At 71.0% G+C, this 41,295-nt stretch carries 37 protein-coding genes and 1 pseudogene; 19 read left to right on the plus strand and 19 right to left on the minus strand.

The window, feature by feature from the left end; genetic code table 11:
- Positions 1–280 precede the first annotated feature (280 nt).
- From ACGFH9_RS29155 to ACGFH9_RS29165, 3 genes are all read right to left on the minus strand, one after another.
- Positions 281–1,084, minus strand: coding sequence for a VOC family protein (locus ACGFH9_RS29155; RefSeq protein WP_393225537.1), 804 nt, complete (start codon positions 1,082–1,084; stop codon positions 281–283).
- Between the two features lie 706 nt (positions 1,085–1,790).
- Entirely contained in the window at positions 1,791–1,970 is a 180-nt protein-coding gene (locus ACGFH9_RS29160; protein ID WP_393225540.1) for a hypothetical protein, read from the minus strand.
- A 9-nt stretch (positions 1,971–1,979) separates the two neighbouring features.
- Positions 1,980–3,371 (minus strand): glycoside hydrolase family 6 protein, encoded by a 1,392-nt coding sequence (locus ACGFH9_RS29165; protein WP_393225542.1) that lies wholly within the window; start codon positions 3,369–3,371, stop codon positions 1,980–1,982.
- Positions 3,372–3,558: 187 nt separating this feature from the next.
- Here ACGFH9_RS29165 and ACGFH9_RS29170 point away from each other — a divergent pair, with 187 nt between their 5' ends.
- On the plus strand, positions 3,559–4,059 hold the full coding sequence (locus ACGFH9_RS29170) for a cupin domain-containing protein (protein WP_393225545.1): 501 nt from the start codon (positions 3,559–3,561) through the stop codon (positions 4,057–4,059).
- Positions 4,060–4,299: 240 nt separating this feature from the next.
- On the opposite strand, the gene ACGFH9_RS29175 is transcribed toward ACGFH9_RS29170, so the two are convergent.
- Both ACGFH9_RS29175 and ACGFH9_RS29180 read right to left on the minus strand, forming a co-directional pair.
- A complete protein-coding gene (locus ACGFH9_RS29175; protein WP_393225548.1) occupies positions 4,300–4,530 on the minus strand; it encodes a hypothetical protein in 231 nt (76 codons plus the stop codon).
- Positions 4,518–4,856, minus strand: coding sequence for a hypothetical protein (locus ACGFH9_RS29180; RefSeq protein ID WP_393225551.1), 339 nt, complete (start codon positions 4,854–4,856; stop codon positions 4,518–4,520). The genes ACGFH9_RS29175 and ACGFH9_RS29180 overlap by 13 nt, the downstream gene beginning before the upstream one ends.
- Before the next feature lie 332 nt (positions 4,857–5,188).
- Here ACGFH9_RS29180 and ACGFH9_RS29185 point away from each other — a divergent pair, with 332 nt between their 5' ends.
- A complete protein-coding gene (locus tag ACGFH9_RS29185; RefSeq protein ID WP_393225553.1) occupies positions 5,189–6,430 on the plus strand; it encodes a PP2C family protein-serine/threonine phosphatase in 1,242 nt (413 codons plus the stop codon).
- Between the two features lie 7 nt (positions 6,431–6,437).
- Here ACGFH9_RS29185 and ACGFH9_RS29190 read toward each other — a convergent pair whose 3' ends face one another.
- On the minus strand, positions 6,438–6,788 hold the full coding sequence (locus ACGFH9_RS29190; RefSeq protein ID WP_393225556.1) for an STAS domain-containing protein: 351 nt from the start codon (positions 6,786–6,788) through the stop codon (positions 6,438–6,440).
- Between the two features lie 199 nt (positions 6,789–6,987).
- On the opposite strand from ACGFH9_RS29190, the gene ACGFH9_RS29195 reads away from it, so the two are divergent.
- The 8 genes from ACGFH9_RS29195 to ACGFH9_RS29230 all read left to right on the plus strand — a co-directional run bounded on the left by ACGFH9_RS29195 (position 6,988) and on the right by ACGFH9_RS29230 (position 16,411).
- Positions 6,988–7,404: an ATP-binding protein gene (locus ACGFH9_RS29195; protein WP_393225558.1), complete on the plus strand. Its 417-nt coding sequence runs from the start codon at positions 6,988–6,990 to the stop codon at positions 7,402–7,404.
- A 364-nt stretch (positions 7,405–7,768) separates the two neighbouring features.
- The gene (locus ACGFH9_RS29200; protein ID WP_393225560.1) at positions 7,769–9,145 is read left to right on the plus strand and encodes a lectin; all 1,377 of its coding nucleotides are present in this window, start codon (positions 7,769–7,771) and stop codon (positions 9,143–9,145) included.
- A gap of 331 nt (positions 9,146–9,476) precedes the next feature.
- Positions 9,477–11,927: a ricin-type beta-trefoil lectin domain protein gene (locus ACGFH9_RS29205; protein WP_393225563.1), complete on the plus strand. Its 2,451-nt coding sequence runs from the start codon at positions 9,477–9,479 to the stop codon at positions 11,925–11,927.
- 199 nt (positions 11,928–12,126) lie between these two features.
- Positions 12,127–12,558 (plus strand): YbaB/EbfC family nucleoid-associated protein, encoded by a 432-nt coding sequence (locus ACGFH9_RS29210; RefSeq protein WP_393225565.1) that lies wholly within the window; start codon positions 12,127–12,129, stop codon positions 12,556–12,558.
- Complete coding sequence (locus ACGFH9_RS29215) at positions 12,542–12,871, plus strand: hypothetical protein (protein ID WP_393225567.1); 330 nt, start codon at positions 12,542–12,544, stop codon at positions 12,869–12,871. The genes ACGFH9_RS29210 and ACGFH9_RS29215 overlap by 17 nt, the downstream gene beginning before the upstream one ends.
- Positions 12,868–14,709 (plus strand): hypothetical protein, encoded by a 1,842-nt coding sequence (locus ACGFH9_RS29220; RefSeq protein WP_393225569.1) that lies wholly within the window; start codon positions 12,868–12,870, stop codon positions 14,707–14,709. Before ACGFH9_RS29215 ends, ACGFH9_RS29220 begins: the two co-directional genes overlap by 4 nt.
- Before the next feature lie 28 nt (positions 14,710–14,737).
- Positions 14,738–15,007, plus strand: a complete 270-nt coding sequence (locus ACGFH9_RS29225) for a hypothetical protein (protein ID WP_393225571.1) — start codon at positions 14,738–14,740, stop codon at positions 15,005–15,007.
- 111 nt (positions 15,008–15,118) lie between these two features.
- A complete protein-coding gene (locus ACGFH9_RS29230) occupies positions 15,119–16,411 on the plus strand; it encodes a GAF domain-containing protein (protein ID WP_393225574.1) in 1,293 nt (430 codons plus the stop codon).
- A gap of 10 nt (positions 16,412–16,421) precedes the next feature.
- On the opposite strand, the gene murQ is transcribed toward ACGFH9_RS29230, so the two are convergent.
- A complete protein-coding gene (gene murQ, locus ACGFH9_RS29235; RefSeq protein WP_393225577.1) occupies positions 16,422–17,315 on the minus strand; it encodes an N-acetylmuramic acid 6-phosphate etherase in 894 nt (297 codons plus the stop codon).
- Between the two features lie 241 nt (positions 17,316–17,556).
- Here murQ and ACGFH9_RS29240 point away from each other — a divergent pair, with 241 nt between their 5' ends.
- From ACGFH9_RS29240 to ACGFH9_RS29250, 3 genes are read left to right on the plus strand one after another with little or no spacing between them, the layout of a single operon-like run.
- A complete protein-coding gene (locus ACGFH9_RS29240; RefSeq protein ID WP_393225580.1) occupies positions 17,557–19,119 on the plus strand; it encodes a sodium:solute symporter in 1,563 nt (520 codons plus the stop codon).
- Positions 19,120–19,130: 11 nt separating this feature from the next.
- Positions 19,131–20,306 carry an anhydro-N-acetylmuramic acid kinase gene (locus ACGFH9_RS29245; protein WP_393225583.1) on the plus strand — a complete coding sequence of 392 codons (1,176 nt, stop codon included), beginning with the start codon at positions 19,131–19,133 and terminating at the stop codon, positions 20,304–20,306.
- Between the two features lie 26 nt (positions 20,307–20,332).
- Positions 20,333–23,200, plus strand: a complete 2,868-nt coding sequence (locus ACGFH9_RS29250) for an FAD-binding and (Fe-S)-binding domain-containing protein (protein ID WP_393225585.1) — start codon at positions 20,333–20,335, stop codon at positions 23,198–23,200.
- Here ACGFH9_RS29250 and ACGFH9_RS29255 read toward each other — a convergent pair.
- Together ACGFH9_RS29255 and ACGFH9_RS29260 are read right to left on the minus strand one after the other, a co-directional pair.
- Entirely contained in the window at positions 23,197–24,711 is a 1,515-nt protein-coding gene (locus ACGFH9_RS29255) for an MFS transporter (protein WP_393225587.1), read from the minus strand. The genes ACGFH9_RS29250 and ACGFH9_RS29255 overlap by 4 nt on opposite strands.
- 46 nt (positions 24,712–24,757) lie before the next feature.
- Positions 24,758–25,468: a siderophore-interacting protein gene (locus ACGFH9_RS29260; protein WP_393225590.1), complete on the minus strand. Its 711-nt coding sequence runs from the start codon at positions 25,466–25,468 to the stop codon at positions 24,758–24,760.
- A 105-nt stretch (positions 25,469–25,573) separates the two neighbouring features.
- Between ACGFH9_RS29260 and ACGFH9_RS29265 the strand changes: the two genes are divergently transcribed.
- Positions 25,574–26,134: a GNAT family N-acetyltransferase gene (locus ACGFH9_RS29265; RefSeq protein WP_393225593.1), complete on the plus strand. Its 561-nt coding sequence runs from the start codon at positions 25,574–25,576 to the stop codon at positions 26,132–26,134.
- 14 nt (positions 26,135–26,148) lie between these two features.
- Here ACGFH9_RS29265 and ACGFH9_RS29270 read toward each other — a convergent pair whose 3' ends face one another.
- The 3 genes from ACGFH9_RS29270 to ACGFH9_RS29280 are packed head-to-tail and all read right to left on the minus strand — an operon-like array spanning position 26,149 to position 28,957.
- The gene (locus ACGFH9_RS29270; protein ID WP_393225596.1) at positions 26,149–26,472 is read right to left on the minus strand and encodes a hypothetical protein; all 324 of its coding nucleotides are present in this window, start codon (positions 26,470–26,472) and stop codon (positions 26,149–26,151) included.
- A 20-nt stretch (positions 26,473–26,492) separates the two neighbouring features.
- The gene (locus tag ACGFH9_RS29275) at positions 26,493–27,125 is read right to left on the minus strand and encodes a DUF305 domain-containing protein (protein WP_393225599.1); all 633 of its coding nucleotides are present in this window, start codon (positions 27,123–27,125) and stop codon (positions 26,493–26,495) included.
- Positions 27,125–28,957 (minus strand): sigma-70 family RNA polymerase sigma factor, encoded by a 1,833-nt coding sequence (locus ACGFH9_RS29280; RefSeq protein ID WP_393225601.1) that lies wholly within the window; start codon positions 28,955–28,957, stop codon positions 27,125–27,127. Before ACGFH9_RS29280 ends, ACGFH9_RS29275 begins: the two co-directional genes overlap by 1 nt.
- Before the next feature lie 228 nt (positions 28,958–29,185).
- Here ACGFH9_RS29280 and ACGFH9_RS29285 point away from each other — a divergent pair, with 228 nt between their 5' ends.
- Positions 29,186–29,986, plus strand: coding sequence for an SDR family oxidoreductase (locus tag ACGFH9_RS29285; protein ID WP_355235041.1), 801 nt, complete (start codon positions 29,186–29,188; stop codon positions 29,984–29,986).
- Between the two features lie 10 nt (positions 29,987–29,996).
- Here ACGFH9_RS29285 and ACGFH9_RS29290 read toward each other — a convergent pair whose 3' ends face one another.
- Both ACGFH9_RS29290 and ACGFH9_RS29295 read right to left on the minus strand, forming a co-directional pair.
- On the minus strand, positions 29,997–31,064 hold the full coding sequence (locus ACGFH9_RS29290; RefSeq protein WP_393225604.1) for a DUF2855 family protein: 1,068 nt from the start codon (positions 31,062–31,064) through the stop codon (positions 29,997–29,999).
- Between the two features lie 67 nt (positions 31,065–31,131).
- On the minus strand, positions 31,132–32,346 hold the full coding sequence (locus ACGFH9_RS29295) for a PP2C family protein-serine/threonine phosphatase (protein WP_393225607.1): 1,215 nt from the start codon (positions 32,344–32,346) through the stop codon (positions 31,132–31,134).
- A gap of 259 nt (positions 32,347–32,605) precedes the next feature.
- Between ACGFH9_RS29295 and ACGFH9_RS29300 the strand changes: the two genes are divergently transcribed.
- Both ACGFH9_RS29300 and ACGFH9_RS29305 read left to right on the plus strand, forming a co-directional pair.
- Positions 32,606–33,616 carry an ice-binding family protein gene (locus ACGFH9_RS29300; protein ID WP_393225610.1) on the plus strand — a complete coding sequence of 337 codons (1,011 nt, stop codon included), beginning with the start codon at positions 32,606–32,608 and terminating at the stop codon, positions 33,614–33,616.
- Between the two features lie 334 nt (positions 33,617–33,950).
- On the plus strand, positions 33,951–34,682 hold the full coding sequence (locus ACGFH9_RS29305; RefSeq protein WP_393225626.1) for a SigB/SigF/SigG family RNA polymerase sigma factor: 732 nt from the start codon (positions 33,951–33,953) through the stop codon (positions 34,680–34,682).
- A 37-nt stretch (positions 34,683–34,719) separates the two neighbouring features.
- Here the strand turns inward: ACGFH9_RS29305 and ACGFH9_RS29310 are convergent, their stop codons facing one another.
- From ACGFH9_RS29310 to ACGFH9_RS29330, 5 genes are all read right to left on the minus strand, one after another.
- Entirely contained in the window at positions 34,720–36,210 is a 1,491-nt protein-coding gene (locus tag ACGFH9_RS29310; protein ID WP_393225613.1) for a glycosylase, read from the minus strand.
- Positions 36,207–37,259, minus strand: coding sequence for a glycosyltransferase (locus ACGFH9_RS29315; protein ID WP_393225616.1), 1,053 nt, complete (start codon positions 37,257–37,259; stop codon positions 36,207–36,209). The genes ACGFH9_RS29310 and ACGFH9_RS29315 overlap by 4 nt, the downstream gene beginning before the upstream one ends.
- The gene (locus ACGFH9_RS29320; protein ID WP_393225619.1) at positions 37,256–38,392 is read right to left on the minus strand and encodes a glycosyltransferase; all 1,137 of its coding nucleotides are present in this window, start codon (positions 38,390–38,392) and stop codon (positions 37,256–37,258) included. The genes ACGFH9_RS29315 and ACGFH9_RS29320 overlap by 4 nt, the downstream gene beginning before the upstream one ends.
- Before the next feature lie 130 nt (positions 38,393–38,522).
- Positions 38,523–39,578 carry a glycosyltransferase family 4 protein gene (locus tag ACGFH9_RS29325; RefSeq protein ID WP_393225621.1) on the minus strand — a complete coding sequence of 352 codons (1,056 nt, stop codon included), beginning with the start codon at positions 39,576–39,578 and terminating at the stop codon, positions 38,523–38,525.
- Positions 39,575–39,748 carry a hypothetical protein gene (locus tag ACGFH9_RS29330; RefSeq protein WP_393225624.1) on the minus strand — a complete coding sequence of 58 codons (174 nt, stop codon included), beginning with the start codon at positions 39,746–39,748 and terminating at the stop codon, positions 39,575–39,577. The genes ACGFH9_RS29325 and ACGFH9_RS29330 overlap by 4 nt, the downstream gene beginning before the upstream one ends.
- A gap of 702 nt (positions 39,749–40,450) precedes the next feature.
- Here ACGFH9_RS29330 and ACGFH9_RS29335 point away from each other — a divergent pair.
- Together ACGFH9_RS29335 and ACGFH9_RS29340 are read left to right on the plus strand one after the other, a co-directional pair.
- Entirely contained in the window at positions 40,451–40,930 is a 480-nt protein-coding gene (locus ACGFH9_RS29335; protein ID WP_355619234.1) for a helix-turn-helix domain-containing protein, read from the plus strand.
- A pseudogene (locus ACGFH9_RS29340) lies at positions 40,931–41,295 on the plus strand (DUF222 domain-containing protein); the annotation flags it as partial.

Here is a 41,295-nt window from a genome sequence, read left to right on the forward strand (position 1 = left end):
CCGCCTAACCACCGCTACACCACGACCCATCCCACGCCGCTTCGCGACGCGGGATGCTGCCGCGTGTCTACGTACGGTTCGATTTTCGAGTTAGGAAACCGATGCTCTATCCCCTGAGCTACGGGGGAGCGAGGGCCAAGTCTAGCGACCTTGGGGTTTCCCTGGGTGGCAGGGAGTGGCCCTCGCGTACCCGCGCCTCCCGCACCCCTGTCCGCCCAGTCCAGGAGCACGCCGGGTCCGGGAGCTGATCGCTCCGACCGGACCCGGCGTCACCCGGCCGTCAGCCGTTCATCTTGGCGAGGTGCCGCTCCTTCGCCTGAGCGAACACCTGCTTCACGGGGTCGAGCGCCTGGACGAACTCCAACTGCTCACCCTCCGGACCCTTGCAGTAGATCAGGGCCCAGCCGTTCGACTTGCCCTCCCGGATCTTGTTGGTGTTGGAACTCGCCGGCGCGGCGAGACGGGCCGCGTCGGTTCGTACCGTCACGACCCGGTTGGCCTTGACCTGGCTCATGCCCCGTCGGGCGCTCTCCGCCTCCAGGTCGGCGATGAACTTGTTGAAGTCGACGTCGTCGCGGATATGGAAGCAGATGTGCATGGAACGCGGGTAGGCCGGGCTCATCCGGTCGCGCGGCTGCGCGAAACTCCGGCCGGTGCCCTGCGGCTGGTTCGCGTCGCGGTACTGCAGGAGTTCGATCACCACGTTGTCGAACTGCACGAACCGTACGTCGAGACGCTGTTGTCCACCGGCAAGGTCGGGAACCCCGATCGATTTCGGATCGACCTTCTGCTCGGCGGCGAGAATCTCCTGGTCGGTGAGGATCGTGTTGTGGATCGCCTGCCCCTGGAAGTCGCCGTCCCGCATCACCTCGGTCCCGCCGAGCACCTCGGTGTAGAACTCGAACGCACGCTCCATGTTGTCGACCGTCAAGCCGAAGTGCTGGATGCCCTGCAGGCGCAGGCCGAGCGCGACGCCGTCCGGGTTCGGTCGGGATGCCGGCGTGCTCGGCGCGGCCGGAGCGGCACCGCTCTTCGCGGCCTCGCAGCCGGCCACAGTGGCCAGCGCGGCACCTGCGCCGGCCACCGCGAACAGACTACGCCGAGAGATTTTCGACGAGGTCACTTCTTCCACCCTGACATCCCTTCGAATGACCGCCCTACGGATACCTATGAGTTTGATGGGAGCGAATTGACGAACACTTCATTTCCACTTCAGCCGAGCGCGATCACCGAGCCCGAGAATTCACTGAGAATGGCACGTTTAAGCAGTTCGCCCGTTGGGCATTATCTTCTAAATTTGGCCGCCGCTTTCCCAGGGTGGAAGCTTATGACCCGAGGATCTTGGCGGCTTCGTCTACCGGCGGGGACTTTCGAGGCGGGGGTTCCTGACAAGCGCCGCGTTGGCGGCGACCGGAGTGTCGTCCGCCTTTGGTCTGCTGCCCGGCGCCGCTCGGGCTGCCGGCAGTTATCAGAGGCCGTGTGGAAATGTGCGGATCTCAAGCTCCTGGCAGGATCACCGGGACCGGTACTCCCGTCATGGCCGCGGCGACCGGCACGATCCGTTTCGTGAAGACCGACACCTGCACCTGTCGACGATCACCGTCTCCACCGGCCAAGGTGTGTCACGAGGGCAGACGATCGCCTACACCGGCGCTTCGGCGAACGGCAGTGACTCCGGAGTCGGCCCGCATGTAGTTCCCCAGGGCACCAGCAAGCCGCGAGCGGTGGTCCTCGGTGGCGACAGCAACGCCGCCGCTTCGGTGCCGCCACCCGGAACTGGGCGAACCCGATCAGGAGCCGACAGGGCGGATGCCACCGCGCTCAAGGGTGTTGACCAGGTCCAGCACCGGGTGCCCGCCGACCAACGGCAGTTCGGACTCGTTCTTCGGCGCGGGCTGGCCGGTCCGGCCCGTACCCCCGGATGGTGCCGGCCCGGCGCGGAGGTGGTCCTCCGCGCCGGGCCGTGACACGGGTCGTGGTCAGGAGGCGGCGCAGCTCGCCGTCGCGCCCGGACCGGTGCCGGTGCCCTGGAAGCCGAAGTTGGTCGACTGCCCGGCGCCGACGCGTCCGTTGTAGCCCACGTTGGTATACCGGATGGTGCCGCTGGTGCCGCTGGCCTGGGCGTTCCAGACGCCGGTGACCGCAGCGCCGCTGGGCAGTGTGACGGTCACGGTCCAACCGTTGATCTCCGTGGAGCCGGCGGTCACGTTCACGCTGGCGGTGAAGCCGCCGGACCACTGGTTGACGGCCACCGACGCGGAGCAGCCGTTACCGGTCGGCGGCGGCGTCGTGGGGGGCGGGGTGGTCGGCGGCGGCGTCGTGGGGGGCGGCGTGGTCGGCGGGGCCGACGTCGGCGGCGGGGTCGTCGGTGGGGCCGTGGTGGGCGGGTTGGGCACACCGTCGGCCAGGCTGTAGGCCAGGTCGGGCTGGAACGAACCGGCCGTGTAGCGGCAGCCGTCCGCCTCGCCCGGAGGCTTGACCCAGAGGTACGCGTCGATGTTGTTGTCGCCGGTGTTCGTCGTCGGGTACATCCCGATGCGCCGGTCGGTGTTGTCGTCGCCGCACCAGTCTCCGCTGGCGCCGCCGTTGCGGCTGGTGTCGATCACCTGGCGCTTGCCCGAGATGCCCATGCCGTTGAGGGAGGAGATGACCGCCCGGCCGAAGTTCACCTCGCTGGAGGTCGGGTTGTAGTTCGACACGTTGCTGAAGAAGCCGTCGGCGTACTGCACGCCGGCCGCCCGGAGCCGGTTGGCCGTCTCACCCGCGCTGTTCCAGGTGGAGTGGCCGGCGTCGAGGTAGACCTTGGCGTTGGGGTTGGCCGACTTGATGGTGCGGGTGGCCGTCGAGATCGCCTGGCTGCGGGCGTTGATCTCACTGCTGTTCAGGCAGGTCAGCAGGGCGAGCGAGTCGGTCTCCAGGATGATGATGAGCGTCTGGTTGCCCAGTCCGCGGGAGAAGTTCGACACCCACGTCTGGTACTGGTTGAGGTCTGGCGCACCACCGGCGCTCGCCCCGCCACAGTCCCGGTTGGGGATCTGGTAGACCGCGAGCACCGGGATCTGCTGGGCCGCGTTGGCGGCGCCGACGTACGCGGCGGCCTCGGACTGCGCGGTCGAGATGTTGAAGTTGGCGAACCAGCGGGCCTGCGGCTGACTCGCGATCTTGTCGCGGATGACTGCGGCACGCGAGTCGCCGGGGTTGGCGGCGACCCAGCGGACCACCGCCGAACTCGGGTCGCGATAGAGCGATCCGGAGATCGTGCCGGCCGACGCGCCGCTGACGGCGAGGCAGACGCCGGCGGCAGTGGCGCCCGCCACCGCCGCCACGCTGATGGCCGTCGATCTGCGACGCCGGAGGGAGAGGATAGCCACGTCGTGTTTCCTCCTAATCACATTGATGTATCTAAGTTTATGGGAGCGTTCCCATGAAGGTAGCGGAGGGGCGGGCCGGTGCCAAGATGCGCGAAACTTTCGGTACGACCGGAGACGGCCCACCAGCACGGCAGCGCCCGGCGGGTGCCGCTGCCGAACTGCCGGCCCTGCACGCCGATGCGACGCGATGATTCCCGACGACGATCCATCGCGCTCGCTGACCGTGGCGATCCCCGACGATCCCGGCACGACGTTCATCTCGCTGGCGGGCAACACGTACGCCATGCTGATCACCGGTGAGCAGACCAACGGGGCGTACTGCCTGATCGAGATGCGCGTGCCGGACGGTGGTGGCCCGCCGCCGCACCGGCACGACTTCGAGGAGATGTTCACGGTCCTGGAGGGCGAGATCGAGTTCACCTTCCGGGGCGAGAAGCACGCGGCTGGGGCGGGGTCCACCGTCAACATCCCGGCCAACGCCCCGCACAACTTCCGCAACGTCTCTGGCGCGCCGGCCGGCATGTTGTGCATGTGCACGCCCGCCGGCCAGGACGAGTACTTCATGCGCGTCGGCGACGTCGTCGCGGGCTGGGACGCGCCGCCGCCGCACCTGTCGCAGGAGCAGCTCGCGGAGCGGCGCCAGCGGGCCGTCGACCTGGCGCCGAATTACCGCAGCGAGCTTCTGTAGCCGACCCGGCGGCGACCGCACCCGCATGTGCGATCACCGCAGGGGCACAGCGGAACCCTCGCTACGGGCGTAGCGCCTTGGCGGCGGGCGTCCAGGTCGACTCGTTCCTGACGTCGGCCACCGTGATCCCCCCTGGCGATCTTCTCCAGCTCGGCCTGGGGCAGCCGGTTGCCGCGACCCACGGAGCTGATCTGGAGGACGACCGTGCCGTCGGCGTTCCAGATGTTGCAGAAGCCGCCGTCAGCGTTCCGGTCGCCTCCGTCGGACGCCTTGGCACCTGGTGGCCCCGGGCTCGGACGACTGGTTGGAGCTGGTGTTCGGCGTGACGAAGATGTGGAACCCGTTCGCGATGCCGTCCTCGGTGGCGTCGTAAGGCGAGGTCAGGCCCGAGGTGGGCGCGGCCGGCTTGGTGTACGTCGCGCCTCCGTAGTCACCGACACGGGCGGCCGCGATGCCGCTCAGGCCGGGCATTGCGTGCGAGCCGATCTGCAACGGCGCGTAGCGTCGTACCCGGTGAAGGTGAAGTGGAACGGCTCGGGATCGGGCCACGCGGCCTGGCCGGGCGCGGACGTCGCCGCGCCGGCCGGGGCCGGCGTGATGTTCCGCCCGGCGCTCAGGGTGGGCAGCACGAGCACACCGGCGACCGCGACGGCGACGAGACCGGCCGCGCCGGCAGACGCGAATCCGGCGCGACGACGCCGCACGGCCCGCCGCCCCAATGCGATGATGTCGTCGACGGTACGGGCCATCGGGGGCTCGTCGCCCGTGACGGTGTCCACGAGATCACGCAGCTGCACTGGTCCACTCCTTGATCGGCTTCCCGGTGAGACTGACGCGTTCGCCGCCGAGTGACTCGCGCAGCTTCGCCAGGCCACGGGAGGCCTGACTCTTGGCCGCGCCGACCGTGCAGTCGAGGACACCGGCCGTGTCCTCAGGTTCACGTCGGCTGCCTCCTCATGACGGAGGTAGAACGGAAACCCGGCACCAGGAAGTTGCACCGGCCGGAGGAGTAGTTGCGCGACCACTCCCAGTGGCGTCGCCGGAGCGTCGCGAGTCGCGCCGAGCCCGTTCCGAACCAACGCCGCCGCTCGAAAACCCGGCCTCGGAAGCGATTGCTTATGCTCGACGGGTGAAGGACAGCGAGCAGGCGGTGCTGACCGGAGTGTTGCAGGCCGCTGAGGACGCCGCCCCCGTGGAGGCGGTCGAGGCCGTCACCGGCACCATCGCCCAGGCGCTGCACGCGTCCAGCGTCTCGCTGCTGATCGCCGACCTCAGCGGCCGAGCACTGGTCCGGCTGACCCACCAACCGACCCCCGACGGCTCGGGCCGTCGCCAGGACGAGGAGGCCGCTGAAGTCCTGCCGTTCGATGGCGGCCCCTACGAGCAGGTCCTCCGTCAGCAGAGCACCCGGGTGATCCCCGGTGATGGCCGGTGGACCGTGCTGGCGCCGGTCACCGAACGCGGCGAGGCGATCGGCCTGCTGGAGATAGAACTTCCCCACGAGCCGGACGAGTCGATAATCGCGCAGGTCGCCCGCACCGCGCACGCGCTGGCGTTCGTGGTCATCGCCAACCGCCGGCACACCGACCTGTTCGAGTGGGGTCAGCGCAGCACCCCGTTCACCCTCTCCGCGGAGATCCAGCGCCGGCTGCTGCCCGCCGCGTTCACCTGCGAGGCGGGCGCCTTCGCCCTGTCCGGATGGCTGGAACCGGCGGCCAGCGTCGGTGGGGACACCTTCGACTACAGCCTGGCCCGGGACCTGCTGCACCTCAGCGTCACCGACGCGATGGGGCACGGCGTTGCCAGCGCGCTGACCGCCACCCTCGGGGTGGGCAGCCTGCGCAACACCCGCCGCCGCGGCGACAGCCTCGTGGCGCAGGCCGACCAGGCCAGCCGGGCCGTCGCGGAGCACGCCAACGTGCCCGGCGCGTACGTGACCGCCGTGCTCGGCCGGCTGGACCTGCATGCCGGCCGCTGCGAACTGCTCAACGCCGGGCACGTCCCGCCGGTGCTGGTCCGTGGCGACCGGGTCGTACCGGTGGAACTGCCCAACAACTTTCCGCTGGGCATGTTCCCCGAGGAGCCCTACCGCAGCGGGGAGATCGCCCTGCTGCCGGGCGACCGCTTGGTGATCGTCACCGACGGGGTGCGGGAACGCAACGCCGCCGATCTGGACCTGGCCGGGGCGCTGCTCGAGATCACACATCTGCATCCGCGCGAGGCGGTCCGGGCGCTGTCCGACGCCGTGCTGGCGGCAGCCGGGCCGGTGCTGGCCGACGACGCGACCCTGCTCATCATCGACTGGTACGACGACCACGGGCCGCGCCGCAGCGCCGCCGGCGCTGACATCGCCCGCGCCAGCGCCTTCTGAACGACGCTCAGGGCGCCGCCGGGGACGCCTCCTCGGCGTCTTGCACGGTGTCGAAGGAATCGATGACCCGGTCCACCGACGTGATCGAGAGCACCTTGCGCACCGCCGGACGGACACCGGCCAGACCGAGCCAACCGTCCCGCGCCCGCATCTCCTTGTAGGCGACCACGAGTGCGCCCAGGCCGCTGGAATCCATGAACCCGACGTCGGTGAGGTCGACCACCACCACCCGGGCGCCGCTCTCCACCACCTCGAGCAGCCCGTCCCGCAGCCGAGGCGTGGTGCTCATGTCCAGGTCGCCGGCGACCTCCACCACCGTGCCGACGTGCCCTCGCCGGGTTGCCAACGCGAATTCCACCTGTCCCCCTCCCGTGCGCTACGCCGGCCCGCTCCGCGGCGCCTGATCGGTGTTCGCCTCCACCGTGCCAGAAACCGAGACCGACCGCCCGCACAGGGTCCTGACCCGTCAGGGTGGCAGCGGGTATCAGAGCGCCCGCACCTGGGTATGACAGGGTGGTCCGGGCTGGCGACGCCCGGGCCTGGGAGGGAGCTACGCGATGCGGGTGGGCATGACGCTGGCACTCCCCCGCCAGGCGTCGACGGTGGCCCGCGCCCGGCAGATACTCGCCACCCTGCTGAGCCTGACCGATGTCGCCGACGACGTCCGCGCCAACCTGGCCGTGGTGGTCAGTGAGGCGTGTTCCAACGCGGTGATCCATGGCGATCCCGACAGCACCGTCGACATCGCCATCCGTATCGACGACGACGTGTGTCTGATCGAGGTCGGCAACCGGGGCCGCGCGCCGGACGCCGCCAAGCTCCACGCCGACCTCCCCGCGCCGCTCACCATCGGCGGCCGAGGGCTGCCGCTGATCGCCGCGCTCTCCGACACGGCCACCTTCGTCGCCGGGCCACCGGACCGGGTGCTGCTGCGCATCACCAAGAGCCTCAGCGAGGTACGGGCAGCGCCCTAGCACCGGACCCTCGCGGCACGCCGCAACCCACTCGACACAGCATTGACATATTTCACTGCCAGATCTAGCGTCGGGGCCGAATCGATTCGGCCGTGGACCGGCGCTCCGGCACCGTCCGACGGTCGGCCGCGTGGCGTTCGGGCGTACGGCGTGGGCCACCGACGATTCGACGACCCTCTGGTCCCGCTTGGGCGGCGAGGCCAGCGGTGGAGAACCCGTGGCGACGAGCCGACTGGCCGCCGTGGGCACACCGCGTCGGGGGTTCTTGTCCGCGCCGAGCGGCGTCGGCGGCGGTGAGCGGTGGCGTGTCGTGGCCGCCGTGGATCCCTTCACCTTCACTTCGTGCCGATTGGCGGAGCCCATCATGACAAGACGTAGACCCATCCTTGGTTCCCTTGCGACGGCGGCGCTCGTCGTCGCGACCGTGGGGGCGGCGATAGTGACCGGCGGTGCGAGCACCACCGCGTCGGCCGCGAACGTCACGGCGGCCGCGGCCACCGCCGGGTGCGGCAAGGCACCCACGTTGACCAGCGGTCAGCGGTCCATCCAGAGCGGCGGCCAGAACCGCAGTTTCATCCTGCGGATTCCCGACAACTACGACCGGAACCACCCGTACCGGCTGATCTTCGGATTCCACTGGAACGGCGGCACCATGAACGACGTCGACGGTGGTGGGTCGGACGGGGCCGCCTGGTCCTACTACGGCCTGCGCTCGCAGGCGAACAACAGCACGATCTTCGTAGCCCCCCAGGGGAACGGCAACGGCTGGGCCAACCCGGGCGGCCAGGACGTCACCTTCGTCGACAACATGATCAGCCTGATCGAGGCCGACCTCTGCGTCGACACGACGCAACTCTTCGCGCTCGGCTTCAGCTACGGCGGCGGCATGAGCTATTCGCTGGCCTGTTCCCGCGCCGGCGTCTTCCGCGCCGTCGCGGTCTACTCGGGCGGGCAGCTCAGCGGTTGCGGCGGCGGCACCCAGCCGATCGCGTACATGGGAATCCACGGCATCGGGGACCCGGTCCTCAACATCTCCGCCGGGCGGTCCCTGCGCGACACCTTCGTCCGGAACAACGGGTGCACCGCGCAGAGTCCTCCCGAGCCGAGAGCGGGCAGCCTGACCCACATCACCACCACCTACTCCGGCTGCCGGGCCGGCTATCCCGTGGTGTGGGCGGCCTTCGACGGCGGGCACACCCCCGGGCCGGTGGACGGCGGCGGGGACAGCGGAGCGCGGACCTGGACCAAGGGCGAGGTGTGGAGGTTCTTCACCCAGTTCGGCAGCACCGATCCGACGCCGAGCCCGAGCCCGACCGTGTCGCCCACCGGCAACCCGACCACGCCGCCGCCCAGCAGCACCTCGGCGGTGCGCAACACGGCCTCCGGACGTTGCCTGGACGTCAACGGCGGCTCGCAGGCCAACGGCGCGACGGCGATCATCTGGGACTGCCACGGTCAGAACAACCAGAGCTGGACCTCGACGGCCGCGCAGGAGTTGCGGGTGTTCGGCGGCAAGTGCCTCGACGTCAACGGCGCCGCCACGGCGAACGGCAGCTCGGTGATCATCTGGGACTGCAACGGCCAGTCCAACCAGCGGTGGCGGTTCAACTCCGATGGCTCGATCACCGGAGTCGGTTCCGGTCGGTGCCTCGACCTGGTCAACAACGGGACCGCCAACGGCACGCGCGTCCAGATCTGGGACTGCAACGGCGCCGCCAACCAGCGGTGGAGCCGGAGCTGAGCCCAGCGACCATCCTCGGAGCACGACGGTAGGGGTCGTGGTGCTGCCGCACCACGGTCCGGTTCGGCGGCGGGGCCATCCGGTTCCGCCGCCGAACCACCCGGACCGCACGCACGGCATTCATCAAATCTTTTCGCTGCGCCGCCCGAGTCCATCGACGCAAATGGTGGTAGACGCGCGTGGTTGAGGCGTTGACCCGCGATCTATGCGGTGCTTAACATATGACGTCTACTCATCAACGATCTTCGATCATCGGCCGCTGTGCCATGCGACAGCTCGACAACCTGCCGTACGGCTTCGGGCGTCCGGAACGGTCAGGGAGGCGAATCAGATGTTCCGTAGAGAGGGCCAGCGGCGCGGCGCGGGCGAGGCGGCACGCCGGTCATGGCGACACACGCGGCGTCCACGTCGGTTAACCGCCGCGCTGGTGGGGGCGCTCATGGGGGCGGCAGCCGTGTTGACCGCCGTCGCCTCCCCGGCACAGGCCGCGACCGCCATCACGATCAACGGCGGGTCCGGTGGACGGGCGCTCGACGGGATCGGCGCGGTCAGTGGCGGTGGCGGCAACAGCAGGCTGCTTATCGACTACCCGGAACCGCAGCGCAGTGACATCCTGGACTACCTGTTCAAGCCGGGCCGTGGCGCTGCGATGCAGCTGCTCAAGACGGAGATCGGCGGCGACACCAACTCGACCTCCGGCGCGGAGCCCAGCCACGAGCACACCCGGGGCAGCATCAACTGCAACCGGGGCTACGAGTGGTGGCTGATGGAGCAGGCGCGGACGCGCAACCCCAACATCGCCCTGGCGGGCCTGGCCTGGGGAGCGCCGGGCTGGATCGGCAACGGCAACTTCTGGTCCACCGACTCGATCGAGTACCTGGTCGCCTGGCTGGACTGCGCGGGCACCCACGGGCTGACCATCAACTACCTCGGCGGGTGGAACGAGAAGGGCTACAACGCCACCTGGTACAAGAACCTGCGGTCCACCCTGAACTCCCGCGGCTACAGCAACGTCAAGATCGTGGCCTCGGACGACTTCGGCTGGGGCGCCGCCGACGAATCACTGCGCGACCCGGCGTTCGCCAACGCCGTGCAGGTCTTCGGCAGCCACTACGTCTGCGGCTACCGCAGCGCCCAGACCAGTTGCCCCAGCTCCAACAACGCGATATCCACCGGCAAGTCGCTGTGGGCCAGCGAGAACGGATCCGACGACTACAACGCCGGCGCGCAGGCGCTCGCCCGGGGCATCAACCGTGGCTACATCGACGGCAAGATGACCGGCTACATCAACTGGCCCGCCATCGCCGCCATCACCCCCAACATCCCGTGGGCGACCACGGGCGTGGCGGTGGCGCAACAGCCCTGGTCCGGTGCCTACTCCATCGGCAAGAGCACGTGGGTGATGGCGCAGACCACGCAGTTCACCGCCCCGGGCTGGCGCTACCTCGACGGATCGACCGGCTACATTGGCGGCAACCGCAACAACGGCAGCTACGTGTCGCTGAAGTCCACCAACAACAGCGACTACAGCACCATCATCGAGACGATGGACGCCGGGTCGGCACAGACCCTCGACTTCACCGTCACGGGCGGGCTGTCCACCGGCGCCGTGCACGTCTGGTCGACGAACGTCAGGTCGAACAACACCGCCGACCACTTCGTCCGGGGTAGCGACCTCACGCCGAGCGGCGGGCGCTTCTCGCTCACCGTCCAGCCCGGATACGTCTACAGCATCACGACCACCAGCGGGCAGGGCAAGAGCACGGCGACCAGCCCCGCGCAGGGCACTCTTAAGCTGCCGTACAGCGACACCTTCGACAGCTACGACGTCGCTCGCGAGGCCCGCTACCTGATGGACCAGCAGGGCTCGTTCGAGATCGCCGCCTGCGGCGGTGGCCACTCGGGTCGGTGCGTACGACAGATGTCCGAGCAGACGCCGATCTTCTGGACGTCCGGCCAGGCCGAGCCGTACACGTTGCTGGGCGACCTGAGCTGGCGCAACTACACGGTCTCCTCCGACGTCATGCTGGAGAAGTCCGGTTACGCGCAGCTCATCGGACGCGCCAACACGTACAACCACCAGGGGCCGCAGAACCTCAACGGCTACTACTTCCGGGTGACCGACGGTGGCGCGTGGTCCATCCGGAGCAACAACACCAGTGGTAACTGGCGCACGCTGGCCAGTGGGAACACCTCGGCGCTGGGCACCGGCCGCTGGCACACGCTGGCGCTGACGCTCAACGGGAGCACCCTCACCGCGAGCATCGACGGCACCACCGTCGGCACGGCCTCCGACTCAACCTGGGTCGCCGGTCAGATCGGATACGGCACGGGCCAGGGGGTCACCGCGCAGTTCGACAACCTCTCGATCACGCCGGTCGGCAACTCCGGTGAGCCGGGTCCGACCGGGACCATCCGGGGCGCGGGCTCCAACCGGTGCCTGGACGTCAACGGCCAGAGCCAGGCCGACGGTTCGGTCGTGCAGATCTGGGACTGCAACAGCGGGGCCAACCAGCAGTGGACGCTCACCTCGAGCAACCAGCTCACCGTCTACGGCGACAAGTGCCTCGACGTTGCGAGCACCGCGACGGGGAGCCGCGCCCGGATCATGACCTGCAACGGCGGCAGCGGCCAGCAGTGGCGCGTCAACGGCGACGGCACGATCACCGGGGTCGCCTCGGGGCTCTGCCTGGACGTCAACGGCGCGGGAACCGCCAACGGCACCGCCGTCCAGATCTGGACGTGCACCGGCGGCAGCAACCAGCAGTGGATCCGCGGCTGACCGACAGGAGTCCGATCGAGGACCCCGTACCCGATTGACTGGCTGGCTGCCGGCCGCTCACCTGAGCGGCCGGCAGTCGCCTTTCCGGGCGGCCGCCGCGGGCTCCACGTCGGAGGGTGAGGGCGTATCGTGTGGTGGCCGCGCCGCCGCCGGTGTCATTTCCCGAGGCGGCCGTCAGCCGTCACACGGGGGAGGTCTGATGGCGCAGTTTCCCAGCGCCGATTTCGGGGCGGCGACCGAGCGGTTCGTCGCCTCCTGGTCGGCCGGCATCTCGGAGCGGGCCGCCCGGGCGCACGAGTTGTCGGAGCGCGTGGCCGCGATGTCGGCGACCGCCGAGGGCGCGGAGGGCGCCGTCCAGGTCACCGTCGCCGCGTCCGGCGCGATGACCGACCTGCGGCTCGACGACCGGGTGCTGCGCTGGCGGGCCGACGAGATCGCCGCCGAGGTGCTGGCGGTGATGCGCCGGGCGCAGGGGCGGTTGGCCCCGCAGGTGGCGGAGGCCGCCGCGGAGACCGTCGGCGCCGACTCCGAGACCGCCCGCGCCGTCGTGGGCAGCTACGAGACGCGCTTCCCGGAGGTGCCCGAGGAGGACGAGCAGGGGTACGGCCCCTGGGGTGACCGTGGGCGCTGAGGCAGCCGGGTTCGAGGTCACCACGGCGGCGGTGACCACCCATGCCCGTTCCGTCGACCGGGTCTCCGGGGGTATCGGCGTCGCACACGACGCGGCGGCGTACGTGCGGATGGGCGGCGACGCGTACGGGCACCTGCCTGTCTGCCAGGCGATCCCCTTCCTGTTGGACTTCCTCCAGGGCCCGGCCGCCGACGCGCTCGCGGCGGCCCAGGAGGCGCTGCACAGCGCGGCCGGAGCGCTCGACGCGACGGTGGACGCCTACCACGACACGGATTCGACGATCTCCGCCTCCCTCGGGCGGATGCACCGGTGAGCACCGATGTCGCAAACCCGCTGATCGCCGCCCGGCAGGACACCACCACCTCGTACAGCGGCCTCGGCATCGTCGAGAGCCTCGTCGACCTGCGCAACGGCATCGAGAGCGGTTCCTGGGTCGACCTGAGCATCGGCGGCTTCGGCACGTCGATGGAGGTGCTGGCGACCTGCGTCGACCCGGTCGGTTCGATCGTCTCGTGGGGGGTGGCCTGGCTCATCGAGCACGTCAAGCCGCTCTCCGACGCCCTCGACTGGCTGGCCGGCGACCCGGACCAGATCACCGCGTACGCGCGGACGTGGCACAACGTCTCACGGCAGGTCGGCGACCAGGCCCTCGCCCTGTCCGAGGCGGTACGCACCGAGATCGCCACCTGGACGGGCCCGGCGTCCGAGGCGTACCGCCGCTACAGCGACCAGCACCTGCGCCACCTGGCCGGTCTGGCGGACGCCACCGATCTGATCGGCACCGTCGTCGAGGGCGCGGGCCTGCTGGTGGCGCTGGTCCGGGAACTGGTCCGCGACCTCATCGCCGACTTCGTCTCGGTCCTCGCCGTCCGGCTGTGGGTGTGGCTGGCCGAGGCCGGGCTGACCCTGGGTGCGGCCACTCCGCTGGTCGCGGCACAGGTCTCCTCGCTGGTCGCCAAGTGGGCCGCCAAGGTCGCCGGGCTCCTCACGGCGCTGGCCCGCAGCGTCAGCCGCCTGCGGCCGATCCTGTCCAAACTCGGCGAACTGCTCGACACCCTCCGTACGGCGCTGCGGGGCCTGCGACGTACCCCGGGTGGGTCGCACTCCACCGACATGCCGGCACCCGGCCCGGGTGCCCGTGGCTACACCGACCCCGCGGGTGGCGGCGGGCAGTCACCGCCGTGGGCCCGTCAGGACGACTGGCCACCCGACGTCGACCGCGAGCCGGGACGTCCGGGCGGCGGACCGCCCGGTGGCGGCGGACCGCCGCACGGCGGCGGTGGAGGTTCCGACGGTGGTACGACGCGCGGTGGCGGCTCGGGAAGCCACGGCGACTCGGGGCACGACGGCGGCTCGGGGCACGACGGCGGGGAGCCGGCGGACCTCGACGGGTCCGACGCGCCGGAGCCCGGGTCCGGTGCCGATCCGCAGGTGCCCGATCATGCGAGTGACGCCGAGTTGCGGCTGCTCGGCAGGGAGGTGCAGAGCATGACCGAACTCGACCCCGGCGGACACGTCAACGACGCGTACGACGTCACGTTCACCGACGGCACGCACGGCGTCTACAAGCCGAACGTGCCGGAGAACGAGTTCGTCCAGGTGCGCTCGACCATCCCGGAGAACCAGTTGGCCGCCCGTGAGGTCGCCGCCTCGCGTCTGGACGAGGACCTGGGCTTCGGCCTGGTGCCGACGACGGCGCGCTGGGACGGTCCGCACGGGGCCGGTTCGATGCAGGAGTTCGTGGAGAACGCCAGCCCCGGTCGGCCCCCCAACGCCTACCCGGCCGCCGAGAGCGAGCGGATGGCGGTGCTCGACTACATCAGTGGCAACACCGACCGGCACATGGGTAACTATCTGACCGGACCCGACGGCCGCCTCGTCGCCATCGACCACGGCTACTCGTTCCCGGAGTCGAACGGCGAACCACTGCGCTCGGACTTCGTCACGCAGCAGATGAACCGGCCGCTCAGCCCGGAGACGATCGCCCGCATCCAGGACACCGACCCGGCGGTCCTGGCCGACCGGCTCCGCGGCACCGGCCTGAGTGAGCAGGCGCTGTCCGGTGCGATGGACCGTTTCAACGAGATCCGTGGCCGAGGCATGATCACGGGCGAGGCGTGGAACGCCTTCCGCCCGCCGAGCCCGTGGTGAACACGCCGTGGCGAACGAGGAGGCAGGCATGACCGAGCAGGTGGCGACCAGGGTGGCGCTCTACACGTTCGCCCAGCACACCAATCGCCGGGTGGCCGAGTTCCGTTGGCAGCCGGGCCAGCCGGTGTCGCTGACCGTCCTCGACCCGGAATGGGGGGCGCTCGCACAGGACTTCTACGACAACGGCGTGCCGGTCGGGCCGCAGCGGGTGCTGCCGGAGGCCGGTCCGGAGTTCATGCGCGCCCTGCTGCAACGTTTCCGGATGAGCTACTACAAGTTCGTGGACGAGAGCGGCTGACCCACGCCTCCCCCGGCGGTTCGGCGACTCCTTTCGTATCCTGGCGAGGGTGAGCGGACCGTGTCGCAGTGGTCCTTCGACGAAAGCCGTACGGAGAGGGACGACCACACCATGACGGCGGTACCGGACCAGCGGGCGACCGCCGTGCGATCAGAGGACGCCGGGCAGGCGGCGCAGGAGGATCTGCGGACGCTGTTCGGGCGGTCCATCGCGGTGTTCGCGTCGCTGGTGGGGCCTACGCACGTGGTGGAGGCGGCCAACCCGGCGTTCTTCGCCGCCATCGGTGAGGAACGCGTACGCATCGGGATTCCGATCGCCGAACTGCTGCCCGAGTTGGCCGGTCAGGGCTTCATCACGCTGCTCGACCAGGTCTACCGCACGGGTGAGGCGTACACCGGCCGCGACGCCCGGATCGTGTTGGGCGCCGGCCCGCAGGCACGCGAGGCGTTCTTCGACTTCACCTACGAGCCCCGCCGCGACGCCGACGGCACGGTCACCGGCATCCGCGTGATCGGCGTGGAGATCACTCAGGTGAAGCACGCCCAGCGGCTGATGGCCGAGCACCGCGCCATGCTGGAGCAGATCGCGCGTCAGGCGCCCCTGGCCGAGGTGCTGGACGGGATGGCCCGCTGCATCGAGAACCTGGCACCGGACCAGGTGCTCGTCTCCGTGCTGCTCGCCGACGCGGACGGCCGGCACCTGCGGCACGGGGCCGCGCCGAGCCTGCCCGAGTTCTACAACCAGGCCATCGACGGGATCGCCACCGGTCAGGGTGTCGGTTCGTGCGGCACCGCCGCGCACCGGCGGGAGCCGGTCATCGTCACCGACATCGCCATCGACCCCTTCTGGGCGGACTTCCGCGAGCTGGCCGAGCGGGCCGGTCTCGCCGCCTGCTGGTCGATGCCGATCCTGGCCCGTGACGGCGGCCTGTTGGGCACCTTCGCCATGTACCACCGCACGCCGCGGGTTCCACAGGACACCGACCTGGCTCTGGCCCGGGTCTTCGCCGACACCGCGGCCCTGGCCATCGAGCGTCACCGGGTCGAGCAGGCGAAGACCGCCGCCGAGGCACGTGCCAGGGAGGCCCACGAGGAGCTGGCCAGGGCGGTACGCGCGGAGCGGCAGCTACGCGCCGAGGCGGAGCAGCGGGCCGCCACCGCCGCGGAACTCGCCGACCGGATTCGTGCCGCCGCGGCCGCGCAGGCCGCCCGACCGCACCCGGAGCACTGTCAGCTCGGCGGTGTCCAGGGCTGCTCCGCATCCGCCAAGATCAAGATCGCCGATTCGTGGGGCGACTCGGCCTGGGGCTGCGACGCCCACGTCGAGGAGGCCATCCTCAACGTGCGGTCGGTGTTCATCGCCAGCGAGGAACTCGGCGGCCTGGCCGCGTACGTCAGCCGCTGACCGCTGTCGGTCAGGCAGCGACGGCGGCCCGGACGTCGTCCCCGGCCGCACGCAGCCGTGCCGCGGCCTCCTCGGCCGTGCAGTGCGCGAGCAGCAGCACGATGGCCGTCTTGGCGTGGCCGTTCGCCGTGGCGAGCGCCCGCGCGGCCGTGTCGAGGTCGGTCTCGGCGGCCTCCGCGACGATCCGGCGCGCCCGGTCGACGAGCTTCTCGTTCGTGGCGTTCATGTCGACCATCAGGTTGCCGTAGACCTTGCCGAGCCGGGCCATCGTGACGGTGGAGAGCATGTTGCAGACGAGCTTCTCGGCGGTGCCGGCCTTGAGCCGGGTCGAGCCAGTGAGCACCTCGGGACCGGTGGGCACCTCGATGGCGACATCGGCGTGCCGGCTGATGACCGCGTCGGTGTTGCAGGCCACCGAGACGGTGGCCGCTCCGCGTGCGCGGGCGTGCGCCAGCCCACCCACCACATAGGGGGTACGACCGCTGGCCGCGAGCCCCACCACCGTGTCGTGGTCGGTGAGGCCGGCCGCGTCGAGGTCGGCGACGGCACGGGCCGGGTCGTCCTCGGCGCCCTCGACGGCGACACCGAAGGCACCCGCCCCGCCGGCGAGCAGACCGATGACCCGCTCGGGCGGCGTACCGAAGGTGGGCGGGCACTCGACGGCGTCGAGCATGCCGATCCGGCCGCTGGTGCCGGCGCCCAGGTAGATCAACCGGCCTCCCCGGCGCAGCGAAGCCACGATGACGTCGACTGCGGCCGCGATGTCCGGCACGGCCCGGCGGACGGCGTCCGCGACCGTACGGTCCTCGTCGTTCATCGCGAGGAGCATTTCGGTGGGTGACATCCGGTCGAGGTCGGTGGTCTTGTCGTTGCGGGTCTCGGTGCCGAGGGTGCTGAGGTCCACGGGGTGTTCGTTCCTCTCGCTGGTGTCTCAGTCGCCGACCGGGCGAGTGCTCCCTGACCAGTTCGGCGGCGCGCACCGAATCGTTGAGATTCGGTCGGCAACGCGCCGTTCGGGCCTCGCGTCCGCTCGCGTCAGCAGGCTGAGACCACAGCGTAACCAGGCCGGAGGGGCACTGGCAAAAAGTTTCGCGATAGTGTGGGCCAACGTCATTTATTGACAACCCGCTGGTTGGGAGTGAGCCGTGCGTCAACTCGACCTTGTCGTGATCGTGCTGTACCTCGTAGTGATCGCCGCCGTCGGACTACGCCTGTCCGGCAAACAGAAGTCGTCCAAGGACTACTTCGTGGGCGAGGGCAAGCTGCCCTGGTGGACCGTCTCGTTCTCGGTGGTCGCCACCGAGACCAGCGTCCTGACGGTGATCAGCGTGCCCGGTGGCGCATACAGCAGTCAGGGCTTCGGCAACGTCGAACTGGCCATCGGTTACGTGATCGGCCGCGTGATCGTGGCCGCGGTGCTCATCCCGCTCTACAAGCGGGGTGGCTTCGTCAGCGCCTACCAGTACCTGGGTGAGCGGTTCGGCCTGAAACTCCAGGGCCTGGCGTCGGTCACCTTCGTCTTCACCCGCCTGCTCGCCGAGGGCGTACGACTGTTCGCCTCGGCCATCCCGATCAAGCTGCTCCTGGACGAGTTCGGGCTGAACGTCGGCTACCAGGCGATCATCATCGTGTTGACCCTGATCACGGTGGTCTACACCTACCTCGGCGGCATCAAGGCGGTCATCTGGACCGACGCCATCCAGATGGGCCTCTACCTGGGCGGGGCGATCCTGGCCGTCGCGGTGCTCAGCCACGCCATCGGGTTCGACGGCTACTCGCAGGCGCTGGACGCCGGCAAGTTCCAGCTCTTCGACACCAACCTCAACCTGGCGCACGTGCTCACCAGCCCGTTCGCCCTGCCGACCGCGATCATCGGTGGCGCCATCTTCGCGATGGCCAGCCACGGGTCGGACCAGCTCATCGTCCAGCGCATCCTGTCGACCCGCACGCTGCGTGAGGGTCAACTGGCGATGGTCTCCTCCGGCATCTTCGTGGTCATCCAGTTCGCGGCGTTCTCGCTGGTCGGTGCCCTGCTGTGGTCGTACAACAAGGGTCAGACCTTCAAGGAACTCGGCCTGAACAGCACCGACAACCTGTACCCGAACTTCATCCTGCACGCCCTGCCGGTGGGCATCTCCGGCCTGCTGGTCGCCGGCATCCTCGGCGCGGCGATGGGATCGCTGTCGTCGGCGCTGAACTCGATGTCGAACTCCACGGTCGCCGACTTCATCCACAGCTTCTTCAAGAAGGTGCCGTCGGACGACGTGATGCTCCGGCTCGCCCGGGTGATGACCCTGGTCTGGGCGGTGTTCATGGCGATCTTCGCCTGCGCGTTCAGCTCCAGCACCGGAAACGTCTACCTGACCGGTCTGACCATCGCCGGCTACACCTACGGGGCGCTGCTCGGGGCCTTCCTGCTCGGCCGCCTCGTCAAGCGGGCCAACCAGGTCGACGCGGTGATCGCCTTCCTCGTCACGGTGGCGGTGATGACCTACATCGTCCGTTTCGTGAAGATCGACGTGACGACGGCCGGGACCACGACCGCGACCGCCATCGCCGCACAGTGGCTGGTGCCGATCGGCGTCCTGATCACCCTGGTCGTCGGCGCGGTGTCGAGCCGCTTCCACGCCGCACCGGAGACGCCGTACGACCACAGCCGCGTCGTCGATGACGGTGAGGCAACGGCGACTCCCGTGAGCCGGGCGTGAAGGAGGCCGTGATGCGCGTGATCGGCCTGATGTCCGGAACCTCGTACGACGGCATCGAAGCCGCCGCCGCCGAGTTCGAGCTGGACGGCGACACCCTGCGGATGCGTCCGCTGGGTCGGCTCAGCCACCCGTACCCCGACGAGCTGCGGACCCGCATCGCCGCCGCCCTGCCACCCGCGCCGACCACCACCGAGGCGATCTGCGTGCTGGACACCGGCATCGGCCAGGCGTTCGCCGAGGCCGGCGTACGGGCTCTCGCAGAGCTGTGCGACGGCCGGGCCGACCTGGCGGTCTCGCACGGCCAGACCATGCACCACTGGGTGGAGAACGGCGTGGTCCGGGGCACCCTGCAACTGGGCCAGCCGGCCTGGATCGCCGAGGCAACCGGTCTGCCGGTCGTGGCCGACCTGCGCAGCCGTGACGTCGCGGCCGGTGGTCAGGGAGCACCGCTGGTCGCCCTGTTCGACGCGCTGCTGCTGCGCGGCCTGCCCGGCGTTCCGGCCGCTCTCAACCTGGGCGGGATCGCCAACATCACCGTCGTCGCGCCGGACGCCGAGCCTCTCGCGTTCGACACCGGCCCCGCGAACGCGCTCCTCGACGCCGCCGTGCGCCACTTCAGCGGCGGTGCCGAGGAGTACGACCGGGACGGGCGAGGAGCAGCGTCCGGGCAGGTCGACCCGGCGCTACTGCGACGGTTGCTCGACGAGCCGTACTACCGGCTGCCCGGCCCGAAGAGCACCGGCAAGGAACTGTTCCACCTGCCGTACCTGCTCGCCGCGCTGGCCGACGCGCCCACCCCGAACCCGCGGGACGTACTGGCCACGCTCACCCGACTGACGGCGGTGACGGTGGCCGACGCCTGCCGGGCGTACGACGTCACCCGGCTCGTCGTCTCCGGCGGCGGGGCGGACAACCCGACCCTGATGGGCATGCTCGTCGACGAGCTACCCGACGTCGACCTGACGTCCAGCGACGAGGTCGGTGTCGCCTCGGACGCCAAGGAGGCGCTGGCCTTCGCGCTGCTGGGCTACCTGACCGTGCACGGGCTGCCGGGCACCCTGCCCTCGGGCACCGGCGCACGGCATTCCTCGGTGCTCGGCAGCATCACCCCCGGTCGCGCGCCGCTGCGGCTGCCCGATCCGGCCGGCACCGCCCCGAACCGGCTACTGATCGTCGCGTCCGACTGACCGCCTCTTCCCAGGAGGATCCGCCCATGAGCACCGTCGTTCCCGCGCCGAACGCGGCCGACGTCCGCGCCCGCGAGGTCGCCGAACTGCTGCGTGCGCGCCTCGACGACCCGAGCCGGGTCAGCGCCGAGCTGCCCCGTCGGCTGGCGGTGGCCCACGACGCGTCGCCGTACCTGTTCGAGCCGCAGGCCGTCGTCCGCGCCGCCTCGGCGGCCGAGGTGGGCGCGTTGATGGTCGGCGCCCGGGAGGCCGGCGTGCCGCTGACCCTGCGCGGTGGCGGCACCAGCCTCGCGGGTCAGGCCGGTGGCGCGGGCGTGCTTGTCGACGTCCGCACCGACTGGCGCAACGCCGAGGTGCTCGACGACGGGCGGCGCATCCGGCTCCAACCCGGCCTGACGATCCGGCAGGCGAACGCCCGGCTGGCCCGCTACGGTCGCCGGCTCGGCCCGGACCCGGCCAGCGAGGCCGCCTGCACGGTGGGCGGCATGGTCGCCAACAACTCCAGCGGGATGACCTGCGGCACCACCGACAATGCCTACCGCACCATGGAGTCCCTGCGCTTCGTGCTGCCGTCCGGCACTGTCGTCGACTCCGCCGCCCGCGACGCCGACGAACGGCTCCGCGCCGCCGAGCCCGACCTGCACGCCGGGCTGCTGCGGCTGCGCGACCGGGTGCGCGCGGACCCGGGCTCGCGGGCGACGATCGAGCGGCTGTTCGCCATGAAGAACACCATGGGGTACGGGCTGAACTCGCTGCTCGACCACAGCAGTCCGGTGGACATGCTCGCCCACCTCATGATCGGCAGCGAGGGCACGCTCGGCTTCGTGGCCGAGGCGGTCTTCCGGACCGTGGAGATCCACGCGCACGCCGCCACCGGCCTGCTCGTCCTTCCCGGCCTCACCGACGCCACCGACGCGCTGCCCGCCCTGCTCGCCGCCGGCGCCCGTACCGCCGAACTGCTGGACGCGGCCGCGCTGCGGGTCAGCCAGCGCGATCCCGGCGCGAGCGCCGCCCTACGCGGGCTGACGGTGACCGGGCACGCGGCGCTGCTCGTGGAGTTCGCCGAGGACAGCGCGGAGCACCTGGCCGCGACGCTGGCCGACGCGCGGCCCGTGCTGGACCGGCTGCCCGCCGTCGGCGGCACCGAGCTGACCCGCGACCCGCGCGAACGCGCCAAGCTCTGGCATCTGCGCAAGGGCCTCTACACCGCGGTCGCCGGGGCCCGGCCACCCGGCACGACCGCCCTGCTGGAGGACATCGCGGTGCCGATGCCGCGCCTGACCGGCACCTGCGACGGCCTGATCGGCCTGTTCGAACGGCACGGCTACACCGACGCGGTCATCTTCGGACACGCCCGCGACGGCAACCTGCACTTCATGCTGACCCAGTCGTTCGACACGCCGGCCGAGATCGACCGCTACGCGCGGTTCACCGACGACATGGTCGACCTCGTGCTCGCCGAGGGCGGCACCCTCAAGGCCGAGCACGGCACCGGCCGCGCCATGGCACCCTTCGTCCGTCGGCAGTACGGCGACGAGCTGTACGACGTCATGCGCGACCTCAAGCGGCTGTGCGACCCGAGCGGCCTGCTCAACCCGGGTGTGCTGCTCAACGACGACCCGATCGTGCACCTGCGGCAGCTCAAGGCCGTGCCGACGGTCGACGAGGAGCTGGACGCCTGCGTGGAGTGCGGCTACTGCGAGCCGGTCTGCCCCACCGCCGACGTGACGACCACGCCCCGGCAGCGCATCGTGCTGCAACGGCAGATCGCCCTGGCCACCGCCTCCGGCGACGAGGAGCGCCGCCGCCAGTTGACCGACGACTACGCGTACGCGGCGGTGGACAGCTGCGCCGCCGACAGCCTCTGCGTCACCGCCTGCCCGGTCGGCATCGACACGGGAGCGGCGATGAAACGGCTGCGCGCCGAGCGGCACAGCCCTCGTGCCCAGCGCACCGCCGCCGGTGCCGCCCGACACTGGAAGACCGCCGTGGCGGGCGTCCGGGTCGGCCTGAATGCCGCGCACGTCACCCCGACACCGGTGGTCCGCGCCGCCACCGGGGTGATCCGCTCACTCGGGGCCACCGAACTCGTACCACAGTGGAGTGACGACATCCCGCGTGCCGGCGCGCCCCGACCCGCGCCGCGCAGCGCGTCGGACGCCCGGGCGGTGTTCTTCGCGGCCTGCATCGGCAGCGTGTTCGCAGCCCAGGACGGCTCGTCCGGTGGCTCGGCGGCGGCGTTCCTGCGCCTGTGCGAGCTGGCCGGGGTGCCCGTGGTCGTACCGGACGGGACGGCGGGTCTGTGCTGCGGGACGCCCTGGCAGTCCAAGGGCTACCCCGCCGGGCATCGCGAGATGGCCGAGCGGACCCTCGCTGTGCTCTGGGAGGCCAGCGACCAGGGGCGGCTGCCCGTGGTGTGCGACGCGTCGTCCTGCACGCACGGCCTCGCGCAGCTGACCGCCGCGCTCGCCGTCCAGGACCGGGCACGGTACGCGGGGCTGCGCTTCGTCGACAGCGTCACCTTCACCGCCCAGCACCTGCTGCCGGCGCTGCCCGAGCCCCGGCGACTCGGTTCGCTCGCGCTGCACCCCACCTGCTCAACCGTGCACCTCGACGGCATCGACGACCTGCGCGCGGTGGCCGGCGCGGTCGCCGAGACGGTCACCGTGCCGGACAGTTGGGGCTGCTGCGCCTTCGCCGGTGACCGGGGACTCCTGCACCCCGAGGTCACCGCGAGCGCCACCGCCGCCCAGGCCGCCGAGGTCAACCAGCGCCACCACGACGCGTACGCCTCCTGCAACCGCACCTGCGAGATGGGCATGAGCCGGGCCACCGGGAAGCCGTACCGGCACGTGCTCGAAGTGCTCGCCGAGGCGGTCGAGCCGCCGGCCTAGCGAGCAGCAGTCGCCGACGGCTCCCGGGGACCCGCGCGGCGCAGCAGCGCGGCGGCGAGCAGGCCACCGGCCAGGACCGCCGCCGCGCCGACCAGCTGACCGGTCTCCAGCGCAGCGGCGAAGGCGCTCGTCACGGCTACCCGCTGCGGTCCCTCCTGCGCCGCGGCGAGCGCAGCCGGGAACGAGTCCGCGCCGGCCAGCGCGGCGGGCAGCAGCGCCGCGAACCGGGCGTTCAAAACGGCGCCGAGTACGGCGATGCCGAGGCTGCTGCCGACCTCCGTCATCGTCCCGTCCACCCCGGCTCCGGCGCCCGCTTTCTCGGCCGGGATCGCGCTCATCACCGCCTCCACGATCGCCGGGTTGGCCAGGGCGCAGCCGACGCCCATGACGAGCAGACCACCGAGCAGCACCCCGTACCCGCCGTCAGGCACGAGGGTCACCACCGCGAGGCCGCCCGCGAGCAGCGTCATGCCGACGGCGATGGCAGCGGCCAACCCGAGACGGCGGATCACGGCGGCGGCGACGCCGGTGACGTTGAGCAGCACGATGGACAGGGCGAAGGGTGCCATGCGCAGGCCCGCCTCCCAGGCCGGGTAGCCCCGGACGAACTGAAGGTGCTGGGTCAGCAGGAACAGCGCCCCGGTGGCCCCGAAGGTGATCAGGACGACGCCGGAGACCGCGCCGACGAACCGCCGGTCCCGGAAGAAGTGCATGTCCAGCATGGGGTGGGCGATCTGCCGCTCCCAGCGGACGAACGACCCGAGCAGGAGTACGCCGACGACGGCCGCGCCGATCACCTCGGTCGACGCCCAACCCCGCTCCGGCCCGGCGATGATCGAGAAGACGACCGCGGTCAGCCCCGCGGTGGAGAGCAGGGCGCCCCAGATGTCGAGGCGGCCTCCGGCCGTACCGCGGGACTCCGGCACGAGTGCCCGCCCGACGAGCAGGCAGACCAGCACGATCGGAACGTTCAGCAGGAAGATGGCACCCCAGGGCAGGTGGGCCAGGATGGCGCCACCGATCGGCGGCCCGACCGCGAAGCCCAACGCGCTGGTGGCGGCCCAGATACCGATGGCCCGGGACCGTTCGGGGCCGTCGAAGACCTGCATCGCCACCGCGAGCGTCGACGTGACCAGCAGCGCCCCACCGACGCCCATTCCCGCCCGCGCGGCGATCAACTGACCGCTGCTGCCCGCGAGGCCCGCAACGAGCGAGCCGAGTCCGAACAGGACGAGACCGGCGAGCAGCATCCGGCGGCGGCCGTACCGGTCGGCGGCGGCACCCGCCGTGAGCAACAGCCCGGACAGCACCAGGGCGTACGCGTTGATCATCCACTGCGCGTCGGAGGTACTGGCGCCAAGCTCGCTGGTGAGCGCCGGCACCGCCACGGTCAGGATCGTGTTGTCCAACACCACGACGAGCTGGGCGACGCAGAGCACGACCAGGATGAGCCAGCGGTGCGCTGGCCGGACCGCCGCCGTGGGGGCAGCGACCGGTTGGGTGAGCGTCACACCGCCGCCCGTACGTACGGCGCGGTCAGCGCGCCGAGTCGACCTCTCACGGGGCTTTCCAGTAGCCGAGCGAGGTCAGCCGGTCCTTGTCGACGCCCAGCGTCCGCCGGATGTGTCGGGTGATGCCCCGCGTGGTGGCCGCCTCGCAGGCGACCCAGTAGTGGGCCGCGTGGTGCGCCGGCAGGTCGGAGCGGACGGTGTCGACGAGGTGCTGGCCGTCGGCGTTCCGGGGCACCCAGGTGACGTCGTGGTGTGCCCGGGCGCGCGGCGCGAGGGCCTTCTCGCCCTCGTGAGCGTACTCCAGCCAGACCGTCGCCGGGATGTCGGCGCCGGCGTCGAGCAGGCTGTTCACGGCGGGCAGGGACGCGGCGTCGCCGACCAGGTAGAGGTGCGCCGGTGCGGGGTCGGGCAGCTCGAAGGTGCTGCCCTGCACGGTGGCGACGATGGTGTCGCCCTCCTGCGCCGTGGTCGCCCAGCGCGCGGCGCAGCCGTCGTGGATGGCGAATTCGAGACTGAAACGGCCGGCGGCCGGGTCGGGGTCGACGAGTGTGTACGCCCGCTGGTGCGCCCGGCCGTCGTTGTCGAACCACAGTCGGACCCACATCGTGGGGTGGACGCCGCACGCCGCCAGCAGGCCGCCGTCGTCCAGAAGTAGCCGCTGGTAGTGCCCGTCCACCGACTCGGTGGCCCGCACCGTCAACTGAAAGTCCCGGCCTCCCATGGCCTTGAGGACCAGGGCTTCCCAGTTCCGCTTCACGCACCCCTCCAGGTAAGGCCAGCCTTTGTTAGGGCAGGCTAACCTACCTACGCCGCAGGCGGAACGTGTGCCCCTCTCTCCACCTCCTCAGCAAAGGACCACGACATGACATACCAGGAGAAGATCACCGGCCTCGGTGAGTTGACGCTGACGCCCGTGGTGCCCGAGCGGGACGCGGCGCTCCTGCACGGCTGGGTCACCCTGCCCCGCAACTCGTTCTGGGGGATGGAGTCACGCAGCCTCGACCAGGTCCGCGAGATCTACGCCTTCGTCGACGGCCTGCCGACCCACCACGCGTACCTGATCAGGGTCGACGGGGAGCCGGTCGGCCTGTTCCAGAGCTACCAGCCCGAGGCCGACCCGGTCGGCGAGCGGTACGCCGTACAGTCCGGGGACGTGGGGATGCACCTGCTGCTCAACCCCCCACGGCACCTCGCCCGCGGCCTGACCGACGCGGTCGGTCCAGCCCTCGCCCGGTTCCTGTTCCGCGACCCGAGCGCCCGGCGGATCGTCGTCGAGCCGGACGTCCGCAACCATCGCGCGCTGCGCCGCCTCGTGGTCGAAGGGTTCACCTTCGACACCGAGATCGACATGCCGGACAAGCGCGCGCAGCTCGCGTTCCTCACCCGCGCCCGTTTCGAGGCCGACCACCCGACGGCCGCCTGACGACAGGACCGCGGTCAGCGGTTCGCGCTGAGGAAGCCGATCAGCGTCGCGGTCCACCAGCCGAGCTGGGAGGTGAGGGCGGCGGCGACGCCGGGCAGCAGGGCGGACCAGGGCGGGCGGCCCTGGACCGCGACGAGTCGTTCCCGCACACGGCCGAGGAACAGCCCGTTGACGCCGACCACGAGCACCGCGAGCAGCTTGACCCACACCATCGCGGAGTACGTGTCCGGTCCCAGCGCCGTGCCGCTGACGACGCGACCGACCAGGCCCAACCAGATGAGCAGGTGCGCTCCCCGTGCCGCGTTCAGCACGGCACCGAGCTGTTCGCGGCGCAACATCCAGCGAAGACTGAACCAGGTCAGTTGTCCGCATCGCCGGTCGCGCCGGGGCGACCTGCCAGCGCCTTCAGTTCGGCAGCTCGCGTCGTCTGGATCCGGCCGGCGAGCGCCTTCACCTCCGGGCTGCCCCCGGCGTTCTGCTCGCCCCGACACAGCACGACGGTCTGTTCGAGGTGTGCCCGGAGCAGACCGACGGCCCGGGACGGCACCTCGGCTTCGGGGGCGGCGCGCAGCTCGGCGAGGCGGTCGTCCGTCACCATCCCCGGCATCTGGTGCCCCTCGTGGATGTTCTGCTCCGGGACGTTGCCCGCGGCCAACAACCTCCGCAGCTCCACCAGCTCGGCCCGGTGCGCCGTCCGGATGTCGCCGAGGACGGCGCGCAGCGCAGGGTCGGCAGCCGACGGAAGGGTGTCGAGGTGGTCGATCAACGCCAGCACCCCGTCGTCCATCGGGAGCAGCAGTTGGATGAAGGCGTCGTCGGTGCCGTTGAGCAGCACGGCCGCGGTAGGCGCGACAGCGACCGACGGAAGCGCGGCGGGCCGGTCGGTGCGGTCCGAGTGCCGGGTCAGGCCTACGGCCACCGTCGTCGCGGCCACCGTCACGACGACGCCGGCGATCCGCCAGCCGGACGTCTTGAGCCCGGTGCCGATCATCAGCGCGCGGCCTGGAACGCGCGGCCGACCGCCGTCGCCCTGGTGCCGTCGCTGAACAACCCGGAGCGGTCCTTGTCGGTCGCGGGCAGACCGAACCAGGCGTACCGCTGCACGTAGGAGAGCTGGCCGAGCATGCCGCTGGCCGCGGTGAGGAAGGCCGCCTGCTGCTCCTGGCTGGGGAACACCTGACGCCCGCCGTCGTAACGGATCAGCGCGAACTCGGTCAGCCAGATCGGTTTCTTGTACCGCTGGTAGACGGCTTGCAGGTACTGCCGTAGCTGGTTCACCGCCGCCGTCGTCGTGAAGTCGGCCCCGTACCAGTGCAGGGCGATGAAGTCGACCCGGTGACCTCGAGCCTCGGCGCCGGTCATGAATCTGTCCAGCCAACCCTGCGGGTCCGCTCCGCCCCAGGCGACCGCCGGGCTGCTCAGTTTGCTGCCCGTGGCCATCAGCTGCGGCCACAGGTCCAGCGCCCGCTCGACGCTCATGTTCGCCTGCTCGCCCAGGTCCGGCTCGTTGAAGCAGAGCAGGTACGGCCCGGCGGCACGGGCCCGCGCCAGCTCACCGGCGTTGACGTTCTCCGCGCTACGGATCATGGGGACGAACGTCGCGCCTCGCGGAGTGGTGATGCCGGGGTGCTGGGTGCCCCAGGTGTAGTACCAACCGGCCTTCGAGTTGGCCAGCGCCTGGCTCGCGCCGGCGAAGTTCCACACTCCGACGCCCTTGCGCGCGGAGCTGACCGCCGGCACGACCGGCGCCTTCGACGGCGTGGGACGCACGCTCGGTGACGGCGCCCTGCTCGGGGAGGCGACGACGGTGGGCGAAGCGGGTGGCGCGGCGGCCCAGGAGGGTGCGGCCTGCGGCGCGGCGGCCGGTTCAGCCGGCAGGAGCACCACCACCGCGGTGATCGCGGCGACCGCCACCGCCACCGATGCGGCGAGAGACGGCAGCAGGCCCTTGGGTGCGGTCACCGCCAGGTCGGCGACGTTCGAGGGGGGTCCGACCGGATGTGGCGCGGCCGGGGCGACCGCCGCGTGCGGGATCTTGGCACCGAGCCCGGCCGGCAGCGGCAGCAGCGACATCCCTGCGAGCAGCCGGTCGATCGGCAGGAAAGCGGCGCCCAGGTGCCCGCAGAACGCACAGTCACGGACGTGTCGGGCCAACCGCTTGCGCCACAGCGGGCTCGGGGTGCCGTCCCACTCGGCCGTCACGGCGTGCAGGTCCGGGCACCCGGGTCGTTCGTGCAGTGCGCGGACGACCCCGCGGGCGCTCTGGATCTGCTCCTTCATCCGGTGGATGCGTACGGCGACGTGCCCCGGTGACAGACTCGCCGCCTCGGCGATCTCGGTGCGCGTCAGCTCACCGGTCTCCTCCAGCCACCACAGCGAGAGCAGTTCCTGGTCGTCCGGATCGAGCCACCGGGTCGCTTCGGCGACTTCCCGACGCTGGTCGGTGAGGCCGAGCCGGAGGATCGTCATCCCGGCGAAGTCGGACGCGGGGTCGGGCACGTTGTGGATCACGTCGAGGCCGGCGTCGCGATTGAGGGCGACGCGCCGACGCTGGTCCCAGTCGCGCACCTGCCGGATGGTGATCGCCACGAGCCAGGACCGGTACGCCTCCGGGTCGTTGAGGGTGGGCAGGTGCCGGATCACCCGTACCAAGGTCTCCTGGACCACGTCGTCGACGTCGGCGTGGCCGCGCAGCGCACGCCCGACGATGTTGTAGACCAGCGGAAGCGAGGCCGCCACGAGGTCGTCGAGAGCGCGCCGGTCGCCCTGTCGAGCTGCGACGACCAACCCGGGATCGGGTACTGCCCGACCGGCTGACGACATGGGTTCCACTCCTTGTGCGCTCGACCCGAACAGCGCCTGTGCGCGCTGACCGCCTCCTGATCGGAGACGAGCGGTGGCAGCTCAGATTACGGTTTTCTCCTCGGACCTGACACTGGTCGCGGCGGCCGGACGTGACCTGCCCGACTCACCCTGCCCGGTCCGGCCAGCACCGTTACGGTCGAGGATGCGGTAGGCGGATGTGGTGCGAAAGAACGGGACGGTACGGACATGACGGTTCAGATCGATCTTGCCGGTAGGACCGCGCTGGTCACCGGCTCGACCCAGGGCATCGGTGCGGCCATCACGGTCGGGCTCGCCCGGGCCGGCGCGCGCGTGGCCGTGAACGGCCGTACCGCCGCCGGGGTCGAGCGCGCGGCGAAGGCGCTGCGCGACGAGGTCCCGGGCGCCGAGGTGGTCGAGGTGGACGCGGACGTGTCGACCGACGAGGGTACGGCTCGGACGCTCGACCTCCTGCCCAGCGTCGACATCCTGGTCAACAATCTCGGCGTCTTCGGCCCGACCGATGCGTTGGAGATCTCGGACGACGAGTGGCGGCGCTACTTCGAGGTGAACGTGCTGGCCGGCGTCCGGCTGACCCGCGCCTACCTGCCGGCGATGATGGAACGGGGTTGGGGGCGCGTGCAGTACATCGCCAGTGACTCGGCGGTCGTCATCCCCGCCGAAATGATCCACTACGGCGTCTCGAAGACGGCCCTGCTCGGCGTCTCACGCGGCTTCGCCAAGGCCGCCGCCGGCACCGGCGTGACCGTCAACTCGGTGCTGGCCGGGCCGACGCACACCGGCGGCGTGGAGGATCTGGTGGCCGATCTCGTGGGTGACAGCCTGCCGTGGGAGGAGGCGCAGCGGGAGTTCATGCGGCTGCACCGGCCACAGTCGCTGCTCCAACGGCTCATCGAGCCCGAGGAGATCGCCAACATGGTCACGTACCTCGCCTCTCCGCTCGCCTCCGCGACGACGGGCGCGGCGGTCCGGGTCGACGGTGGCTACGTGGACGCGATCGTCCCGTAACGGCGTCCGCTCAGAGTTGGACGACGTGACCCACCCGCGGGGGCGTACGACCGGCGAGGACGTCGAGCCACGCTTGCCGCAGTGCGTCGGGACCGTTGCCGACCCGCACGTCGAGCCACCCGCTCACCATCGGGACGAACCGCTGCCAGGCGGCGGTGAACCGCTCGTCGAGCCCGTCGCGGCCCCAGTCCTGGCTGCGCTTGCGCATCTGCACGGGTGCGAAGAAGACCTCCCCGGCGGCGTCGGCGTTGGGCGTCTGGTTGGTGAGACCGACGGCGATGTCCCGGACGAGCCGGTCGCCGAGGTGATCGCGGAGCGCGGCCCTGGTCGCGGCCGCGCCGGACAGGTCGAGGTACGCCGTGTCGACCGCGTCGAGGGTGTCGATCGCGTCGTACGGGACGACGTCGTCGTAGCAGCCGAGTGAACGCGTGAACGCCAGGTTGCCGGGTGAGGTGAGCCCGACGAGTCGCGCGCCACGGCCGTGCAGTTCGCACGCGGCGGCGTACGCCGTCTTGCTCGACGCCGACGACAGCACCAGCGACCGTGCACCGTAGAAGTCGTTGTCGACGACCTGGTCGGCCAGCATGAAGGAGGTGAAGAACAGCGGCCGGAACAGGATCAGCAGGTCCTCCTGCTCCGCCTGGTAGGCCGGGTCGCCGGTGGTCGCCCGGTACGCGTTGTACGGCGAGGGCAACCCGGCCCGGTGCGCGCTCGCGTCGCGGAACCCGGACGCGTCCACCCGGTCCGGGCGGACCACCAGGTGACCGGCGGGAGGCAGGTAGCCGTAGACGCGTTGACCCACCTCGACACCGGCGACCGTCGACGCGACGACCTCGGCGAACCCCCACAGCGGCGGCAGCCCCCACTGTGGATCGAGTCCCTGCGGGCCGGGCGGAAAGAACTCCCAGTAGCGCATCGCCTCGCCGAGCACCGCGTAGGTCACGTTGTTGGCGGTGAGGCCGACCCGATCGACGCGCAGCAGCGCCGCCCCGTCGGGCACCTCGGGCACATTGCCGTCGGCGAGCGTGGTCCGGGAGAGATCGTCACGGGCCACGGCGAAGGTCCACGAGTCAGCCATGGTGTGACGCTAGACAGCCTCCGAATCCCAGACAAGTGCACTGGGAGTGCAAAATCCCACTCGGCGGTCAGAGGTGCGGCGCGGTGACGTGGCGCAGGTGCCCCAGCGGCAGGTGCGGCGGCTGCCACTCCAGGATCAGGGCCGTCGCGTCGTCGTCGAGCTGCTCGTCCTGGTACGCGAGGACGGCACGAACCAGTCGGCGCATCGTCTCCGGGCTGGGCAACCGGTCGTTGAGGGCACGGTTGACGAAGTCGACGAGCCGGTCCAGCCCGAACCGCTCCCCGTCGGCACTGCGCGCTTCGGTGATGCCGTCGGTGTAGGCGAGGAGGCGATCACCCGGGTGCAGCTCCTCCTCGTACACCTGGGGCCTGGCCTCCGACAGGTGACCGAGGCCGAGCGGCAGCGCGGTCGGCCCCGGCAGCTCCCGGATCGCCTTGCCGTCGCGCAGCAGCATGGCGCCGGGGTGCCCGGCGTTGATGAGTCTGAGCCGGCCGGTCCGCCGGTCCAGCTCGGCGAGCAGCGCGGTCGCGAAGTAGCTCGGGTGCTCCGAGCGCACCCAGCGGTCGATACTGATCGCGGTGTCGACGAGGTCGAGGCCGGTTCGACGGGCGTTGCGATACGCGCTGACCACCAGCGACGCCAGGCTGCTCGCCCTGATGCCGTGCCCACAGGTGTCGAAGAGCCCGACGCTGAGCACGTCGCCGTTCAGCGCGTAGTCGAAGATGTCCCCGCCGACGTCGTAGCACGGTTCGAGGATCGCGGTGACCACCAGATCGTCGGTCGCGAAGGTCAGCGGCGGCAGCAGCCCCCACACGATCTCGGCGGCGACCTGCATCGGCAGGCGGCGGCGCATCCGCTCGATGACGTCGCCGTAGCGCCGGCGGTTCACCAGGACCTGGGCGACGTTGACCGCCAACTCCCAGGTGGGCCCGTCCACCGACGTGTCACCGGCGGCCGGCGACACGACCTCCAGGACACCCAACCGCTCGCAGCCGAGCAGCAAAGGCACCCAGACCCGGTCCGGGTTGTCGGCGGCCCGCTGCACGTCGAGGGTCGTGAACGCCCGTCCGGCCAGGGTCGTCTCGATCGTCAACTCGTCCCGGGTCGGACCGGCGCCGAGCATGGGCACGAGGCAGGACTGGGTGTAGTCCGCCAGGTAGATCACGATCTCGGTGGCGCCGATCGCCGGCGCCACCCGGGTGACGAGGAGCGACAGCTCGTCCGGCCCACCTCGGGGTGCGTTGAGCTGTAGCCAACGCGCCGCGTCGCCAGCGTCGACCACGCTCCACCTCCCCGTGTCCTGACCACCCTAGGAGCCCGGAAGCGAACTGGCCAACATACGCGGGCGGACGAGACAAGGGGCTCCACACGGCGCCCACGACTCGAACGTGCTTGTCGGCCAAATCCGGCAATGTCGACAGTTACGCCCACTTTGCGCCTTATATATGCGAAAGTCCAATTATGCACATCTGCGGTTCGACTCGGCTGCCCGTCGCCGATTCGGCCGGCGTCCGGTGAGACGTATTCGTGAAAGGGCTATCGTGACAACCACACTATTGCGCCGACCTCGACGCGCGGTCATGTCCGCGCTGGCTGCCGGCATAGCCGGCAGCGCAGCCGTCGCCGTCCTCGTCTTCAGCGGCACCGGCGCGAGCGCGGCCGAGGCGCCGGTCAACCTCGGGACGGCGGCGAACTTCTCCGTGCTGGCCGGCTCCACGGCCACCAACACCGGGCCGAGCTTCCTGGCGCAGAGCCTGGGTGTAAGCCCGGGCAACACCGCACCCGGCTTCCCTCCCGGGATCGTCGGCGGGGAGATCCACCTGGGCGACGCCGTGGCGCTGCAGGCCAAGAACGACCTCACCACCGCCTACAACGACGCTGCCGGCCGGACACCGTTCACCAACCTGCCCGCCGAACTGGGCGGCGCCACGCTGATTCCAGGGGTCTACCGGATCGGCGCCGCACAGTTGACCGGGACGCTCACGCTCAACAGCCAGAACGACCCTGCCGCGGTGTTCATCTTCCAGATCGACTCCACCCTCATCACCGCCTCCAACAGCAGCGTGGTGTTCATCAACGGCGCCTCACCCTGCAACGTCTACTGGCAGGTCGGCAGCTCGGCAACGATCGGCACCGGCACCCGCTTCATGGGCAACATCCTGGCCCAGACCTCGATCACCATGAACACCGGCGCCACCCTCCAGGGCCGCGCCCTGGCACAGACCGGCGCGGTGACCCTCGACACCAACACCATCAACGCGCCCGCCTGCCTCCAGCCGACGGGAACTCCCACGTCGACGCCCACCGGGCAACCGACCGGCACGCCCACCAGCACGCCGACCGGGACACCGACGGGCACGCCAACCGGGCAGCCCACGGGCACCCCGACCGGCCAGCCGACAGCGGTTCCCACCCGTACCCAGTTGCCCGTCACCGGCGGTGGGGGCGGCGGTGGCCTGCTGCCTGCCCTGACCGCGATCGGCAGCATCGCGGTCGCCAGCGGCGCAACCCTGCTGCTGCTCCTGCGCCGACGTCGACAGCTCGAGTCGTGACCATGCGCCCCGGCGGCCGGACACCCGGCCGCCGGGGCACATCCCAGCATTGCGGAGCTGCCCAATCTCATACTTTCGGCTAGTAATAGTTCCAACTTTCGGGTAGCGTACTGCCAGCACCCGAACAACATGACGCGGCGACGAGACCCGTGGTTGTGGTCCCCTCGACAGCGCATCTCGCCCGCATCTGCGCTCCGGCGACAGCCGGTTCGGATTTCTCTCCGGTCGACCTGGTCGACGGGCACGCGCGGAGAGGACCAGCCTCATGGTCACCACTTTCAAGCCCACGGCCGGCACCGGCTCCAGCCGGCACGGCACCGCTCGCACAGATGAGATGATGGCCGAGTTGGCCGCCACCCCGGCCGACGACCCGCGCCGCCCGGCGCTGCGGGAACGCACCATCGAGGCGTGGCTGCCGCTGGCCCGCCATCTGGCGCGGCGCTACTCCGGACGCGGCGCCTCCGACGAGGATCTGACGCAGACCGCCACGGTCGGCCTCATCAAGGCCGTCGACCACTTCGACGCCACGCGGGGCGTGGACTTCAGCGGATACGCCATCCCGACCATCGTCGGCGAGCTCAAGCGATACTTCCGCGATCGCACCTGGGCGGTGCGGGTGCCCCGCCGTCTCCAGGAACTCCGGCTCTCGATCAGCGCCGCGAACAGCACGTTAACGCACACCCTGGGCCGCTCGCCCACGGTGGCCGACATCGCGACCTACCTCGACGTCTCCGAGGAGACCGTGCTGGAAGGGCTGGAGGGGGCGCGGGCGTACCGAGCGACCTCACTGTCCACACCCACCGGCGTCGACGGCACCCTGGAACTCGGGGACACCCTCGGGGGGCACGACCACGAGTTCGACCTCGTCGATCTCCGCGTCGCCCTCGGCCCGGCGCTCGCCACGTTGCCCGAACGCGAACGCAAGATCCTGAGTCTGCGGTTCCACGGCAACCTGACCCAGGCCCAGATCGCGGAGCAGATCGGCGTCTCCCAGATGCACGTCTCCCGGCTGATCACCCGGGCGCTGGCCACGCTGCGCGGGCACCTCACCGAGGACATCGTTTGATCCAGCCGACCACCATGGCGCGCCGGGCGCTCGACGCTCAGTCGGTCCGGCCGCGCCGGGGCGGCGCGTGCACCATCGCCCCGAGCAGGGCGGCCACCGGCACGGTGGCGAAGCCGACCCGGGCGTCACTGGCGCCGTACGGCAGCCACAGTTCGCCGTCGTGGATGAGCCCGCCGCAGGAGTAGACGACGTTCGGCACGTAGCCGTCCCGGTCGGACCGCTCGGGGGCCAGAAGCACGCCGGGGAGATGCGCGACCACCCGTTCCGGCCGGTGCAGATCGAGCAGAAGCGCGCCGATCGCGTACCGACGCATCGGGCCGACACCGTGGGTGAGCACGAGCCAGCCCGCCTCGGTCTCGATGGGGGACCCACAGTTGCCGACCTGGATCAGCTCCCAGCTGTCCCGTGGTTGGTGCAGCGCAACCGGCGCTAGCCAGCGGTTGTCGGCATCCAGGACGGTCAGACCGATCGTCTCGCCGTCGGCGCGGCAGAGGGCCAGGCGCCTACCCTCGACTGTACGAGGAAACAGCGCGATCCCCTTGTTACGGGCCCCCGGGCCGCGCATCGGGGACATCTCAAAGTGGCGCAGATCGGCGCTGGCCACCACACGGGTCGCGATGCTCCGGCCGTCGTAGCCGGTGTAGGTGGCGCGGTACAACGGATCGGAGCCGTCGGTGCACCGGACGAATCTTGCGTCCTCCATGCCGTTGCTCTCCGCAGGGATGGCTGGCCAGAGCACGCGTTGGTGCAGCACCGTCTCCGCGGGGAAGGACGTGGCGTAGCTGCCGGCGTTGGTCCGGCGTAGTCGTTCCAGCGTGTCCGGCGCGGTACTGCGGGAGAGCAGGTCCGGCGGCAGAGCACCGAGCACCCACTCGAAGGTCGCCTCGTCGTATTGGTCGGGCAGCGCGCTCAACACCGTGGCGGTGACCTCGTTGTCGCAATCCTCCTCGGCCAGGCCGGCCACGAGCAGGTCCCGGCGGTGCCGCACTCCCGTCCGCTCTCCGACGACCAGCGGGCCGGACCGGTCAGTGACGGCGAGCCGGCGCCCCGGCCCGAGGACCGCGCTGGCGAATCCGATGGACGACAGGTGACCCTCACCGATCTGGCGGAGGCTGACCGCCGCGCGCAACTGCCCGGCGCTCAACCGGCTCTGGTCGGGGTGGGCCACCATCGACGGGTTGCACAGGGCGGCGGCCTCGACCGCGTACTCGTGGCTGAAGTAGGCACCGACCAGGAGCCGGCTGGCGGACGAGAGATCCCCGGTCCGGGCGGCGCGGTGCCGCACGAGGTCGTAGTGATGGTGGAACGTCGCCTCGAGGTCGCGGTGCCGAGCACCGAACCGGTCGAGGGTGTCCCGCAGCAGCCGGGCGGTCTCCTCGTCGTCGAGGTGCGCGACACGCTCGATGAGCGCCCGCGCGCGAGTGCGTACCACCGCCGCGTCCTCGCCCGGGACGAAGAGCTTGACGACGACCCGGCGGGGGTCCGGGGTGAGGGTGACGTCCTGCCGGACGGCCAGGACGTCGGTCACGACCACCGCCGGGCGTGCTGCAGGGTGGAGATGAGCGCGAGAGTGGATTCGGCACCCTGGTTGAGGTTGGGACCGTGCGCGGTCAGCCCGTCGTACCCGCCGCCGGTGTCCGGATCCCACATCGGCGTGCCGACGTCGTTGTCGCCGAGGAACCACCCGATCGCCTGCCGTACCCCGTCCTCCCAGGAGGGGTCACCGGTGACCGTGGCGGCCGTGGCGCAGGCGTCCGCGAGGGCCGCGACCTCGATCGGCTGCTGGTCGTGGTGGAACCGTACGGCGCCGCGTCGCCACCCTGCCGCCGGTACGACGGACAGTCGCCCGTCGCGGACCTGGACGTCCCGCAGCCAGGCCAACATCCGCAGGCCCTCGCCGATGGGCGGTCCACCGTGGCGTAGCTGACTGGCGACGATGACGACCTCGGCGAGCGCCGCGTTCGCGTACGTCAACCGCTGCTGCGGCCAGGGCCACCGCAGGTCGGGGTCCGGCGCGCCGACGGCGCTGGCCGCGTCCGCCAGCAAGGCTGCCGCGGTCACGTGGCCCGGATGGCGACGCAGCACCTCGGCCGCGCCGAGCCCGGCGAAGGCCATCGCGTGCGGCGCGGCTGACCGCCGCGTCGCCCCGCGGCTGAAGGCGACCAGCGCCTCCTCCCGTACCCAGGCGGCGGGACTGCGGGCGACGGCCGTGCCCAGCCCCCACAACGCTCGGCCCCACCAGTCGCCGAGTCCGGGCTCGTCGGTCCAGCGCCGGTCGAGTCCGAGCCGGTTGTGGAAGGCGCCCGCGGCGTCCTGTGCGTGAGTCAGGAACGCGAGGTACCTCTCCGCGAGCCGCAGGAGTTCCTCGGTCGGCTCCGGCTCGCGGCAGATGACGACAAGGCCGCGGGCCACGTCGTCGGTGCAGTACCCGTGCTCGCGGCGGACGATGGCGTGCCGGGCGTGCTCGAACAGGCCGGTGTCGTCGCTCAGCCGGGCCAGGTGCGCGAAGCTGGGCGCGGGCGCGGTCACCCACCGCCTGCCGGAAGTTGCCCGGGAACGGCCGGCGGTCGCGGTCATGCCGAGGCCACGCTGACGGCGGGCGGACGTACGTCGGTGAGCCGTTCGGCGAGGGTGACGTAGCGGGCGGCCACCGCCGGCCAGCGGAGATCCGCGGCCAGCGGCCGCACCCGGCCGGCCAGCCGAGCCGCCAGGCCCGGCTCGGTCAGGATCCGCCGGACCGCCAGGGCCAGCGCCGCCGGGTTCTGATGGGGTACGACCAGACCGGGCCCGCCGGTGAGCAGCTCGACGGCGTGCGGGAACGCCGTGGCCACGACGGGCACTCCGGCGGCCACCGCCTCGATGAGCACTCCGGAGGTGACCTGTTCGCGGGAGTCGTACGGCAGCACGACCACATCGGCGGAGCGGATCAGACGACCAAGGGCCTGCTGATCGTGGTAGACGTCCTGGTAGTCCACGGCGTGCGCGATCCCCAGTTGGGCGCCGAGCCGGTGCAGCCGCGCCCGGTACGTCTCGCCGTGGTGCTCGATCACCTTCGGGTGGGTCCGTCCTGCGACGGTGTACGTGGGTGTCGGTTCCAGGTCCTGCAAGCGGGCGAGGGCGCGCAGTGCCCACTCGATGCCCTTGCCAGGTCCGATGAGTCCCCAGGTGAGCAGGTGCGGGCGGGTACGCCGGTCGACCGGCACACCGGCGAGTTCAGCGACACCGTGCGGGATTACTGTCACTTTCCCCACCGGCACGTCGTAGCCGATGAGCAGCCGGTCGCGGGCGGTGTCGGTCATCGTGACGATCGCCCCGGCGGCGGTCACGATCTGCTCCAGCAGGGACTTCTGCCGAGCGGTGGGCTCGCGCAGCACGGTGTGCAGGACCACGATGCTCGGCACGGTGAGCCGGCGCAGCAACGGCAGAACGTCCTCGCCGTCGGTGCCCGGGTAGATGCCGTACTCGTGCTGGACGATGGCCACGTCGAAGGTGTTCAGGGCGGCTGCGGCGTCCCGCCATCCGGCCGGGCTCCGCGCCGACCAGGTGTGTACCACCCCGGGAACGGGCCGCTGGTCGTCGCCGTGGTCGGTGACCCGCACGATCCCACCGCACGTGCCGTCGGCGGTTAGTTGGGCGGCGAGGGCGGAGTTGAAGGTGGCCAGTCCACACCGCGTCGGCGGGTGGGTGCTGAGGAATCCGTAGCTGAGCATGAACGTTGAGCCTTCCGGTCGTCGGCCGCCACCGCGGTTACGGGGGCACGCCTCACGCGGTGACGGCGCACGTCGGTCAGCGTGTGTGACCGGCGGAACGTGTTCGGGGGCGATCAGCTGAGGGTGGCAGTCAGAGCACGGCCGCCTGGTCGGGAACGACCGGCCGCTCGACGGGCACGGCGTCGCGGCGGATGAGGCGGTCGTAGACGGCGAGGTAGTCGGTCACCATCCGGTCCGCGCCGAAGCGTTGCCGGGCTCGTTCCCGGCAGGCGGCCCGGTCGAGGCCAGCAACCCGGGTCACCGCGTCGACAGCCTGCTCGACGGTGTGCACGAGGCAGCCGGTGACGCCTTCGTCGACGACGTCCGGCATGGATCCCCGCGCGTACGCGACGACCGGCGTGCCGCAGACCATCGACTCCACCACCGACAGGCCGAACGGTTCGTCGAACGCGACCGGGTGCAGCAGAGCCGTGCTGCCGCCCAGCACCTCGGCGCGTCGGCGTGGGCCGACCGAGCCGAGGAAGACGACCTGGTCCCCGTCGATGTGCGGAGCCACCTGCTCCGCGAAGTACCGCTCGTCCTGGACGATGCCGCAGATGGTCAGCGTTCGGCCGGCGCGGCGGGCGATCTCGATGGCGGTGTGGGTGCCCTTGTCGGGGTGGATCCGACCGAACGCGGCCAGGCCGGGGCCGGCGTCCCGGGCGAACGGCAGACCCGCGAGGTCCACGCCGTGCCGCACCGTGGCGACGTAGTCGAGTTCCGGGGCACGGTCGGCATCCGATATCGAAACGTATGACGACGCAGCTCGGGCGTAGGCGGGCAGGATCTGAGCACCGGAGAAGCCGTGCACGGTGGTGAGCAGTGGAGCGTGGCAGTGCTGCGCGAACGCCAGCGGCAGCCAGTCGAGGTGGCTGTGCACCAGGTCGAAGTCCGCCGAGCGGGCGAACGCGTGGGAGACGTGCATCGCCTCCCACACCCGGCCGTCCAGGTCCGGGGCGTCGGCGTACCCCCGGGGAGCAACGCCGTCGAGCCGTGCGGAGGTGACGGAGTCCAGCGTCGCGAAGAGCGTCACGTCCACGCCGCGGCTGACCAGACCCTCGGCGAGCAGGCCGGTCACCTGCTCCCAGGGGCCGTAGTGGTACGGGGGCGTACGCCAGGCGATCGGCCCGAGCAGCGCAACCTTCACGGGGATGGCACGTCGACGAGTTCGGCTGCATCAAGGTGCAGGGTGGCGAGCAGTCCGGAGTGCTTGACCGGATCCACCCGCTCCGGCAACTCACGCTCGACCCAGTCGGCCCTGGCCTGCTGGCCCCGACCGCGTAACGCGCTGACGATCCTGTGCTTGGCGATCCTCATCTGGTGCTCCCTGGTTGAGCCGTCCAGACCGGAACGCGCCTGGACGGGATGTGAAAGCGTGGGCGGAACGTCCCCGCGGCCAGCAACGCGGACCCGGATGCGCGGTGAGCCGGTGAATCCGACAGGCCGAGCCCTGGCTGGTCGTCGACGACCAACATGCGGCAGCGGTGGGAGAAGATCGATAACGCCCCTGACGGGCTGGTGGCGGCGAAAGACGGCGGCCACCGGGGGCCCGGGCGACATGACCAGCCTACGCCCCGGCCTGGGCGGCTGCACGCGCACCGGGGCGCGGCTCGTCGAAAAGCCGCTCAAACGGCGGTGCGGGCCGTCAGGCGTACGCTGGGGTCACTCGCCGCCATACACCCATCGACCCGGTCGCCAGCTTCCCGTGGCACCGCTGGCCGACCTCTCCCCGCACCGGCTCGCCGGACCCGCGACGGTTTGTCGCCGGCCCGCCCTCGGCCCTCCACTCCGGCAGTCAGCTGGATCGGGCACCCCATCGGAAGGCGGCGGATCGCCATGACCGCACCCTCGGACGGCCACGGGTGGCGGCGGACAGCACCAGACTCGCCACGACCAGGGTGTACGCGCCGGGAATCCAGATCACGGTGGTCGAGTCACCGGCCGGGAGCCGCGAACTGTCGTAGCAGCGCCCCTTAATCACCTGGCTAGCCTTGCCGTAAGCCAGGTAGTCTGGGTGACATGGAGGACCTACGGGACGACCGCGAATCCTGGTCGATGGAGAACTGCTCCGTCGCACGGGCGATGGACATCGTGGGCAGCCGGTCGACAATCCTGATCATGCGTGAGGCGTTGCTCGGCACACGCCGTTTCGACGACTTCGTCCGCCGCGTCGGCGTCGGCGAGCCCGCCATGGCGGCCCGCCTCAAGGAGATGGTCGGCGCCGGCCTGCTCGAACGAATTCCCTACCGGGAGCCGGGTCAGCGCACCCGCCACGAGTACCAACTGACCCGCAAGGGCCAGGAACTGCTGCCCGTCATCACCGCCCTGCGCAACTGGGGCGACACCTGGAGTGCCGACGAGGCCGGCCCCGGCATCCTCGCCACCCACCACGACTGCGGCGAACCGGTCCGCGCGGTACTGCGCTGCGCCGCCGGGCACGACGTCGGAAGCGGCGACATCGACATCACCGCCGGGCCAGGCCTGATCCGTCGCGACTGATGTCGACTCGCCCTGCGCACCGGGGAGCTACCCGCCAACGGCGGCGACCCCGCCCAGATCGTCGTCACCACCACCTACGACACACTGACCCGGCAGCTCAGCAGCGGTCTTCTCGACACCGGCCCCACGCTGACCCCGGAGACAGTGCGCCGCATCGCCTGCGACGCCGCCATCCTGCCCACCGTCCTCGGCGGCACGGGCCAGGTCCTCGACGTCGGCCGACAACGCCGCCTGATCACCGGGCCACTGCGTCGGACACTCGTCCTGCGCGACCGCGGCTGCGCGTTCCCCTGCTGCGACCGCCCACCTCGCTGGTGCGACGCCCACGTGCGCCGTGAGGCGCTGATTGATCGAGTGGAGGTGAG

This window comes from Micromonospora sp. NPDC049102, from assembly GCF_043197485.1.
In the GTDB taxonomy this organism is placed as follows: Bacteria; Actinomycetota; Actinomycetes; order Mycobacteriales; family Micromonosporaceae; genus Micromonospora.

What these genes read in the sequence shown, in the direction of transcription:
- ACGFH9_RS29170 (WP_393225545.1), top strand. Translation starts at nt 3,559, where the DNA reads ATGATTCCCGACGACGATCCATCGCGCTCGCTGACCGTGGCGATCCCC.
- ACGFH9_RS29175 (WP_393225548.1), bottom strand. Translation starts at nt 4,530, where the DNA reads ATGCCCGGCCTGAGCGGCATCGCGGCCGCCCGTGTCGGTGACTACGGA.
- ACGFH9_RS29195 (WP_393225558.1), top strand. Translation starts at nt 6,988, where the DNA reads ATGCGGGTGGGCATGACGCTGGCACTCCCCCGCCAGGCGTCGACGGTG.
- ACGFH9_RS29200 (WP_393225560.1), top strand. Translation starts at nt 7,769, where the DNA reads ATGACAAGACGTAGACCCATCCTTGGTTCCCTTGCGACGGCGGCGCTC.
- ACGFH9_RS29205 (WP_393225563.1), top strand. Translation starts at nt 9,477, where the DNA reads ATGTTCCGTAGAGAGGGCCAGCGGCGCGGCGCGGGCGAGGCGGCACGC.
- ACGFH9_RS29210 (WP_393225565.1), top strand. Translation starts at nt 12,127, where the DNA reads ATGGCGCAGTTTCCCAGCGCCGATTTCGGGGCGGCGACCGAGCGGTTC.
- ACGFH9_RS29225 (WP_393225571.1), top strand. Translation starts at nt 14,738, where the DNA reads ATGACCGAGCAGGTGGCGACCAGGGTGGCGCTCTACACGTTCGCCCAG.
- ACGFH9_RS29230 (WP_393225574.1), top strand. Translation starts at nt 15,119, where the DNA reads ATGACGGCGGTACCGGACCAGCGGGCGACCGCCGTGCGATCAGAGGAC.
- ACGFH9_RS29245 (WP_393225583.1), top strand. Translation starts at nt 19,131, where the DNA reads ATGCGCGTGATCGGCCTGATGTCCGGAACCTCGTACGACGGCATCGAA.
- ACGFH9_RS29250 (WP_393225585.1), top strand. Translation starts at nt 20,333, where the DNA reads ATGAGCACCGTCGTTCCCGCGCCGAACGCGGCCGACGTCCGCGCCCGC.
- ACGFH9_RS29265 (WP_393225593.1), top strand. Translation starts at nt 25,574, where the DNA reads ATGACATACCAGGAGAAGATCACCGGCCTCGGTGAGTTGACGCTGACG.
- ACGFH9_RS29270 (WP_393225596.1), bottom strand. Translation starts at nt 26,472, where the DNA reads ATGTTGCGCCGCGAACAGCTCGGTGCCGTGCTGAACGCGGCACGGGGA.
- ACGFH9_RS29275 (WP_393225599.1), bottom strand. Translation starts at nt 27,125, where the DNA reads ATGATCGGCACCGGGCTCAAGACGTCCGGCTGGCGGATCGCCGGCGTC.
- ACGFH9_RS29280 (WP_393225601.1), bottom strand. Translation starts at nt 28,957, where the DNA reads ATGTCGTCAGCCGGTCGGGCAGTACCCGATCCCGGGTTGGTCGTCGCA.
- ACGFH9_RS29285 (WP_355235041.1), top strand. Translation starts at nt 29,186, where the DNA reads ATGACGGTTCAGATCGATCTTGCCGGTAGGACCGCGCTGGTCACCGGC.
- ACGFH9_RS29290 (WP_393225604.1), bottom strand. Translation starts at nt 31,064, where the DNA reads ATGGCTGACTCGTGGACCTTCGCCGTGGCCCGTGACGATCTCTCCCGG.
- ACGFH9_RS29305 (WP_393225626.1), top strand. Translation starts at nt 33,951, where the DNA reads ATGATGGCCGAGTTGGCCGCCACCCCGGCCGACGACCCGCGCCGCCCG.
- ACGFH9_RS29315 (WP_393225616.1), bottom strand. Translation starts at nt 37,259, where the DNA reads ATGACCGCGACCGCCGGCCGTTCCCGGGCAACTTCCGGCAGGCGGTGG.
- ACGFH9_RS29320 (WP_393225619.1), bottom strand. Translation starts at nt 38,392, where the DNA reads ATGCTCAGCTACGGATTCCTCAGCACCCACCCGCCGACGCGGTGTGGA.
- ACGFH9_RS29330 (WP_393225624.1), bottom strand. Translation starts at nt 39,748, where the DNA reads ATGAGGATCGCCAAGCACAGGATCGTCAGCGCGTTACGCGGTCGGGGC.
- ACGFH9_RS29335 (WP_355619234.1), top strand. Translation starts at nt 40,451, where the DNA reads ATGGAGGACCTACGGGACGACCGCGAATCCTGGTCGATGGAGAACTGC.